Source organism: Parapedobacter sp. SGR-10 (assembly GCF_011030405.1).
Classification (GTDB): domain Bacteria; phylum Bacteroidota; class Bacteroidia; order Sphingobacteriales; family Sphingobacteriaceae; genus Sphingobacterium.
Map to the genome: position 1 here is coordinate 1 of NZ_JAAJTJ010000015.1, position 57,671 is coordinate 57,671.

Consider the following 57,671-nt stretch of genomic DNA (forward strand, 5'->3'; position numbering starts at 1 on the left):
ATCTCCTTTCATTAAAGACTTATAAAAAAGCCATTGTTTTTCTTCCAAAACTGCCTTATCCAGCTCAAACTCTCTTAGCAATTGTATCAACGAATTGATCTTGACCTCCAAATTAGAAAATTTATTGACAACAACCACCTTTGTGTTTTGCAAAACACAGGCTCCAGTCTTAAAATTTCCTTTTTCATAACGAACCTTATAACCTATGGTCTCAAACAGGTCCTCTATCTTATCAAGGTTATATTGTGTAATCGATATCATTTCCTATTTGCAATTACTTCGATGTATCCTTATTTAATAATTTCCTATCAACAAAATTCTGAATAAAGCCTAAGCCATAGGCAAAGATCTGCGTATAGGACGCGACAACAGACAAAAGAGCCACCTTTACACTTCGGGTAGAGATCCAAGAATGGCAAAACAGAGCCAATGTAAACAGCAACAAAAAGAAAGCTCCTGCCTCAGACAGAACAGCAAAAAAAGAGGATCGCCCTACAAAAAAAACTTGAAATACAGGACATAACAGCACTATGGCAAAACCTAAAGTAAAAAAAGCCGGTAAAGCATGGACAAGCTTCAATTCGCCCGGATAAAGCATAGAAATATCGATCCTACCCTTTCCAAAACCATAAACCTGCTTAAAGAATTGAGCAATATTTGCCCTGCGTTTATGATAGACAAAAGCTTCGGGTATCAAGCCTACTTTATAGCCTTGATTGATCATCCGGATACTGAACTCTATATCTTCAGACCTTCTGGACAGTTTATACCCCCCGGTTGCTTCCCATACCTTTCGTGAGATACCCATATTGAAACTCCGGGGGTGGAAATGTCCTACATGCTTTTTATTGCCACGTATCCCTCCGGTCGTCAGTGGGCTCGTCATCGAATAGCTGATCGCTTTCTGTATATCCGTAAAAGATTCGTGGGCAGCATCGGGACCTCCGAAAGCATCCCAATGATGCTCATCCAGACTTCTCCTGACCTTAAGCAGATAATCTTCCGGAACAAGCACATCCGAGTCAAGGACTATAAAAAAATCACCCTCGGCCCTTTCGAATCCGTAATTCCGTGCAAATCCCTGCCCTTCATTCGGTTTAAAAAAATAATTGACCTTTAGTCTATCTTTATACGACTCGACAGTACTTCTTGCCGGTTTGGATGAGCCATCTTCCACTATCACCACCTCAAAATCGGTATAGACCTGTCGGCACAATGATGCTAACAGTTCATCGATTTCATCTGGTCTATTGTATAAGGGTATGATAATGGAAAACATGCTTTAGATGACACGTTCGATCTGATAATTATTGCGTTCCGTGCTGTTGCGGGATACCAACTCCGCAACGAATCCTGTCAAAAACAGCTGGGTGCCTATTACGACTGCAACCAAGGCCAGATAGAAGATAGGTTGATCCGTAATATTGCGATAATAGGTACCATTCGCAATACTGATCAGCTTATCACTGATGATGTAAACTGTGATAAAAATACCAATCAAAAAACTCATAACCCCTATTGTACCAAAAAAATGCATGGGACGCTTACCAAACTTGCCCACAAAAAATATAGACAACAAATCCAAAAAACCCTTGATAAAGCGTCCGGCACCAAACTTGGTCGTACCGTACTTGCGCGGGTAGTGTTGCACGACCTGCTCCTGTATATTGCTGAATCCGGCCCATTTCGCGATGACAGGGATATACCGGTGCATCTCACCATACACCTCTATGCTTTTGACAACATCTTTTTTATAGGCTTTCAGTCCACAATTGAAGTCATGCAGATTATGGATACCGGACATCCGACGTGTCACCGAATTGAATAACTTTGTCGGGATAGTTTTGGTCGGCGGGTCATAGCGCTTTTGCTTCCAACCCGACACCAAGTCCGCTCCCTGATTTTTTACCCTGTTGTACAATTCGGGAATTTCATCCGGACTATCCTGCAAATCAGCATCCATCGTGATGACTACATCACCCTGGGCAGCAACAAAACCTACATTCAATGCTGCCGATTTTCCGTAATTACGTCTGAATTTTATACCAGAAATCTGCTCATGCCCTTTTTTCAAATCTTGAATGACCTCCCATGAATCATCCTTGCTCCCATCGTCTACCAAAATAATCTCATAGGTAAAGTGATGTTCGCGCATGACACGGCGAATCCAGTCCGTCAGCTCTGGAAGTGATTCTGCTTCATTATACAAGGGTACGACAACCGAAATATCCATTCTCTTTAAATTTGTTCTTTAAGAGGTTCTTGTTTGCTATCGCTTGCCCGAAACAACAAGGCTAAAACCAAAGCAAATATAAATCCTAACAGTAAACTGATAAATATAGGCGCTATAGCGTTACGAAAAGAAAAGCTGCTCAACGCAAACTCTTTATCCTGTTCTATGATTTCAATCTGTTGATCGATTTCATCCTCCGATGCGCCCTTCCCTTCCATATCGACGATCTTAAGGTTCATCAGATTGTGATAGCTTTCTTCCAGAACAATCTTGTCCATGGTCTTCTGATAGATCGTGATACCTAAAGAACTGACGATAATACTGGAGGCCAAGAGGATATAGATACTTTTTAACGCATGGCTAAATGTCCAAGCCCGGCCATTTTTTCTTTTCAACAGATAAACCAAAAAAACCGGAACAAGGATAGAACCTACTATTTTCAAAACAGTACTGACCATATACAGGCCAGAATAGCTCTCTGCCGAGCGCGTATAATAAATAGCGACAATGGACAGTACAATAGATACCACACCCGCAATGGCTCCATAGACCAGACCATCTTTCTTTTCGTTTCTACTTAGCTCCGTGGACATATGCTATTTGTTAAAGTGTACGATCAGTTTGTAAATCGATGTCTCGAAAGCTTTATTTGCCGCTTGGGATACATACTCTTCCAGTTGTCTGTCATCCGGATCTTGCTCGTAAAAGAAACTGACTACAGGGTAGAACAATTCGTACAGTTCTTCTCCCTCACCGATAGTCTTCGCTACCTTGGCGATTTCGGAATAGTCGCTTTCGACCAATATCTGATTGGCGATGACACGTTCATATATACTATATTCATCCTGAAACTCATCTTCCTCTACCAACAGGAATTCTTTCAGATAGTCATCCAGTGAAGGTGCTACATCTTCATCAGCACATTCCCTAAGGTACAAAAAGATATTCAACAATTCGGTTCCCCTATCCAGTGTCTGCTCCTCTATGCTCTCCCATTCCTCCGAATCCAAATAGTCTTCTTCGAGTTTTTGAACATCTTCGGCAAAGAAATTGATCATCAGCAGATCAAAGGACACTTCCCGTAGTTCATCAAACCGCATATGGTCATCAAAGACTTGATCCAGCTGTTCGACCTTGTCCATAAAAGGAGCTTCCGAATCAAATACCTGTTCCAGCTGAGACAGCAGATCTGTAGCATCCAACCCTTCATATCCTGCATAGGAATTCACCCCTGCATATATTGCTTTTTTTACTTTAGTATCCATACCTTTATTCGTTGATAGTAAGCTGGTTATTATTATACACCAAAATTGTTTTGCCCGTTAGTTCCTGACCATAAAAAGGGTTATTTTTACATTTGGATTTATTGGTTTTATCATCCAGATTCCATTTTTGGTGGCTATTGAATACCGTGAAATTGGCCCTCTCCCCAACAGCAAAAGACGGTACAGGCAACCCCACGATTTCCCTTGGTTTTACAGAAAGATGATCGACGATCTGCTCTTCTGTCAACCCGGCTTTCAACAGCATGGGCAACACGGTTTGTAAGCCTGTGATTCCGGGTTTGGCAATATGAAATTCCACATTCTTAAACTCGATTTCATGCGGAGTATGCTGCGACACAACCGCATCGATCACACCTTCTCTCAATCCCTTAAGCAAAGCTTTTACATCTTTTTTCGTACGCAATGGAGGACTTACCTTATAGTCTGAATCAAATCCTTCCAAATCATCGTCTGACAATACAAGATAGTGCGCCGCTACATCACAGGTTACCTTTAGGCCCTTTGCCTTCGCCTTTTTGATCAAATCCACGGATTCGCTCGTGGAGATCGTTGTAAAATGGATCGGAGCTTCATTGTATTCGGCCAAATACAGGTCTCTTGAGATCATCAGTGATTCGGCCAGATTGGGGATACCTTTCATTCCCAGATAGGTGCTCATCACACCCTCGTTCATTTGATTGCCGGAGGCAATGGACTCATCCTGCGCAAACGAAATGATTAATCCGTCAAATCCTTTGGCATACAACAATGCCCTCCCCATCAGTCCCGCCTGCTGCAAAGAATGGTTTCCATCCGAGAAAGCTATCGCCCCACTCAGTTTCATATCGTACAGCTCAGCCAATTCTTTGCCTTCGCGTTTTTTGCTGATCGAACCAACAGGGTGTACATCGACCAGATTGCCTTTGGCCGCATTGACCAACAAGGAGACTTCCGAACGGCTTTGTAAAGCAGGATTGGTGTTCGGATGAACAGCAATTCCTGTGAAACCTCCAGCCTTTGCTGCCGCCGTACCGGATTGTACATCTTCCTTGGTCTCAAAACCTGGTTCTCCAATATTGGTATTCAAGTCAAAAAAACCGGGACAGATGAAAGATCCTTTGACATCGATGACCTGAACGTTTTTCTCCGATACTTTTATTTTTTTGCTTACATCCACAATGACTCCATTTTTCACCAACACATCGACTGTCTGATTATGAAGTTTGTGCGAAGCCAACAACAGCTTAGCTGAAGTAATTAAGATCGTGCTCATCTCTTAGACTATTATTTTAAAGTTATGAAAGTGAAACAAGTTATGGAAGTGATACCTGGATCGAACTTCATTACTATCACACCTTTATAACCATTATCACTTTATTTTGAAGTTATAAAAGCAATACCTGATCGCCATCACTATCGTCACTTTTATAACCTTATCATCTTACAGTTATTATAAACAAAAAGGGCATACCCTAGTATTGCCCTACTTGTGTCTTACTCGAAATACAATGCGTTTTTTGATTGTTTCATCAAAAGACAAATTTAGATAAAATGCTTTGCATTCACGAATGCCGAATGGAAAAAATTTAGTCTCCTTCCCCCCACTGATAGGTCTTAATCTGCAGACCTGCCAAATGCAATATCCGATCCACTACGGTAGCTGCGACCTCCTCCAATGTCGAAGGTTGGCTATAAAAAGATGGACTGGCCGGACATACGATAGCGCCTGCCTCCGTGACCAACGACATATTGTGGATATGGATAAGACTGAGAGGTGTTTCGCGGGTTACAAGGATCAATCTTCTGCGCTCCTTTAAGATCACATCTGCCGCACGGGTCGTCAGATCCGAAGAAGTTCCATGTGCAATACGCGCCAGCGTACCCATGGAGCAAGGACAGACAATCATCGTATCAAAATTTGCCGAACCGGAAGCAAAGGGGGCCATGAAATCGTTTTTGGCGTAAAATCGAAAAGGGTAAGACTGATAAACATCATTCTGAAGCTCAAATTGCCAAACGTCTTTGGCATTGTCTGACATCACAATACCGACTTCTTCTATTTGATCTGCCAAAAGAGCCAGTTTATCCAACAGCACTTTGGCATATATAGACCCTGAAGCCCCTGTGATGGCAACAATTATTTTCTTCTTCATAAGAGCAAAAGTAATGATTTTTGGGTTGGTTTACTATTTTACTATCCTCTAATGTTCACCTTAGCAGTCACTAAAAATTTATCTACCTTTGTACCACATACAACATGACACCAGATTTTTCTTTCCATAGCCCCGAACAAAAAATACGCCACCCTTTGTACACACAAAAAGGTATCGAAGTGTGTTTCAAAAGAGATGATATGATTCATCCTTTTATCTCAGGAAACAAATGGCGAAAATTAAAATATAATCTAATAAAGGCCACAGAAGAAAACAAAAAACATATAGTCACATTCGGTGGAGCATGGTCCAACCATATACTTGCAACATCTTGTGCAGGAGCTACTTTTGGCTATTCAACTGAAGCATTCATTCGTGGCGAGGAAGTGGAAAACCCGATATTGACTATGTGTAAGCTCTTTGGGATGCAGCTACACTTTGTTTCCCGGGAAGCCTATCAGCACAAAAAGGAATTGTTCACTACATCGATTCATAGAGACCATGCCTATTTTATCGACGAAGGGGGATATGGAATAGAAGCAGTTCGGGGTTGCAAAGAGATCATCACCGAGCTTTCGACACCTTATCAGCACATCTTCTGTGCGGCAGGCACTGGTACGACGGCAGCCGGTCTAGCCCTCGCCCTAGCCGAAAATGAGCTAAACAGCCAGTTGCACGTGGTTCCGGTACTTAAGGGTGGAGATTTTATGGCAGAGGAAATGAAAAAGCTCCGTGCTCCTCTACAGCAGACCATATTGCACACCGATTACCATTTCGGAGGATATGCCAAAACGACCCCCGAACTCATCGCATTTGTTAAGGATTTTGTCGCACAGACAGGTGTGATGGTCGAACCAATCTATACAGGCAAGGCCCTCTTTGCCTTGCACCACCTCATTGAACAAAATACTTTCCAAGTGGGTGAACGAATTTTATTTATACATACAGGAGGACTAACAGGGCTCTTGGGGATGCTTGACAAATTTAATTAAGTCAGTATTAAGAAAATTTACTACCTTTTCAACCTGTTTTGCATGACAATGTCCACACCACAAGAATACACATTATCCGATACCAGCATCAGCACGCTGTCCGTATATGATTTACTAAAGCATACATCCGATAAGACATTCGTCCACAATCAGGATTTTCAATCCATCTATCCGCTTACCTTGGCAATAAACACAGGTGCTTTTACCAAAACAAATACTTCAATTAAATATCCCATTGTATATGTCATACAGTCAGGTACATCATTAATGACATCCTGCTCTTGTGGACAGGGGATACATCACCTCTGTGAACACCAGACAGAGGTGATAGCCTGTATCCTGGAAAAGAAAAACTACCGTATATTTTTTGACAAGGAGATGCGCCATCGTCTACTATTACCCAGTGCAAAGGAATACGGATTGGAAGGCGAATCCCATTTGGAGAGCTATTTCCAAGTAGCTTATCAAGACGGCAAAATCCATATACAGCCAAGTGTAAAAGAATTGCTCAAAGTGGGTGAACTAAACCTCCAACAACAGTTGCTACCGCAGCGGAAATCCAAATTGTCTCAAATCACCGGATTTGACACAACAAAAAGGCAAATTTTGGTGATCAGTAAACATAGGTACTACAACCACCTGCATTTCCTGCTCATGGAAGCCCCAACAACCCAGTCCGGAAAGATCAAAAATCCTATCGACAACGTCGATCCGATGCCACTGGTATGGCAAACACAACATCCATCGGAAATCAAGTTTTACACCGCCCTACTCACTTTTCTGAACAAATACAGCGAAGACCTCAATTCTGCGGAATGGGAAGCCTTGAAACTCATCGTCCAAAATCCTTTGGAACTCGACGCTTATTACCATGACCGAAATGTAGCTGACAATATTTCCACCAAATCCCTAGTGCCCGTAGAATTGAATACGATACGAGCCGAAATCCGGCTCACCGTATTGAAAAAAGAACCTTTTTATGAAATTACAGGAGAACTGGTCTTCAACGACCTTTCACTGCCATTCAAACAGGTAGTGATAAAAAACGAATGTTTTATCCTACATCAACAACAGCTGCTCCTTCCCGACAATCCAGATATACTGCACATACTCAAGTTTTTCAAAGCACACAACGAAATCCTTCTGATCCATAGCTCAAAATACGAAAATTTTGTACAGACGATATTGTCTCCGCTAGAACAATACATACATATACATTATAGCTATATCCACACCGCCACACCTGCACAATTGGCCGAAAAGACATTTGATATCCAACGGATCGTCTACCTGCAACAAGAAGGCAACTATATATCCATCACCCCAGTCCTAAAGTATGGAGACGTAGAAGCGGTGGTGTACTCCCAAAAGCAGCTGTTGGACACCGATCAGAATGGAAATGTTTTTAAAATCGAACGTAATAGGGAAGCAGAAATCCAATTGACCACGATTGTCATGCAACAACATGCAGATTTTAAAGAGCAGATCAATGAGCACGAATATTTTTACCTACATAGAGACAAGTTTTTGGATCACAATTGGTTTTTGGAAGCCTTTGACGCCTGGCGCAAGGAAAACATTACCATATTGGGATTTAATGAGCTAAAAAACAATACACTCAATCCCCATCGGGCAAAAATCAATATTCAAGTCATCAGCGGTGTGGATTGGTTCAACGCCAAACTTAAGGTACGCTTTGGCAAAAAAGAAGCCTCACTCAAACAATTGCACAGGACTATCCGCAACAAGAGCAAATTTGTGCAGCTCGATGACGGCACAAAAGGTATCTTACCGGATGAATGGATCGCGAAGATCACACAATACTTTCAAGTAGGTGATATAGACGATGAACTTCTAAAAATACCCAAAATCAACTTTACCGGAGTAGCCACCCTATTCGAGAAAGAAGTCTTGAGCGAAGAGGTACAAGTAGAAATCAACCTGTACACTCAAAAATTGGGAGGTAGCGGGGAGATCCCGGTAGTACCTGTTCCAAAGGATCTAAAGGTGGAGCTACGAAACTATCAATACGAAGGGCTAAACTGGCTCAACTTTCTCGATGGTTTCAATTTTGGCGGCTGTCTTGCCGATGATATGGGATTGGGTAAAACTGTACAAATCATTGCCTTTATACTGTCCCAACGGGAAAAGCACGGGCATTGTACCAACTTGATCGTCGTGCCTACCTCTCTCCTATTCAACTGGCAGGAAGAGATAGCCAGATTTGCACCCTCCCTTAGTGTCTACTTACATTACGGCAGTGACCGCCCCAAAGACATACAGCAAATAGAGAAATATGAAGTGATCCTGACAAGTTATGGTCTATTGCTCTCGGATATTCGCTTTCTAAAAACATTTCGCTTCAACTATATCTTTCTCGACGAATCCCAAGCCATCAAAAATCCAAATTCGGAAAGATATAAAGCCGCACGCCTGCTCCAATCCCGAAACAGAATCGTGTTGACCGGGACACCTATCGAAAACAACACATTTGACCTCTACGGACAGCTTTCCTTTGCCTGTCCGGGCCTGTTGGGCAGCAAACAGTATTTCAAGGACACCTATGCCCTTCCGATCGATAAATTTGAATTCAGCAAACGAGCTGCAGAACTCCAGCAAAAAATAAAACCATTCATCCTGCGCCGGACAAAGAAGCAGGTCGCCAAAGAGCTTCCCGAAAAGACAGAGATGGTCATCTATTGTGAGATGAACGCAGAGCAACGAATGGTCTACGAGATGTATGAAAGGGAACTTCGAGAATATATATCCGCCACCGACGAAGAGGAAATCCAAAAGGACAGCATGCACGTACTGACAGGATTGACCAAGCTACGTCAGATCTGCAACTCACCTATACTGTTGAAAGAAGGGCATTCCGGCGCACATGCCGTCAAGATCGAGATATTGCTCCAACAGATAGAAAACAAATCCAGCGAACATAAAATTCTGGTCTTTTCACAATTCGTCGGTATGTTGGATCTGATCAAAACCGAACTGGAGCACAAAGACATCCCTTTCGAATACTTGACGGGCCAAACCAAAGACAGAGGTTCGAAAGTACATAACTTCCAGACAAACGAACATATCCGTGTATTTCTGATCAGTTTGAAAGCCGGCGGTGTGGGGCTCAACCTCACCGAAGCCGACTATGTGTACCTCGTGGATCCTTGGTGGAATCCGGCAACCGAAAACCAAGCCATAGATCGTAGCTACCGTATCGGCCAAACCAAAAACGTCATTGCCGTCCGTCTGATCTGTTCGGACACCATCGAGGAAAAAATCATGAATCTCCAAAAAAAGAAATCCAAATTAGCACAGGATCTGGTCAGAACGGATGCTTCCCTTTTCAATACGCTGACAAAACAGGATTTATTGGGAATATTGGAGTGATCCGATCATGCCGGTACTTTCCTCGGTTTTTCACGTTCCCATACACGATGCTCTTTCATCACTTGAATAAAATCATCTGTCAAGTTATCACTGCTTTCAAAGATCACACCCTTATCCTTTGCGATAAAAGATCTCTTAGCCAGTTCTTCCGCTCCTTTGGCAAAAGCCAATGCTTTACAATGACGGTAGCCTTCGTTGATAAATTGCAGATAATCGGGATTATCTGCCAATTTCTTGACCGAATCACCATCGGGGGTATAGAACGCATCATACAAGACGGAAGCATCCGTCAGATAAGAATGTTGTACCTCTACTTCTCCCCCTTCTTGATACTTTATTTTACCTACGTGCGAAGCGATCAATACAGCCATTGCACCCTCTTTTTCCAATTGTCTTTTCATCCTGTCCACAGAGGACTGATTCACACCATCATCCACCAAAAAGGCAACTTTCCGACTTTTGATCGTACCTTCGCCGGGCTTGACTTTCATGCTCAGTGCCTCGGATTTTTCTACTTCTGGCTTTTTCGGTTGGATTGGATACTCTGGATGATTTTGTCGGGCAAATTTCAGCGTCAATTCATCTAGTTTCTTCGGCGGTACCAATCCTAAGTTATCTCCTACTTTTTTTGCAAGGTTTTGGTCGACCTGGTTTAGAATGGCTAATTCCCTCCTACGTACGTTCACATCATTTACCTTTGAAAGTTCAAAACTATACGCACTTATAATGTGTTCCTGCTCTTCGGGACTTTGGGAATTAAAGAACAATCTGGCCTGCGTGAAATGATCGGCAAAGGAGTCCGAACGAGCCCTCACCTTAGAGGCGTCTATGGGCTGTTTGTGCGATTGATAGCCCGTTTCACCTTTCAGCATGGCGTGATAAGGACAACCTTCGGCTTTGCTATTTGGAAAATAGCTAACCGCGCCTTTGGGAATATCCATTCTGGAGAATCCGTCTTTTTGATTGTTGTGTTTTCCGTTGATGGGTCTATTGATCGGCAATTCGTGGAAGTTTGGACCACCCAGCCGGTAATTCTGCGTATCCATATAAGAGAAAATCCGTCCCTGCAACAATGGATCGTCCGAAAAATCAACACCGGGAACTACTCTACCAGGGTCGAAAGCAGCCTGTTCGGTTTCTGCAAAAAAGTTTTCGGGATTACGGTTGAGCGTCATCGTTCCGATGATCTGTACAGGAACCAATTCTTCGGGAATGATCTTTGTTGGGTCAAGAATATCAAACGAAAATTTCATTTCATCTTCTTCGGGGACAAGTTGTACACCCAAATCCCATTGCGGAAAGTCACCATTCTCAATAGCTTCCCACAAATCCCTACGGTGAAAATCTGCATCAAAGCCCGATATTTTCTGTGCTTCGTTCCACGCCACAGAATGTACGCCCAATCTCGGTTTCCAATGAAACTTGACAAAAGTGCCTTTTCCTTTTGCATTGACGAATTTGAAGGTGTGTACCCCAAAACCTTCCATCATCCGCAGGCTTCGGGGGATAGCCCTGTCCGACATCGTCCACATGGTCATGTGCGCAGCCTCGGGCATAAGTGACATGAAATCCCAAAAAGTATCATGTGCCGAAGCGGCCTGTGGAATTTCGTTGTTGGGTTCGGGTTTGACAGCATGCACCAGATCGGGGAAGTTCATCGCATCCTGAATGAAAAATACGGGAATATTATTGCCCACAAGGTCATAGTTGCCTTCCTCGGTATAGAATTTTACCGAAAAGCCCCGCACATCCCTAGCCAGATCGGTAGACCCCTTGAATCCGGCAACCGTAGAAAACCGTGTAAAAACAGGCGTAACAGCTCCTTTTTTCAAAAAGGCAGCAGTAGTATATGCAGACATATCAGCTGTAGCCTCAAAGACGCCGTGTGCTCCCGATCCTCTTGCATGCACTACCCTCTCCGGGATACGCTCCCGGTCAAAGTGCATCAACTTGTCAAAGAAAACATGATCCTGTTGCAAAGAAGGCCCTCGGTCACCTGCTTTAAGCGTGTTATTGTTGTCATACACCGGTACACCGTCGTTGGTGGTCATTACTTTGTTGTCATTATCCACCACATGTTGGTCGATATGCATTCCTTTTGGATTTTTCTGCTCTTTCATGGCCAAATATTCTAAATAGGTTTATAACAAAATAAAAACAGTTTTAGAGAGGTTGTTAAAGACTAATACAAATCTATATCACTTCACATATAACATATATTGCCGTATTTTGTTTTGGGACATGAAAAAGTCAATTATTAAAGAAAGATAATGGATAATCATCAAGCTAACACATCTAGACATCTGAATATTTTTTTAACAATAAAAAACCGTATCCCTGATTTTATTGTTTAGCACGAATAAGTAAGATTAAACATAGTGTAAATACCTGAAAACAGGTATTGCGATAGCTTATCTTTTTTTATATCTTTATTAAGCCAATAATACCAATCAACATGATGTATCGGGTCTTTTGGGGACAAACTAGTTATAAAAAGCAGAAGAATAACACATTACCTAAAAAATGAGTGATAAAGTCGAAACTGTCTATAACATCTGGCATTCCCACGACAACTATCTGGGGAAAAAGTCTATGGCTCCTGCCATCACCGATGTCGCCCACTACTTTGCCAACTTATTCTGTCCCGGTGACTTTTACTACTATGTCATTGATTCACCAACGCTGATATTTGATGTAGTCAGCCCTTCTGTCAGCAAACTACTGGGTATCCCACAAGATGAAATAAGCCTACCGCGCCTTATCAAGCTCGTCCATCCCGACGATATAACCTTTATGATGCGTTGTGAAGATGTCGTAGCTTATTTTTTGAAACATTGCGTTTTGCCCGAAAAAATGGTCAAATATAAAATTACCTATTGTCTTCGTGAACGCACATTGCATAAGGGATATCGTCTGTTCTTGTTGCAAACCATTACGATGAAAACCACTGAAGAGGGAGCCCTACTCAAAGTATTCGGTTGCCATACGGATATTACGCACATCACAAAAGTGAATAACCATAAGCTCTCTTTGATCGGCCTGGATGGAGAGCCGAGTTATATGGATCTGGATGTGTTTGATGACAATGTCTTTGAAAACTACGAACCGTTTGACCTAAAAGGTATTGTCATCGAATCACCTTATTCCAAGCGCGAGATAGAAATCATCAAAAATATAGCATTAGGTATGACAACAGATGGTATTGCAGACAAACTTTTCGTCAGTCGGAATACTGTAGAGACCCACCGTAAGAATATCCTCAAAAAATCAAACTGTAAAAATACCGCCGAACTTATCGCACAGTGTATCCGTTATGGATACATTTAATATTAAACTTTTCCAAAGTTTTGAAACTTTGGAAAAGTTATCTAAAATTTACTTTATTTTCCCGGAGCAGGTTTAGGCGAAGCATAATCGTCCCCATCGTCAAAGCCTGGATTATCGGCAATGAGTAAATTCTGTGGAGTAAGCTGTATTTCCAGCGAATAATTATTCTCTCCGGTTTCCTTGTAGCTGATCACGCCTGTCTGCGGTTCCACGTTGGCAAGGAGCGTTGTCTCCGGTGCGATGATACGTACCTTATCTTTACCGATCCATTCTATGATGCCGACCTGACTGTAGGATTCAAAGGTGCTTTTAGCCACCACCTCATACTTGTCGCCTTTGATCGTCATGTTGTAGATCTCATTATGTGTATTTTGTTCGTAAGTAGATTTACTCCACCCTAAATAGTTCTTGACCGGTTGCTTTTCTTCTGTCTTGAATATCGTAGCATTGACATTGGGGTGATCGGGAATCTCTATTTCGACTTCTGGCCTTTTTCCGGATTTGTCTACACTAAAAGTGATCACAACACCATCTTTTGACAGTTCCAGATCATAGTCTTGCTTTTCCGGAACAGAGGTATTGCTTTGCATCTCATATCGTTGCCCATCGAAAAATACCACAGCACTTACTCCTACACCCGTAACGAGAATGTTAAAATAGCCCGTAGACCCAACCAACACGCCACTGTAATGTCCCCAATTGCTATTTACAAATTTAGGATTAAATGTATCCTCGTCTTTCTGGCGATCCGGATCTCCTTTTGAACAACCGATAGTCATCATCAGGACAATTATACTGATCAACCATTTTGCGAAATTCTTATTCATTTTGTTTTTCATAGTATATTTAATCTTGGTTCTCATTTCAATAAGAACAAAAATACTATATCTACATACACTCCGGCAATACTTGAAAACAGGTATTTTTACCCCGAATGCATTCAAAAAATCTGTACTAAAATTCTCTAAAGAAAAATTGTTTTGTAGCCAAATGTCAGGACAATTCGCTCATGGTTTTTTTAGCACCTTTTCTTACCATACCTTTGTCATATTCACTAGATAAAGATGAAAACAGAAACTAAATTTTTCACGTCATTATACGGATACACTGCTACGTAACATGGATACAGACGCACCATGATTTACAAGAAACAGATAGTAATTTGTGTCAAACTACATCTGATTTTGATGAATCATATAGAATTCATTAAGGTTTCATAATGATCATTCATATTCTTTTATACATTTTTAGCAAATTCAGCCGGTTTCTTTCCAAACTATACCTTCTGTGAAACGGATATTGCTCGGTACAACATAATGTGTGCATACTTTGCCGTGTATAGAGAGCAATTTAAATCAAGCTAATATTTCTCTTTAGTAAACACTATTAAATCAATATGGAATATATATTTCATTAAAAGAATGTTACGTAGCAAGAGAAAGAACTAGATGCTGTATATTCCGACGTACGGGTAGCCTTGGAACCATGATAGATCGTCTATAAACAATTACACATCATTTGAGTACAAGTACGAATAGTTTAGAAACAAGCAGAAGTTATTGGACAGAATCTCACCTATCCAACTCCTTTCAATCAACAGCATCTTTTTCCTCAAGAGGCTTATCCCTGTCTGGTTATTGCCTTCACTCACCATGGAGAGAGGCAAAAAATGGTCGTACCATGAAGTTATACCAATACATCCCGGATATTCACATCTCTATCAAACATTGATTTTGCATAAGGACATAGCGGCACAATCTTCAGATTATTGTCCCGCACATATTCAATAGTCTTATCGAGCAATACCCGACCTATGCCCTTTCCCTTTTCATCCGGATGCACTTCGGTATGATCGATGATAATCTTGTCTGCCCCCGCAACGGAATACGTCATTTCCCCTATCTTCTTATTGTCTTCCATCGCAATGAAAGCACCTTTGGTTTCTGTTATTTCATGTTTGACTATCATAATACTCCTTAAAAAATACACACCCATACTACTTTCAAACGAAACTTGCACAAGCTATATCTAAAACAACAGAAAGTTAAATATGTTCTAAGAAGCTATCTGGAATTTGTAGTCTACACGGATTTTATATCCGCCAGCACTCGCATTTTTCAAAAGGAATGTTTATTTTAGCCCATATTTTTTCCGTGGTTCCAATGCGTATTTCATTTTTCAACACTTTTTTTATTGTCCTTCCATACTGTTGGGTATGCTTATTTTCCTCCACTTCGCTCTACAGCCAATCGTCTACAGACAGTTTGCAGATTAACCTACAACCTGTGCAGGTCAAGGTTTATTTCCTACAGCAACCACTGATGAGCATCACCTCCCCGACACACATATTATCTGCCCACACATTGGCGCAACAAAATACAAATTCATTCATTTCCTCGGTCAACACGGTTCCCGGCATCCGCATGGAAGAACGCTCTCCGGGTTCTTACCGCCTGGCTATGCGGGGCAGTCTCATACGTTCGCCTTTCGGTATTCGCAATACCAAAATATACATCGACGAATTTCCTTTGACAGATGCCGGAGGAAACACCTACCTCAATCTATTGGATCCCAACAGCATAGCCTCCATAACGATCATCAAAGGCCCAGATGGCTCCCTGTTTGGGGCCAATTCGGGAGGTGTAGTCCGGATTGCTCCCAAAGGATTTGACGATATACAGAATGGTATAGATATGACAATCGCAGGAGGATCCTTCGGTCTATTCCAAGAACAATTGTCTATACAACAACGTCCCAGCGACAAATACCAATTCTCATTTGATCAATCTTTCTCACGTTCGGATGGCTATAGAGAACAAACGGCATTGAACAAAAAAACATTTCAGACCACACATCAATGGCAATATTCACCTAAAAATCAGCTCCGTATTTTCGCCTTGTACACTGACCTAGGCTATCAGACACCGGGCGGACTTACTCAGGCACAGTTTGATGAAAATCCCAAAATGTCCAGACGACCTGCCGGACCGACCCTCGGTGCCAAAGAACAGAAAGCTGCCATATATAACAAAACAGGTATCTTGGGTATTACACACAACACGCAAATCAAACCACAACTTTCCCATACCCTCAGTGTATTTGGATCGTACACAGATTTTGAAAATCCTTTTATCACAAACTATGAATTTCGGGATGAAAAAAATCTAGGTGCAAGAACATATTTTTCTTGGCATGGACATAAACAAGAAACGGTCTGGGAAATGCAATTGGGTGCCGAAAGCTATTGGGGATGGAACAAAAGAAAAAATTATACCAATGAAAAAGGTGTGCCGGGCACAATAATGGACGAAGACGAATTGGACAACCTCCAAGTGAATATATTCTATCGGGCAATGGCCCGATTCTGGGACAGATGGACCTGGGAAGCATCATTGGGCTACAACAAGAACAATGTACGCTATGAAGAAACTTTCCCTATCATTGACCAGCCCAAAGGAAAAATTGATTTTTCGGGTATATGGATGCCAAGGCTAGCCTCGTCTTATGCTTTTAGTGATCATTTTGTATGGCGTGCATCCATTGCCAAAGGCTACTCTACCCCTACTATTGAGGAAATACGCCCTTCTGATCGGATAATCAATACAGGCCTTCATGCAGAAACGGGAACGAATATAGAAACAGGCTTTCGTTATATGCTTTCGGCACAAAAGTTACTTATCGATCTAACGGCTTATAGGTACAATGTGCAAAACGGCATCGTAAGACAAGCCAACGAACAAGGTGAAGATTACTATGTCAATGCCGGCAAAATGAAGCAAAAAGGTATTGAGGCCAGCATTTGGATAAATGCCCTCACTCCCCGACCCAATGGAATATGTAGATCTCTGTCCTTACAGTCTGCAGTGGCTTATCAGCATTACCGCTTTGGTGAATATCGTGTCGAAGACAAGGATTACAGCGGTAAAAAAATGACCGCTGTACCGGATTGGACATGGTCAAACAGTTTACAGCTCAACATCTTGAAAAGCTATAATCTGTATATACGTCATTACTTCATGTCGGATCTGCCATTGGATGACGGAAATACGATGTTTGCAGACAAGTATCATTTATTGCAAGCCAAATTGAGCATGACACTGCCTTCAATAATTAAAAAGACTAACCTACAACTCTTTGTTGGTGGAGATAACTTGTTGAACGAAAAATATAGCCTTGGCAACGATATCAATGCTTTCGGTGGGAGATACTTCAATCCAGCTGCAAGTCGTAATTTTTATGGGGGTGTGAAGGTAGGGATAAAATAAGAAACGGCCACAATCAGTGGCCGTTTCTTATTTTAATCCTTTCTATAAAGGCAATGCAGCTCCCATGACTGTAGTGCCTGTCCGGGAACCATTGTTTTGATCTTGCAAGTAATAATTCTCGTCTAAGTCGAGGTTTGCTCCCAATACCTGAAGTTGTAACAATGTCATGCCAAACAAAGTTGCAGGAGTATTGTTCAATACCGGTAAAGATTTACCAAAACCTGTACCATATTGTGCAAATGGAGAAAACATGGTAGACGGATCGAAAGATTGCCCCGCTTCTATGGCCTTGTCATAATTATACACAGCCGACCCGACAATACTGGATTGCAGATTTATATTTGCTCCCCCGATTTCATTTGCATGTCCCGTGTTTCCTGATACGATCGAGTTGTATATATTTATCGTGTTGGCTGTAGGGCTGTTATTATTAAACACACCTGATCCCCCATTGCTAGCGGCATTGCCCACACCTCCCTCATTGTTACTGATCGTCGTATTGATGATATCTACCGTAGAGCCACCATACGCCGTGATGCCGGCACCGAAACCTGTTCCTATATTTTTATTGCCGTAAATAGAACAATTCACGATGGTGTACCTAGAGCGTTCACGGGAATATATGCCTGCCCCTACACGTGCAAAACCTACAGCACCAACTTGATTATCAGCAATCGTCACGTTATACAGGTAATTATACGTATCCACACCCGTGTTGAGGCTATATATGCCTCCTCCTACACCATTGGCAATATTTCCGATAACTTCCGAATCATACATGTACAGGGTAGAACCATCATTCCAGATACCTCCACCATTACTTATCCCTCTATTATTCGAAATACTGGTATTTCGCATGATGACTTCGGCTTGTGCCAACATATATACGCCGGGAATATGACCATCCGATACATTATCATGGATTCGACAATTGTCAAGATGCAATTTTGACTTGACCACGACCAATCCTCCTCCATAATTTCTCGCCACGTTTACGCCATTGACACTGACATTTCCAGACGAACCGGCATGGCCCTTGCTGATTATGATCCCACGCATAGATACGTAATGGTCTCCTTCGGGGATAGCAGACACAACAACAACGTGATAATTTTGGTCATTACCGCTCAAAACAACAGGATAAATTTCCGGGTCGGCCACACTTCCTTCTGTCGCATCGGCAGGATAACCGCCAATGATATGTATATTCTGCGCAATCTCAAAAGTATGATCATTCGCATTGGCGGTACTACCTCCTGTAACCGTAACAGTCGGTACATACGTACCTCCGGCTATATGGATAAAATCACCGTCTTTTGCCTCTTCCAAAGCCGCGGCTAAAGTGGTGGCATCTGTCCATGAAAGTCCGTCTTTATCGGGGTTGCCCGACATCTTCACATGAAAATGCCTTGTCTCATCAGGTGCAGGCTCACCACCTTCCTGAATAAGGGTCATTTTGACTTGCGTATCACCCGTTATATATCCGATGATCTCTGCCGTACGAGCCGTTGTGACCCTGTTTCGCGCAATAGCTACTTTGAAGGTACCCGTACCCTCCCCGTTAGGCTTGACAAAAGTCAGCCAATCTACATTGGTTTTAACGCGCCAAGGTAAATTAGCCACGATCGGCAACTCAATAGTATCCAGCTTACTAGGAACGGTAATCGTCAACTCTGGAAATGATATTTCTGGTGTATCAGCCTGAAAGCTTTCTAAATCAATCTTGTAACATGATGTCACAAAGATTTGTAATAAGATCATGAAAAATCCAATTTTCCCTAATCGATTGAGAACTGTATTCATGGTCATCTTTTTATTGTGTTTTAGATATAATTAATAAACCTGTCGCGACAGCACGCTCTTGCCCGCCATTATCAGAAGGCCAATTGCGAATCTCAAACCGGTCGGCGGCAAATGACGGCGTATTGCGTACAAAGAAGGTACTGGAACCTCCACCATCAAGATTGACCGCCTGATACGCACCCAAAGCCTTCATACATTTGCCCAGCGATTCATAATTCATCCCATTGGAATAATGAAAATTACGACCGTCGATGACCATAATATAGACGGTATTGCCATCTTCGGACACACCGATACACGTACGGGGTTCAACAGTGAAATCTGTCTGAGACACGACAATACCGTCTGTCACCAAAGTAGCCCGGGCCCCTACCGCCTCCATAATGTTCGGTGCAATAGTCTGATATAAAGCCCTGTCACCGACAGCGGCTTTTCCATTGTCTAAGATCCCAAAGAAAGTGGTATATATATCCGGAAAGGTTGTGCGAATAGCTACCCCTTCTTTATACAAAATACCTCGGGGCGTACCATTGGTACCATCAAAGAAATCTCCGTTCACTCCACCCCATACCTTGTGTCCTTCCGCATCTTCGAAAGTGGCTTGAACCGTCATACGCTGCCTGCCAAAAGCAGGGGCATTGTTGGGTGTAGACGCTTCTATCAAAATATTTGGATTGGTCAGGTCGACTTCAAAAATAGAGAGCTTCATAGCCAATCCTATGGAAGATAAATAACGGACTTCGGTAGCTTGCAAACCATCTACTACCACATAACTGGTATCCGAAAATACTTTACTGACCAAATCCGTACCTTCTACCAAACGTCTGGTCACATCCGTTTTGGGGATGGCGACATAGACATCATAAGGTTCTATTGTCTCCAGTTCCCTATCACATGCCCCCAAACAAAGGGTCATATGCACAAGAAACAAGAGGTATAAACGATTCATACGTATCTTTTTCATTATTGTCATGTTTAATAGCCAAGATTAGGTTCCAAGTTCGTATTGTACTGCAATTCACGTCCGGGGATGGGCAATAAAGTCTGATGAGATTTTATTCCTAATTTCTCAATCGCCTTATTCGTACGAACCAAATCATAATATCTGAAATTTTCTCCCATCAACTCCAAACGTCTCTCCTCCAATATCGCTTCGATAAACTGATCGTCAGAAGTCACACTGATGAACGATAGTCCACGAAAGTTACGCAACTCGTTCAGACGTGGCAAGCCGTTTACACGCCCCTGTGCCTCTGCACTGATCAGATACATCTCAGCTATCCTCGAAATAATCACCGGATCCTTTCCTGTCTGTCCACTAGGATATTTATTGACACAGTCTGTCCCTACGATATTGATGATAGAAATATCTTTACGTTTGTCCGTTGCTACATAGGCATTGACCAATTGTTGAGAGACACGATAGCTCCCTTGCCCTTTGTTAGGATGTGCATAGGAATAAAACAGGTCGGAAATATTGTTGGTTGATTCTTCGGACAAGTTTTCAAAGGCAAAAATGATCTCTGTATTTGCCTGCTTCCGAAAGATCTTCTCAAAAGTATCCAATTTATACTTACCTGATGTAATCAAGCTTTCGGCCAAACTAGCTGCTTGGGTCATTTTTCCCTGACTAAGCATAACTCTGGCCTTCAATGCTGTCGCCGCATCTGCCGATACATAATAATAATTGGCCGAAGTAGTCAACAGGGACAATGCCGCATCCAGATCGTCTTCGATAAATTCCCATACGTCCTCGACAGGGTCACGAAAAGGCTTATCTAAGGTATTTTTCCCAAAAATAGGAACCCTGCCCCACCTTGTTACGAGACTATAATAAATATACGCCCGAAAATAATATGCTTCGCCCAACGTTCTATTGCGTGCGGCAGAAAGTTCCATATCCTCACAAACGCCAATGACGTTGTTCACCTGAAACAATGCTCCATAATAACCGTTCCAACCTCCGCCCACCATGGAATTCAAAGGAGAAAGAATAGTATTGATGAGATCAAAAGGAGCCCCGGAAGCTGTATGGATATCACCACCTAACAGATCAAACAAAATAAAAGCATATACACCGGGATCATTCTGCATATCATTGTACATACCTAATCGCAATGCAGGAAGATCTGAAGGTGTAACAGCTTTTGGAGACATCGCCGAATACGGGTACAGGTCAAGCTTATTGCCACAAGATCCTGTCATCAGCAATATTCCAAATAGCGCACTTAGATATATTAATTTCTTTTTCATCTTGATTAAAGGTTAATGTTTACACCTAGATTATAAGTCCTCGGTTGTGGTGTATTAAACCAATCCGTACCAAAAAAACGAGGATCTAAATTTTTGCTCACTTCAGGATCCCATCCCGAATATTTCGTCCACAAAAACAGGTTATCCACTTGTCCGTATATTCTGATATTATTTACTGAAAAGTTTTTCACTTTAAAGGATGGTAAATGATAGCCCAATGTCACGGCCCGCAGACGAATAAAAGAACCATCCTCCAGAAAACGGGTCGAATTGCGGGTATTGAAGGTTTCACCTGCTATCGCTCTCGGGTAGACATTCGTGCTTCCCGGTCCGGTCCATTGGTTGACCACATATTCCTCCAATTGGGCAGTACGGTATCCTATACGGGCCAATGCAGAGGGTTTGGATTGATTATAGACATTATTGCCATACATGAACGTAGTCAATACATCTAGTTGTAGATTTTTATAATTAAATTTATTGTTCCAGCCTCCGGAGAATTTTGGATTGGAAGAGCCTATTACGACACGGTCATTATCATTGATAATCCCGTTTCCATCCAAATCGGTCCATCGCACATCTCCCGCTCTAACTCCCAGATCAAGCTGAGGTTGGGGTACCTCACCGTCATACTGGTATAAGCCTTCCATTTGGAACAAATAGAACGAGCCAATATCTCTTCCGACCTGTAAAGCACGGTTATCACCGATAGAAATCGGCAAATTATCATTGTCAATCAATGATAAAATCTTATTCTTATTGTGTGCTATATTGAAATTGGTGTTCCACTTGACGGATCCCAAATTAAAATCGGTGGAAGCCGAAAATTCTACCCCCCTGTTTTCCATGGATCCGATATTGCTCGTGATGGATGTCATACCCGTCGTAGCATGAATTGGCATGCTATACAATAAATCTGTGGTCTTTTTGTAATAGACATCAAAAGATAAATCCAGCTTACGGCCAAACAGACTGATATCAAAGCCAAAATCATACTGATCTGCTTTTTCCCAAGTCAAGTCTTCATTTCCAAAGGACGATACGGAAATACCACTTTCATTACCATAATTCTGACCTCCAGACATCAATGCTTGATAGGCATAGCTACCGATACCTTCTTGGTTTCCGGTCTTGCCATAACTTGCACGGATTTTTATATCCTGGTTGTTATCCCCCATAAATTCTTCTTTGGACACATTCCAGCCAAAGGAAATAGACGGGAAGTATCCCCAACGATTGTCCCGATGAAATTTGGACGATCCATCGGCACGTAGGGTAGCCGTCATCATATACTTATCGTCAAAAGCAACGGTACCCCGTCCAAAATAAGATTCCAGAGCCTACTCACTCATCGCACCACTCGCTCCAAATATCTCCGACGCTACTGAAATGGTCACTAGCGATGGTGTCGGAAATCCTCTTGCATCCACACCGGTATTTCTGATCTGTTGATTTTGGAATGAATGTCCAACCAATCCTGTTACTTCAAGTCTGTCAAACTTCTTTTGGTAGTTCACCGTATTTTCGTACAGATAACTCTGTATCAACCTATTGTAATCAAGAAACCGTCCTACACCTGTTCCATAAGGATGATGCTCGTTGAAGTATGTGTAGTCATACGTATAACCTATATCGGCATTGAATGAAGATTTGAACGATAGATTTTCTGTAAGCGTGATATTGCCGTAGAAAGTTCCTAAGTATCTAAAATTATCCACATAGGCAACTTGTTCATTGAGAATTTGTGCCGGATTGTGATAGACCAGTTCATCCGTACCACCGACATAGTAATCACCGTTAGGTTTGAATGGCCTGTCAAACGGCCGCTGACCTATCGTACGGCCAATGATGGTTGTACCGGCATTAGCACCGGGTATCTGGTTGTTACGAATAAAGTTTCCCACATTGTTAGCCCCCAGCTCTAGCCAATTATTGAATCTATGGGATAGCTTCGCGGTGACATTATACTTTTCGATAGAATTATTCTTAAAAATCCCCTCTTGATCGGTATAGCCAAATCCCAAGTAATAATTTGTATGGGGTGTTCCTCCTGAGAAAGTCGTATTTAAGTTTTTGAAGTAACCCTTTTGCAATACCAATCCCACCCAGTCCGTATCTGGCATATCGCCAAAAGGGTTGCTGATCGGTATTTTGTAATTGACATCACCGGGCGCAAGGCCGTATTGTACATTATAATTGTGCTGTCCCTGGTTAAATTGTTGCACGTGCAAATCAGAGCTAGCAATTTTCACCTTACTCCGATTGGGAAATTCCGAAAATCCCGTGCTCAGATCTACCCGGATATTGTTCACGCCATTTTTTCCGGATTTGGTCGTGATCAGGATCACGCCATTGGAAGCCCGCGAACCATAAATGGCAGCCGAAGCCGCATCTTTCAGCACTTCTATGGATTCGATATTAGCATGGTTCAAAGCTGCCAATGGGCTATACGTCTCCCCAAAATCATATAAGGACATATTCGCCGTATTGATAGGCACCCCATCGATTACATAAAGCGGATTGTTGCCTGCGCTGATTGACGAAAAACCCCGCACAGAAATCCGTTCTCCTGAAGCAAGGTTACCGGACCCGACAGATACATTTACACCTGCTATCCGACCTTCCAATAACCGTGTAGGACTGGCGACCTGACGGACATCTTCATCTTTTACTTTAAAGCTACCGATTGCACTGGTCACCAGCTCTTTCTTTTGGGTTCCATAGCCCACGATCACCACTTCGTCCAGACCGCTCAACGAAGCTGACAAATCGACCTGCAGGACCTGTCCTTGCTGAAAGACCAATGTACGGGAAGTAAAACCGAGAGCCGTCACGATCAGACTTCCCGATGATACAGGGACAGAAAGTCTAAAATATCCGTTTTCGTCGGTCGCGGTAGCTAGGTTGCTGTTGGCCAATGACACCGTCGCCCCGATGATAGGCTGATTATTGGCATCTTTGACATACCCTTGAACAACTTGCTGAACTCCTAATTCGTCCCTACCTAGTTCTTCTTTGGGCTTAATCAGCACGATATTATTATCCAAGGCATACACTAAACCATTAGGGGTCAAAACTTTATTCAACACTTCCGTAAAGTCTTTATTTTTCACAGACAAGTCCAATGCTTCTAAATTCTTTAAGTGTGCATTGTTATAAAGAAAGTCATAGTTCGTTTGCTTTTGGATAGCTTCCAACACCTCTTGGAAACTTGCTTGTTTTACATTAATGGAAATCTTTTGTCCGAATGTCGATGCACTGGCATACATCATGGTTCCGAACAACAATAAAGAAACCAATTTCATAATTAACAAGTATTTATATAACCCTCCCATGGAAAAGAGCGGATTAATCGTAAAAATATGATACATTTGAAAAGTATTTGGTAAATAATTTACTGTTAACAAGGTTATTTATTTAATCCATGTACATCTTGCGGAAGCGTGGCAGCGCTTCCGTTTTTTTATGTTTTTATTTCATCACGATGACCCTCCCTTCTATGATTTTGAATTTTATATTGGAAATCTTCTCGATGTTGTCCAATACCTCGGTCAGATTTCTCGTTCTTTTGATCGCTCCTGTAAACCGTTCATCCGAACGAACTTCATAATCTACACCCTTGATGGCGTACCACCGCTGAATATCTTCCAAAATCTCCTGAATAGAAGCATTGCTAAATCTAAAATATCCTTCTTTCCATGCCATGATTTGCTGTACATTGACCTTTCTTTTGGTTATGTCTTTTCCATCTATCGACACGGCCTGTTCGCCCGGACGGAGATCCACTCGTTTATTTTCATGGTTTACCCGTACAGCCCCTTCCAATAAGGTCGTCTGTACCTGCATTTGATCCATATAGGATTTGATATTGAAATGTGTACCGAGTACCGTAATATCTGTACTTTTCGTATGGACGACAAAGGGTTTTTCCTTATTGTGTGCCACCTCAAAATACCCTTCCCCAACTAATTTGACACGACGATCCGATGTATTAAAATCAGAAGGGATCTGCAGTTTAGAATCTGAATTAAGAAAAACCAGAGAACCATCGGGCAGATGCAACGAAAAAGAGGTACCCTTAGGTGTACTGAACAGGTGAAAATGATCCTCGCCTTTGGTTGCTGGATGATAGGCTTCTTCGTCAAATGACATCGCAATCGAACCATCAGACAGCTTTGTTAATAACACACCGTCGTGATTAAAGTGAAATGCTGGGCTATCATTAAAATCAATAGTTGTCCCATTTGCTAATTTCAATAGAGCGTCAGCATGTTCAGGCAAGGTTAAAAGACTATCTTGTATAATATGGGAGACCGTAGATACAGGCAAGACAGATGTATGCAGCTTAAAATAATATGTCCCGATAGTCAATATTAATACAGCTGCTGCTACACTCCACCATCTTCCGACAAACTTATGCCAACGAACTTTGCCCGCATTTGGCTTATTTTCTAATATTTGTCTATAGATCCGTTCCTGATCAAAATCGGATCGCCCCTCAATATTGGCATATCGATCAAGGGAGGTCAAAAAATCATCTTCATGATCATCTAGATCTTCAAGCAATTCTTGCAGCTCTGATTCAGAAATTTGATTCTTTATGTATTTTTCAATGAGATAATGGAACCTTTCTTTATGCACAGAATAATTATTTTAGTTTTATAATTACTCTTAGTACACACGAGAAACAAAAGGGGACTAGTGGAAAATAGAAAAAAATGAAAATAATGTCCAAAAGTACAGATAGTCGGACTTTTCCAATCCGTTACGCAGAAATTTAAGTGCTTGAACGATATGGTTTTTTACTGTATGCGCTGATAATCCGAGTTTATCGGCAATTTGTTGGTGGGTAAACCCCTCTTCCCTACTCATTTTCCATATCGTACGTTGCCTTTCGGGCATCTGTTCTACAGAATGACGTAGTAGTGTATTCAGTTCATTATAACTAACTTTATTTTCCTCCTCCATCAATACGGAATTGAGATAAAGTTCTTTTACAGCCTGTTGATCATATCTGAGGGTTCTTAGCTTATTAAAGCATATTCGTTTGCCGATAACGTACAGGTACGGCCATATGGATTTTTCGGTATCTACTTCCTCCCGATGTATCCATAGCTTGAGGAAAGTTTCCTGTACCACCTCTTCTGCCCACTCCTTATTCTTCAAGACTTTGTAGCCCAATGAAAAGATGCTCGGACTGTATGCAATATATAATTCTCTGAAAGCAGCTTCGTCACCACATTTCAACAGAATCAATATATTTTGTGCATCCTTCATAATATGTTTGGAAGAAATTGGCTTAACAAACTTAAGCTAACTATCCGATAAAAACAAATCTTGATGCAAAGCTAATATTCTTGTATTAAGCTAATATTAAAAAAGCATTTTGCGAAAAATAAAAACCAAAAGAGGGCAAAAAGTCAAATAAAATCGCTTAAATTGTCACTCTGAGGCTTGTCGACTACGAATCAGGCATCAGGGGAGTATTGCATGCTTCTTCATGACCTCCAATACAAAAGGTTCAATTTTATCAGCCATACGCATGAAGCCCAGATCGTTCGGATGTGTGCCATCGGTCGTGCCTTCATGATCATGTCCCAACAGAAAATCATCGTCTAAATAATACAGACCTTTTACACCTTTGGCAATCAGTTTCTGGTATTCAGCTTTCCATTGCCTATTTTGCTCCCGATTTCGGACATTCCAGTTTTGATTAAAAAAACTCAATTCACGTACAACAGAAGGTATCATGACAATGGGAATATTCGGGTGTTTTTTGCGGATATATTCTACTAAATAGGCCGTTCTGCCCGCAACTTGTTCGGGTGATGAATTGGGTACACAGTCCAGTACAAATACGTCTGGGTTTATATCACCCAACATATGCACGACCTCTTTTTCCATACGGGCATTTCCGCTGATACCAAAGTTGACAAAATTCAATCCCGTTCTACGGGACATAATCGCAGGATAAGCCATGCCCGAACGACTAGCTGATGCGCCATGTACGATACTAGATCCATAGACGACGATATTTTTTTTGAATGGATTGGACAATGGTTCTACAGTATACCCCTCTGTTACGCCTATTTGTAGATTTTTGGTTTCATCATACAAGGGAAGATAGACCAAAAACTCTTTTTCGTTTGTTCCCAGATATTCGGCCAACTTAAGTTCTTCACATTCCTTGATCGTGCCCTTGGAACTGGCATATTGCCATTGTCCTTGTGCATTCTTTATATAGACATCCAAACCTTTATTGGCAATAGCCGTCAAATTTAACCCGACTCTTCTCTTAGTCACACACCATTTGGCATAAATTTCGGGAGCATTGGTTTTAAAAGTCACAAAAAGGCCCGCACTATTTGTATATAACCTTTTCACCGCGGCAGGCATATCATTGTATTTCAATGTATCTACGCGGTGGTATTTTTGCGGGGTATCAAACAACTTACCGTAAACAGGCAATTCAGTAAATCGAACCGGAGTTTTTTGTGCAAGAGCAAATTGTATGATACAAACAGCTATAAATGACAGTAAAATTTGTTTTTTCATGGAATAGTTTATAACGTAAGAAACCTATAAGGCTTCAAAAACCTTATAGGTTTAATTATTTGATTCTTCTTAAAACAAAGACGGATAACGTTGCGGATTAACATCATGCATAACCTCATAGACGATCTCCACCACATCATCGGCCGAAGGTTTGGTAAAATAATCCCCGTCCGAACCATAAGGAGGACGATGGGCCTTGGCACTCAATGTCCTCGGCTGGCTATCCAATGCAAAATACCCTTGTTGTTCTTCGAGGATCTTCTGCAAGATATAAGCAGAGGCGCCTCCGGGCAGATCCTCATCTACCACCAAAAGCCTATTGGTCTTTTGTAAGGATTTTGCACAAAGATGCTCCCTATCAAACGGTAACAAACATTGTATATCGATTATTTCGATGGAAATACCAACTTTTTCCAATTCCAAAGCCGCTTCTTGCACGATCCGTAAGGTCGATCCATAGGACACGACCGTGATATCCTGCCCTTCACGGATTAAATCGGCAATACCAATAGGGACAGTAAATTCCCCCACATTGAGTGGTAATTTTTCTTTCAACCTATACCCATTCAGACATTCAATAACCAATGCCGGATCATTCATTTTCAACAAAGTATTGTACATACCTGCGGCCTGCGTCATATTGCGAGGGACACATACGTGTAGACCTCTCAGACTTCCGAGGATGACCGACATAGGCGATCCCGAATGCCAGATACCTTCCAGGCGATGCCCTCGGGTACGGATGATCAAAGGAGCCCGTTGCTGTCCTTTCGTTCGATAGCTCAACGAAGCCAGGTCATCGCTCAAAACGGGAAGGGCATAGATCAGATAATCCAGGTATTGAATCTCCGCAATAGGGCGCAAACCACGCATAGCCAAGCCCATACCCTTACCGATAATGGCCGACTCACGAATACCCGTATCAAAAATACGCTGTTCACCAAACTTTTCCTGCAAGCCTGCAAACCCCTGGTTTACATCACCTATCTTGCCTACATCTTCACCAAAGGCCAATAAACGGTCATTGTTTTGGAAATTAGCTTCAAAACAAGCATTCAGCACCTTTCTTCCATCGACCAATCGAGGACTTTCGCCATACTCAGGTGGAACGGATGAATCTAAAAGCTCACTATGAAACTCAGATGTCAAACAGTCGTTGTATCGACTGTGATTGACTGCCTGACGTTGCCTATACCATGCCAACAAAGCTTCTTTGGCCGACGAACTATCAAATCGGAGTTCTCTCAACACCAACCTCACCGTAGAATAGATTTCTTTCAACGAAGGTTCGGATATGGACTGCAAGGTTTTGAGAGACAATACGACGTCCTCCTGCCCAAATTGTCCCAACATCTGTACGGCTTCTTTCAAGTCTCCCTGTAGCGTTTTTCGATAATCCGACCAAGCCCTACGTTGCTCTGAGCGTACATAGTCTTTTGCTTCCTGTTCGATAGCGATCAATTGCTCTTCTGTAGCCAAACCGGCATCCAGCAACCAATTTCGCATCTGCTGATTGCAGTCATATTCCTCTTCCCAGCGCAATCTATCTTTCGTTTTGTACCGTTCATGCGAGCCAGAGGACGAATGCCCTTGGGGTTGGGAAAGTTCGGTCACGTGTACCAAACAAGGAATATGCTTTTCCCGGGCAATCTGCGCCGCTTTCTCGTAGACTTCGCACAAGCCTGCATAATCCCAACCTTTGACCTTGAAAATCTCAAAACCCTCACCATTTTGATCACGTTGGAAACCTTTCAACACTTCAGATATATCGGCTTTGGTTGTCTGTACCTCGTTGGGCACGGATATTCCGTAGCCATCATCCCAAATCGAAATGACAAGTGGTAGTTGCTTGACCCCTGCGGCATTCACGGTCTCCCAAAACACACCTTCCGAAGTGGAGGCGTTGCCCACGGTGCAAAATACCACCTCATTGCCTTCGTTTGAAAAGTATTTCAGATAAGACAAATCCGGATTTTCCCGGTACAGCTTCGAAGCCAATCCCAGTCCCAAGGAGCGGGACATCTGCCCACCGGTTGTCGAAATATCAGACACCGAATTGACCTGTTCGGTTTGATTCTTCCAGTTGCCTTCTTCGTCAACCTGCCTCGTGGAAAAATGAGACACCATCTGTCGTCCTCCCGAGGATATGTCAGCCGCTAAATCCGGATTAGCATACAATTGGGAGAAAAAATGATAGATAGAACTCATACCTGTGGCAAATGCCAAGGTCTGGTCCCTATAATAGCCGGATCGCCAATCTCCTTTTCGGAAGACCTTGGCCATCGCGATTTGTGCCACTTCCTTGCCATCACCAAAAATGCCGAACTTTGCCTTCCCCGTCAAAACCTCCTTTCGGCCCAGCAAACTGACTATCCTGCTCTGTACTGCTAATTTGTAATCCTCCAGAATAATATGACGAAAGTCTTCATAACTCAGTCGAGATGGGATCAGATCAGCAGTAACGTTCAAATTCGTATCTAACATTATGGGAAATCAATTTTAACAAAAGTACAAAAATTACTTTTTACAAGATAAACCAGTTGTACATTATGTGCGTTTTTTTGTCATTCCGACGACAGGAGGAATCTGATAAGCATACATGAGCAGATGCTTCCTATCGTCAGCATGACAACAGAGTGGTTTTTATTTGATAATGCACAATGGGTAAGATAAGTATAAATTCATTAATCTCTTGAAATTATACAATGGAATTATGTAGCTTTAACACCGAAATTGAGAGGAATGGACAAAACGACACAGGATACAGCAGGTTTAGGAGATTTAGAAAAAACGTTGATCATCAACGAACTGATGCAGATACCTTTTGCTCATCGAGACGAACATTGGGTAGATCGTTTTTTACAGGCTATTGCCGGAGCCAATCTAAAACTCGGCCAACAAGAAGTTGCTTTGGCGGCAGACGGTTATCCCTATCTACTGTTGGAAACCGTAGCCCCCGACGAAAACTTCAAAGCCTTTGTCATCGACAAACAATTGCCTATGATATTGCAAGAAGGCTTCGGAATCATCATCAATGCCCACCACGCCAAGCCGGATTGGGTATTCTCTTATGGTGACATCGTCAACCTGGAACTCCATGATGAATTCTACACCGATGACAGTATCTTTTCCCGACGCCAGGGAGACGAAACGCTTTCTTCTGACGAAGAGGTTTTGATCGGACAACCCTCGGATAGTATATTGCCCAAATACCTCAGGGTACAACTTCGGGATTTTCTAGTACAATCGGGGGTAAAGAACCCAAAAACTATGTTGATGGCCAGAAACCATAAGGATGAACAGCAGGTATCACAGGACTTGGTTTTCAACTTCACGCCTGAGCAATTTGGGAATAGAAATGCATTCAACGAGATCATGCAAACCATTGCCTGGTTTCTTCCAAGACACTATTCCTTCTTCTGTATCGATGAGATGGCCGTAGAGAATGGATTTGAACCTATATAAAAAAGTGATAAGGGTTATGAAAGTGATGAGAGTGATGGAGTCATAACAATCACAACTTACTTCACCTACATAACTTTCATAACATATATAACTCCTATAACTTTAAAGCACAATGTATTTATTTAATGTAAGAGTTTATGGAATTTTGGTCGATCAATACGACCGAGTACTCATCAGTGACGAAAGAACACAAAACGTCGCATTTACAAAATTCCCCGGAGGAGGATTGGAATACGGGGAAGGATTGATAGATGCGTTGAAGCGGGAATTTTGGGAGGAATGTAAATTGGAAATCGACATTGTCCAACACGTCTACACCACAGACTTTTTTGAAAAGTCCAGTTTCAATGATAGTCAGATCCTATCCATTTATTATCAAGTCAAGGCCCTCAATTCTTTTGAATTGCAACTCAAGGAAAAACCCTTTGATTTTGACCTTGACATCCACACGGAAAAACAGGAAGCCTTTCGTCTCATAGACAGCAACCTCTTGAAACAAAATGACCTGACATTCAAGACAGATCAAGTGGCATGGTCAGCTTTTCAAGAAATAAAGAATATAAAGTAGGGGCAAAAGATTTACCTTTGGTGAGCTCGCTTCGCTCGGTTTTTGCCCCTACACTACAATATTGATAATCTTCCCCTTGACAAAAACCACCTTCTTGACCGGCTTTCCGTCCAGATAGCGTTGCACGTCTACATTTGCCAATACGGTTTCTTCGACCGCTTTCTGATCCAGTTCCAATGCCAAAGGTAGGTTCATCTTCATCTTGCCATTGACAGATACGGGATAAGCAAACTCCGATTCTACAAGATAATCGGGATTAAAGGCAGGATAAGCCGCATAAGATATGGTTCCCGGCTCATTGCCCAACAGCGTCCACAACTCTTCGGTAATGTGAGGTGCATAAGGTTCTAATACAATGATCAGATCTTGCAATACCTTACGTTTATTGCATTTCAGATCCGTCAATTCATTGACACAGATCATAAAGGCCGACACAGAAGTATTGAATGAAAAACGCTCGATATCTTCTTCTACTTTCTTGATGATCTTGTGCAAAGCCTTGTACTCTGCCTTGCTCGGATCTTCGTCCGAGACATGGAAATTGCCCTCAGCGTCGTGGAACAAACGCCATAGCTTGCGGAGAAATTTATATACGCCATCGATACCGTTGGTATTCCAAGGCTTCGCCTGCTCCAATGGACCTAAGAACATTTCGTACAAACGCAAGGTATCCGCTCCGTATTTCTCCACGACATCGTCGGGATTGACAACATTGAACTTGGATTTGGACATTTTCTCCACTTCTGTTCCACAGATGTATTTACCGTTTTCAAGGATAAATTCTGCTTCTGCAAAATCAGGGCGGAAGTTTTTGAATTTTTCCAGATCCAGAATATCATTATGAACGATATTGACATCTACATGCAATGGAATCGTATTGTACTGGTCCTTGAGTCCTAGCGAAACAAACGTATTCGTACCCTTACCCTCTTCGTCCAACAAGCGGTATACAAAGTTGGAACGTCCCTGTATCATCCCTTGATTGATCAGCTTTTTGAATGGCTCTTCCTCATTGTGATAACCCAAGTCTTTCAGAAACTTATTCCAAAAGCGTGAGTAGAGCAAATGGCCTGTAGCATGCTCAGAACCACCGATATATAAATCCACAGATTTCCAATAATCCATGGCTTCCTTGGAGGCAAAAGCCTCGTTGTTGTGCGGATCCATATATCGCATCCAGTACCAGGACGACCCCGCCCAACCGGGCATGGTGCTCAATTCATATTCATATTCATTTTGGTACTTCCACCCTTCAGCCCGTCCCAAAGGCGGTTCACCCGTTTCGGTAGGCAGGTACTTATCTACCTCTGGCAACAGCAACGGCAATTCTTCTTCCTTGATCAAGTAAGGCAAGCCATTTTTGAAATACACGGGCACAGGCTCTCCCCAATAGCGCTGCCGGCCAAAGATCGCATCACGCATACGGAAGTTGACCTTTGCCTTGCCCAAACCCAACTCCTCAAGGCGTTCAATCAAGGCAGGTACAGCCTCATCGTAGGTCATACTATTGATGAAATCCGAATTGATATAACGTCCATCCTTATTCGGGTCTGCGGCTTCTTCCAGGTTTTGACTGTCCGAAATCGGGATAATAGGGAGATTGAAATGCTTGGCAAAGAGATAATCTCGTTGGTCACCAGATGGAACAGCCATCACAGCCCCCGTACCATAACCGGCTAATACATAGTCCGCAATCCAAATCGGCACATCCTCACCTGTCAACGGATGTTTAGCGTAAGAGCCCGTAAAGGCTCCCGACACGGTCTTCGTGTCTGCCATACGGTCCAATTCGGATTTTTTAGATGTTATTTCTATATATTTCTCTACTTCAGAATATTGACTATTTGTAGTTAAAGCCTTTACTAACTCATGTTCAGGAGCCAAAACCACAAAGGAAACCCCGAAAATCGTATCCACACGAGTCGTAAACACATCGATGGTTGTATCCAATTGGGGTACTGGAAATTTGACGGAAGCACCTACTGACTTTCCTATCCAGTTGCGCTGCATTTCGACCAATGGTTCCGGCCAATCCACCGCATCCAGACCCCTCAACAAGCGATCTGCATAGGCTGTGATCCGCATAGACCATTGCATCATTTTCTTTTGCTCTACAGGATAGCCTCCGCGTTCGGATACACCATTGATCACCTCGTCGTTGGCCAGCACCGTTCCCAAGGCTGCACACCAGTTTACGGTACTTTCGCGCAGGTATGCCAAACGATATTTCAACAACTCACGTTGCTGATCCTCTTCATCATATGTTTTCCATTCTTCGGCCGTAAATACGGCTACATCCTCGTCAGACACCGCATTTACACCTATAGTCCCTGTACTTTCAAACCTCTGTATCAAGGTATTGATAGGTTCTGCCTGATCTGTCTCTTTATTATACCAAGCATCAAACAGTTTCATAAATATCCACTGTGTCCACTTATAATAGCTAGGGTTGGATGTACGTACCTCACGTGACCAGTCAAAGGAGAAACCGATATTGTCGAGCTGCTCTCTATAACGCTTGATATTTGCTTCCGTCGTGATAGCTGGATGTTGTCCGGTTTGTATAGCATACTGCTCTGCAGGCAGACCAAACGAATCGTAACCCATAGGATGCAACACATTGAAACCTTTCAGCCTTTTGTAACGCGAAAAGATGTCCGAAGCGATATAACCCAACGGATGGCCGACATGCAATCCCGATCCCGAAGGATAGGGAAACATATCCAAAACATAATATTTGGGTTTTGCAGTAGATTCCGAAGTCTTAAACGTTTGGTTATCCGCCCAAAATTTTTGCCATTTTTGCTCGATTGATCTGTGATTGTAATCCATTTCCTGTGTAACGAAAGTTGTATAAGAGTTGCGAAATTAGTGATTTTCATCCAAATAAGGGATAAAAGTTTTATTTGTTTCGCGCAATCATACATTCACCTCCATTATTTTTCTTAAAACCCCTCGTTTCTATATTGTATAAAAATATAAAAGGCACAGTACAACGATGATCTTTCCTAATCTTATTTCAAGCGTCTTATCTTTATATTTCTGAAATAAGCTTTGTCTTTATGATCTTGCAGAAGGATGTGGCCAAATGTAGCTTCTCCGTAAGGTGTCTTGTAGGTTTTAAATTTTGTGTCGGCCACCAGTTTCCGAAATTCTTCCGAACCTCTCTCATAGCTCAAGACTTTCTTCCCATTGATCCAGTGCTCTACATGCTTGCCCTTTGAGATGATCTTAACTTGATTCCACTCTCCAGGTTTATTGAGTACCTTATCCTTGGGTGCATACAAAAGGTATAATGACCCTGTACTTGTTTCGGGGCTTTTGTTATCTTTTACAGATTCATGCTTATAGTCATCTATCAATTGAAATTCTGGACCATTCAGTTCTACCTTTCCTTTTTCGTTCTTCAGCTCCGACACGAAGTATTTGATCCCGGTATTGGCCGAATCCGCCAATTTATAATCAAGCAGCAGCTCGAAATCCGAAAACTGTTCTCTTGTAATGACGTCTCCTCCCTTACGTCCGGGCAATAACACCAACGCTTCGTTTTCTATTGCCCATCCTGCCGTAGGAAATGTATCGCCTTTGACACTTCTCCATCTTATATTGGGATCTTTACCATCAAAAAGCAACTCCCACCCTTCTGTCTTTTCCTTATCCGAAAGGGTATTGAAAGTAGACTTAGACTGCACAGCTTTAGGCTTAGGTTGTTTATTTTGCAACTGAAGCATTCCTTCTGCATAGCGCCTACCGTACTCGGCGGCCGACGGGCTGTCAAAATGCGTTCCATCGCCCTTGTGCCATAGTCCTTCTGAGGAGACTATTGTTGTATAGGGCACTTTAGTAAGCAGTTTTGGTAATTCTTTGTTAATATTTTGGTAATTGTCCCGGTACATAGCCAATTGCCCCACTACGAACGGCAAGTTGGGATTACCGACTTTCTTCCGTACCCTCTCTATCAATTCGGTCAACTTATCGACATAAATCTGTGAGGATTTTGATCCGCTGTCTCCCTCTCCCTGATGCCAGATTATTCCCTTTATTTCGCCTTTTTTCATCGCTACCTGGATTCTTCGTACAGCATCATCATAAGGATGAGTATTGGTCACACTGTCATATCCTCCCGGAACCCATTTCCGGATAGACGTTCCTCCTACGGCACAAGGTACCAAACCGATCGTAACGTCGGGGTAGGCTTCTGCCATAGCAATGCCAAAAGTCAGTCCTGGGCCTACTCCTGCGGCTTTAGGTTTATCAAAGTGCAATGGATGTTTTGCTTGTACCCATTCATTTTCTTTGTTGAGCATAATTACACGGTCATGTTGTTGGTTTTTATACTCATCCGTAACCTTACCTCTTCCGGCCATATTAGACTGCCCCATAAGGATATAGATATGTATATTCTTGTCGGCTTCTTGGGCCTTCACTAAAACTGGCATCAACAGTAAGGCCAGCAAAAGCTGTTTGATCAAAAATCTATCTTTCATTTAGTGTATTAATTTAAGTGTTTAACGTTTCTTTTGTGTGGATGGTAAAATCAGCTTCATACACAGATAATTTATTCCATAGGTTTTTTAATATCGTGCATCCGTAGAGTTTCTTTCTATTGTACAATAGGTTCTTTGACATCACCTGCTACGCTACTGTATGTATGAAAAGAGAATAATACGATAAGAAAATACAGTTTTTTCATCTATTTAATCCAAGTTGCTAGTTAAAATATTTTTAAAAAAAAAGTAAGCACCAAATGAATAAATCTGAATCACCAAGCTTCAAATAGATTCACGAGATGCTCACAGGAGATAAAGTTACTCAAACATTTAGTATTTGTATTAGATTAATCTTGCGGATCCAAACGGTTGGTTTTTTCCAATTGATTAATTTTTACAATTCTTACCGTATTTTCTCCCACTTGTTCAGTTTTTATAATAGCGTCTTTTTTCTGATACGGCACGTGGATATAGACCGGATTTTCCTGCTTTCTGGCTGTAATCTGTCGGGTTGAGACTTGCACAGATGCTATTTGTCCGGTAATCTCCAGTTCCGCAGAGGTGCCCGGCCGAGCGGGAAAATACAGGTAATAAGTACTTCCTTGTTCTGCCCTGAAATTTATAGGATTTTCCTCGTCCAGTAATCCCCTATACACTTCCTCTCCACTTGATTTTTTAATGATGCATGAAGCAAATAATGAGCCATGCTTTACCTTGCGGGTGTGCAGTTGAATATCCTCGTTCTTTTCGGCGTGCAATATGATCAGGTTCTTGTCCTGCAAAGGCAATTTTCCGCTATTATCGTTATCGTCATTGGACAAGGAGGGCGCAATGACAAAAGGGATATGTTTGAATCCCTCGACATCACGCTGCTTCCAACCCAACAAGGCTTCGGGGAAATAAGGAAAAGCATCGGTGCTTTTATTCAACACGTCACTGATCTGTGCCGTCTTCCGCTGCAATGGTGACGAAAATCCTTCGGGCAGGAACCCGGCGTTGCGCAAGCGCCACTGCAAGACCGCCAAGTTGTCCCCGATCATTTCCAACCGCGTCTTTTGGTCAGCATCCATTTCTTGTGACACTGCATTCAGATATAGCTTTTCGATCTCCGGATACTGCTTTCCATAGAGATCACGGAACATGGCATCGTTTGGTCTTGAGCTGATCACTTTGTCCTTGGAGTATTCCCGGTAAATATCTTCCAATTTGTTGTAGAATTTCTCCATTTCGGCTCCTGCCGCAGCACCGTAAGCATGATGAAGCCAGTCTCGCTGCACCTCATAGGCGTCAAGTTCAGGATTCCACATCATCTTCGCCAACATATAATTGGCGACCGCTGTATTGGTCCAGGATGGTGTACCGAAAAGATAGCCTCCCCGAATCTTGTTTTCGACCAGACCAGAGAAAATAAAGTTCAGCAGTTCTGCAGCAGGTGGGGTAACGATACCCGTCACACCAGCAAACCGATCATAGTCTTCCGTAATACGCCAGAGATTAAAAGTATTGGGAATATCATAATACGACCATATTTCTGGCGCCACTTTGGCCCATGAACGCATCACGTGTTGCCATTCTTGCTTGTTTTTTTCATGGTACAACCGAAAACCATAAGTGATGGAACTAGGTGCAATGACCGGAATAAAATTGTCCGGCAACTTCATATCTACTTTAGTAGGCGGATACAGATATGAATCATACAAGTAGCCCGCCAGTTTCCCTTCCGGATATTCCCGCTGAACGATTTCTGCTACATCATGATAAAATTTCAGCACCAAAGAGGACATGCTGGGGTGTCTGTCACCAGGTGCCGGGGGGTCATAGAGCAATTTACTGTCCGGGCTTTCGCTCCACCCCTTCGAATCACTGGGCGACAGTGAAAATGTCCGGGGTATTTTGTCTTTTTTAAGCTGCTCTATAGCCCGGTCTGCAAAATACTGAATCAATTCGGGATTGGTGGTCTCCAATTTATAGCGAAAGCCAGGTTTGGCCCTCTTACCATCTATCATGGCAAACCAGTCCGGATGTTTCTCCCACATAGATGCCGGTACAATCGGTTGCCAGTTGTGCGAATGCCACAGATTAATGGAATAGCCGAGTCGCTGACGCTGTTCCCATTCATTGACCGCCGGGGATGTATTTCTCATGGTCCACGATGCGTCAAGATAAGGCAATTTCCGAGAAACAAACAGAGGCACTTCGGTACGATTGATGTCCTTCAGTACAAGTGTCTCATGTTTAGCGACCACCTTGCCCAATTCTCCGGGCATCAACCATCTTGCGCCCAGATACTCTTCCAAAAAAGTGTAGATCCCATTGGCTGTTCCATTGCTGATCCCGCCATCTTTTGTGGTCTTTCCATCCGGGGTATCCTTACCGATGATAAAGAGGTTGCCTTTGGACAGCACAATGCGGAATCCTTCTTCTGCCAGATCCTCAACTTTAATCCCTGCATCACGCGCCTGTCTTGTATTGCCCAAGCTCACAAAAGGCGCATTGCCCTCGTATGTGTTTTCAACGATCAGCGGCATCTGTACACCGGTACTCCGCTGGAACATCTCCAAAAAATCCTTGGCAGCCATCTGTACAGAACGTGGAGCATTTGCCGGAACAAGTACCCGATAGTCGCTTTTACCATTGCTTGCCAAGGTTGTCTGTGCACTAAGTGTATCTACACCGTAACAATATATAAAAGCAAGTATTGCTCCAATAACTTTCCATCTCATTTCAAACATCCTTTTTTTGCTAAATTTAATTATACCTGACCCTTGCCATACGCAAGCCTGTCTTAAACTTCGTATAATGATTGTACACTCCGGACATCCAGAGGACAACAGTGTTTTTACCTGAATCACGCCCCACAACATAAGGTCTTACATTGCTCAAATCTGACCGTTCGGTCAACTTATTGACCTGCCACGAATTTTCCGTTTTACACCAATGTTCGATTTCAAAAATTTGACCTATCTCCCGCGATAGATACACATGGCTTGGGTTGTCATGATCCAAAGAGATACCTCCGGAATAATGGGGCTCTCTGATCTTCTCGCCTGTCTTGACAATGGGCATCCATCCTCCTGCCCTACACAACTCCTCGTCAGACCATTTTCCGTTATTCCAGTAGGCGTAATGGTAACGATGGTCTGTGGCTTCCGGATAACGTGCATATACCAACACAGGGCGATTGTCCTTGTCTAGGGCAATGTCTTGTATCCAACTACGCACCTGATTGGCCGTAGCGTCATAGACCTTCCTTACGTTTGTACGCAGAATGGGCAATTGCTCCACCGATGCTATATGATCTCCATTGGTCTGAAAAAAAATACCCTTTTCATAATACATATGGTACAAGGAATTGGTAGGTTCAACACCGGGATGACCATCAGTAAAGGCAATGTCAATTCGGCTTATACCGTCCGAAACCACTTTGATATATGGCCGATTGCGGGTGTCCTTACTATCAATTAGTATTATCTCAGGGCTCCATGTCTCACCTAGGTCATCACTATAAGAAAAGGTAGGTGACCAGTCGCTTCCTCTCCAGAACACATAAATTCGATTTTTCTCCGCTTCCAACATTACTGGATGCGAATAAGTAATACGAGTACCCTTAAACGGAATAATGCGTTCCGGTTCCCAGTCCGTTATGTCTTCCGGATTTACACTTTTCCGTATAAAAAAGCGACCATTGTGCTCTGTATAAAATACAAGTAGCCTTCCATCCGGCAAAAACAGAATAGACGGAACGTTGTGGTCATCTATTTGCAGTGCTGAATGCAAGACAAAATTTTCTATTTTCCCGGTGCCCAGATCCTTTGCACTAATGACAACATCCCCCTTACTGTTGATATATCCATAATAGATTTTTTCATGTACGCCCTGATAGGACACCGCTCTGGGATCGGAAAACCAACACCAGGCGGCATCATCTGCAACCAGTGTATGATCGGTTCCTTTGGTCTGTGCACTGGCCGTAACTGCCAGTGTAAAGCCTAGTATAACGATAGCAACTTTTAATCTCATTTTAAACATTTTACTTTTATGTTACGAAAATACGCCTGACCCTTGTGGCCTGGTTTACGGATTTACGGTCACCTTTACTTCCCTTACGACAGCCTGATGGCCATAAATACTCGAATTAGCTGCTACAAAAACAGCTTTGTAATCTCCTGGCTTATTATAAACATGAGTATATGACTCTAACCTGTTTCTGGAAATATTTTTTATAGTAATACCTCTATCTGGTTCTGTTTTAGCCATACCCGTACTAATTGGATTGCTAATTGCCCAAATCTCGATACCTGCACCTGCCGGGTATGTTGCATTTTGATTTCCTCTGATACTAATACGCCCTGTACTATTTAAACTTCCACCCCTGCCTGTCTCTATTTCATTATCATCCCTGTTTACAAACTGCCAACCTGCACTATTTTGGCTCATTAAAACCGATGTACCTTCCGGGTGTTCATTAATTAATGATAAAGCATCTACTCTCCATTCTCTGCCGTTTCTTGTGTGGCCTGTATTAGTTGCCATTCTATTGACAGTCTTATATCTAAAAGCTATATAAAAAGACTTCCCTATTTCTACTAATTCTGTTATATCTAATTTACCGTCTGGCGTACCAGCACCTACAGGAACTGCAGCCAATGTACCATCAGCAGAGGTTATAGGAAAAGTAAACTTATCGCTAATATTATCCCATTGAGAAGACTCTGAAATAACATCTGCATAATTAAGATTTCCGTTAAAATCAGAGGAAATAAAAACATCTAATTCTCTTGGAAATGGATCTATAGTGTAAGAATTTTGCACACTGGTTGTAAACGAAAGTTTCAGATTCCCTTCAAATGGCCTTTCGGTTCTATCCTTATATTCATACACATTTCCGAATTCTCCGGAATAAAACGTTATAACATCAGCAGTTCCCTTAAAATCAAATGCTAATGTATCTCCTACATTTGCAACGATATCTGTTTTCAGGACATCGAATGTTGGATTATCTACTTCTTCCATACTTTCACATGAAACAAGAGATAATGCAGCCAATACAAATAATAAACTTTTCTTTTTCATGATCAATAAGTTTTTGTTGTACGTATTACCATCCTTTATTTTGGGTCATCGCCTTATTTATTGAAAGTTCTGATGCTGGTATAGGAAAAAGCAAATGCCTCTCGCTAACACGGCCATAAGCATTATGGGCCTCTTTCATATTAGGGGAAGTTGGAGCATTATTTTCAAAATCTATTTGCTGCAACCTCATCTCTCCTAAGAATAATTCCTTGCCCCAACGAATAAGGTCAAATTTTCTTAGCCCCTCAAAGCATAATTCTCTACTTCTTTCATCAATAATGGTGTCTCTAAAATCATCTTTATCCGTAATTTTATTTGCCCCTACATATTCATACGCGTTAGCCCTCCTCCTGACCATATTTAATTTTTCGTGTGCATCGTCACTTGGGCCATTCAACTCATTTTCTGCTTCTGCATACATTAATAAGACATCGGCATATCTTAATAAAGGAAAGTTAGTAGGAGAAAAATCTACGTTTCTGGGAAGAACCGTTTCGTAATCCCGTCTCCATTTTGCAGCGTCTCTAACAAAAACATCATTTGGGCCATGGGGCACTGGTATTAATGTATTATTATTTTCATATTTGAAAGGTGCCACGTTCCAATCCCTTCTTACATCATTAGGATCGGTATATAATTGAAACAATTTTTTAGTTGCCCCAACATTTGCATACCCATACATCTCTGCGTGAGTCGTCCGTATTGAGAATTGGTTTCCTATCCTACCGGCCGCTCTATAAGCATTGCCTAAATTATTACCCCAGAACTCTACTTCCCACATACTTTCTTTAATGTCATATTGATCACTGGAATGATTTTTAAAAATCTGCGTATAGTCTGCATTTAATTCATGTTCATTCGACGTGATGACACTATCTGCCCAGGCCCTCGCCAATTCATATTTAGAAACATCCTTTAAAGGTTCACCCGCCATCTTTAAACAAACCCTTGCCAATATACCCTGCATAGTTGTTTTAGAAGCTCTTCCCGAAAAACCGATATCAGATATCTTATCTACCATTGATTGAGCTGCTGTCATCTCCCTTAAAATAAACGAATAGATTTCTCTCTGCGGAGTTTTAGGGATATTAACATTCTTACCATCTAATGTAGGTTCTAAGATTAAAGGAACATCTCCCCACATACTAACCAATATAAAATAATAGTAAGCCCTAAGAAACATTGCTTCGCCTTTAATAACATTTCTTTTTGTTTCATCCATCTTTGGAATGTGAGCATTGGCCAACAAGTAATTTGCTCTGTTTATACCTTCATACAATGTTTTCCAACATGCTGCAATTATAGGTGTAGCGGCATCATAATTATATTGTGCCGGATTAGTGTATGTTGTGAAATTCTTTTTATAAAAAGCTTCGTCTGTATTAAGTGCAAGCTCTACCGGTAAGTTTCTGGCATAAGTACCATCTTTTGCCAAAGCAGTATAAACACCTGATAAAGCTTGATTTAACTGATCCTCGGTATTATAAAAATCATCCGGCGAAGAAAAATCGGTAGGCTCTGTCTCTAAAAAATTTGTGCATGATAAGGATATCATACAAACTGAGATTATATACAATAAATTTTTCATGTCTATATTTTTATAATGTGATATTTAGTCCAAAAGTGATTGTCCTTGCCCGGGGATATGCAGACCAGTCAAAACCGGGTGTTAAAGCAGAAGCTCTGGCAGATACTTCCGGATCGAAACCAGAATAAGATGTCCAGGTATAAAGGTTTTGAGCTGAAGCATAAAGCCTGATAGCATCTATTTTTAATCTTTTAATAAGTTTTGGATTAAAACTATAGCCAAACTGAACGGTTTTTAGACGTAAGTAAGAACCGTCTTCAATAACTTTAGAAGAGTAAGCCGCAGGCCCCGAACCTCCTACACGAAAATGTTCATTCGTAGGGTTATCTACACTCCATCTATTTACGTAGCTCGCAAAATAATTTTGAATTACCCCTCCTCTTCCTTCAAAAATATATCTATTGGCGTTTAAGATATCATTACCGTAAGACCATTGAAAGAAAACATTTAAATCAAACCCTTTATAAATGAAATTATTAGACAAGCCCCCAAAATGTTTAGGGTTTGGATTTCCGATGATGGTATAATCGTCAAAATTGACAATTCCATCACCTGTTATATCTCTGTATTTGATATCTCCGGGTCTAATATCCTGTCTATTATCCCCGTTAGTTGGAATAGTAGACTTTAGCAAATTCCCATCAAAGTCTTCTGATTGGTAATTTCCTTCCCAAATCAACCCGTAAAACATTCCTATAGGCATTCCTATTTTTGCTATATAAGGGCTTAATTGATTAAATTGGGAGTGCCATGTAACGGGACTTAAAAGCACTTCTTCGTTCTCGGCCAGTTCTATAACTTTATTTCTATTTAAAGAAATATTAAAGTTTGTTGACCAGGAGAAATTTTTAGTTTTCAGGTTCATGCTATAAATGCTAAACTCAAGCCCTTTATTTCCAACTTTCCCAATATTTTTAAAACTTCTGGAATATCCTAAAGAGGGTGGTAAATTCGCATATAGCAACAGGTCATTTGTTGTTTTGCTATACGCGTCTACTGATAATGTAATTTTATCCTTTAAGAAAGATAAATCTAAACCTAAATCTGATTGAAATGTGCTTTCCCATAATAAATCAAGGTTTCTTAACTCTCCTAACACAGCCGCATTACTTGGCTGATTATTAAACGGATAAGCTGTAGTTACAGACATATCAATTGTTGACATATATGCAAAATCTGAAACCCTGTTATTACCCGTTACCCCGGCACTAGCCCTCAATTTGGCATCACTAATAAATCTTAACGGCTTCATAAAGTCTTCCTGGCTGAAACGCCATGAAGCCGCCGCGGATGGAAAGTATCCCCATTTGTTTCCTGTATAAAACTTAGAAGACCCGTCGGCCCTAAAAGATGCTGTTAACAGATACTTAGACTTATAATTGTAATCAAATCTTCCTAAAAATGATGCTAAATTAGAAGAAGTTGAAGTTGAAGTTATAACGTTAGGAACTCCCTCATCTAAACCAGATACTCCCAAATTATCATTTGGTACCTGAATAGCGCTTGCTCCGAAAGACGTACCTTTTCTCCCTTGTATGGTAAATCCTCCTAATGCCGTAAAAGAATGCTTTCCTACTTTCTTTCTCCATGTTAAAGTATTCTCATTTACATAATTTGATATTTCTGAATATAGTACTGATCCATTAACACCATTAGTAGCAGCTCCCGGAAAACGGGGGCTACCAGATCTTGTTTTACTATTGTTAAACGTATTATTTCTACGTACATCTTTACTAAAACCACCGGATATTCTTAATTTGAACCCCCTGAAGCTATATTCGCCATACCCATTGGCTAATAAAGTATTATTTATACGTTCTCTTAACTCATTTTGGGCACTTAAAACCGGATTAAACCTGGTGTTATTAATTTGATCTTCGATTTCCTCGTCAAATTCCAATTCTTCTAAATTCACATTAGGGTTACCGCTAATAGGCCTGTAAGCCATGGCTTGATAGAGTAGAGCCGCATTATAGTTACCTCCGGGACTATTTCCATAATTCACTAATCCACTATAATTAATATTGACGCCCAACTTTAAACTATTATTAACCTGTTGGTCTAATCTTAATCTAGCCTGATAACGGTTATATCCAGAATTAATTAGAACTCCATCCTGTTCAAAAATTGATCCCGAAAGGCTGTACTTAGTCTGTTTATTTCCCCCTCTTATGGATAAATTATGATTTTGCATTGGCGCAGTTTTGAAAATCCTGTCTTGCCAATCAAATCCAACGGCGTCTTTGTAATCGTCTATAGTCTTTCCTCCGGCAAAATACATACTGTTGGCTGTACTTGGGCTTCTTTCTGACAGTACTTTAATAAATTCGTAAGGATTCATTAATTCCATTCTTTGCGTTATTTCCTGAGTACCGTAATATCCATCGTATGATATGATAGCTTTTCCATCCACTCCTCCCTTAGTGGTGATTATCACAACACCGTTTGCCCCTCTTGCTCCATAAATGGCTGTTGCAGAAGCATCTTTCAGAATCTCCATTGATGCAATATCCGAGGGGTTGATCATATTATTATCTGGATCTTCTAAAGGGAATCCATCTATAACATATAAAGGTGAATTACTTTGCGAAACAGAATTGGCACCTCTTATGACAATATCTACTGTTGATCCTGGTTGGCCATCCTGCGACGAAACCTGAACACCAGCTACTCGACCTGCCAAAGCTTCCTCAAAGGATCTGACCGGTGCTTTCTGCAATTCTTCTATAGCCACAGATCCTACAGCGCCCGTAAGATCTTTTCGACTTACCTCGCCGTAACCGACCACGACAATTTCATTCAGTTTGGTAGGTGCTTCGAGAAGACTCACATTCAGCACCTTTTTATCATTTATAGCTATTTCCCTCGTCGTAAAGCCTATGTAGCTAAAGATTAATACTCCTTTGCCATCAGGTACCTTGATCTGATATCCCCCTTCACCATCGGTGAGCGTATAGGTATTGGTACCTTTCAACCGGATGCTTACCCCTTCCAGAGGTTCTCCTTTGAGATTGGTCACCTTACCTTGGATACCCATCTGGACAAGCGGTTTGTGATCCATCTTCATCTTTTCTTTTATCACCACGGTTTTATCCCGTATGGTAAAATCCAATGCTTGATCTTCAAAGCACCTGTTCAAAACTTCTGTCAACTCTACATTCATGACATTGATGCTCACAGGTTTCGACTCCTTAAGGATATCTGTAGAGTACAAAAAATTATAGCCCGTTTGCTGCTTTAGACTTTTTAAGACATCTTTAAGTGTAGCCTGATTGACATGCAAACTTATTTTTTGAGAATAAACCGACGCGCTTACGGAAAGAAAACTAGTTAATAAAATGAAGCATGCTATTTTCATGACCAACAGGAATTTGTACACTTTAGGTTGCAGCCTAAAGCCTGTAAATACATTTAATTTCATATATTTGAAATGTTTGGATTTAAAGTTTTAATTAGTTTCTCGAAAAGATTATTAACGCTATTTCAAACAACGCCGGAAGTGTTACGAGCGCTTTCGGCCTTATTTTTTTATAATTGTATATCAAGGCATAACTACTATCCTCCTTCCTTGCAGTTGAAAATGAACGACATTGGTCAATTCCAACATATCCAACACCTTGGATACATCTTCATATCTCGAAATAGAGCCTGCCATTCGTTTGTCTACAAAATTTTCAGCAAAAACAACCTCTACATTATACCATCTGGAAATCTTTCGCATGATGCTGGAGACCTTCTCATCACTAAACTGAAAGATGCCATTTTTCCAGTCTATAGCATCTTCGGCACTCACTTCGCTTATCACAGAAGACCTATTTACCAAATTGGTTTGCATCCGTTGATTAGGTTTCAAAAAGTAATCCTTTCCAAAGGATTGGACTTTGACCGCTCCCTCCAATAGCGTAATTACAGAGTTAGGTTCATCGTGATAAGCATTCACATTAAAATGTGTACCCAGGACTTCTACAAGCTGCTCCTGCGTTTTGACCCTAAATGGTCGTTTCGAATCCTTAGCCACCTCAAAATAGACCTCTCCTGTTATCTCTACAAAACGTTCTTGTTTTTCAAAAACCGAAGGAAACCGAATAGAAGAAGCTGCATTCAGCCATGCTCTTGTGCCGTCGGCCAGCTCTATCTGATATTGTCCACCTTTCGGCGTCTCCAACAGACTGAACAGTTCCTCTGTATCGTCTGACTCCATAACTTTGTAAACTATTTCGCCATCTCTGTTTTTATAGATCTTGATATGGTCTAGGGCAACAGTCTCCCCATCCGCAATATTATCCAAGTCTATTTCTCTACCATCGGAAAAAGATAGTTTAGCCATATTGCTTCCGGGCACTATGGCCTGAGCCAACCTAGAGGAGTCAACCTCATTTTTATCAAGCAACACGTAAAACGATATTGCCGAAAAAACCAAAATCAAAGCAGCTGCTGCCCATTGGATGTATCGGATTTTTATTTTTCTGTTTTCCTGTACATCCAGCTTGTTCCAGATGTGCCTCTCCAGAGATTTATAATCAATATCATCAGAAAGAGATTCTTGCTGAACCTGTTGGTTATACCACGATTCCAAAAGCTTTCTCTCCTCGTCAGTACATTCTCCTTTGAGGTATTTCTTTAATAATGCTTGGTGTTTGTCCATATCTATTTAGCCTCGGCTTTATAGATATGTAGGTTGACAAAAAGGCAGGGGGTACTTTTTTATAAAAAAAGTTTAACAATAATATAATACCATATAAATATACCGAACTTGGGCTTCAGTATTTTGAGGGCTTTTTGAATCTGTTTTTTCACCGTTTGATCCGACAATGAAAGCTTTTCAGCAATTTCTTTATGATTTAAATGCTCTTTTCTGCTCAACTCAAAAACTTTCCGCATTTTTTTAGGGAGAAAACCAACTTCTTTTTCTATTTGTTCAGAAAGCTCTTTCTCGATCAAAAGATGATCGATCGTGTAGACGCCTTTGTTGACAAAATCACCTAATTTTTCAAGATAATTGTTTCGCACCTTTCCCTTGTCCAACAAATCGAATACCTTATACCGTACAGAAGAATACAAGTACGAAGAAAGACTCCCTTTGATTTCCAAGACCTTTCGGTTTCTCCATATAGATTCAAAAACATCCTGAATAACATCTTGGGATTCTTCTTCTAATTTGACCATTCTTCGCGCGTGTCTGTACAAAATACCCCAATATCTTTTATAGACCTCAGCAAAAGCCTTATCATCTCCCTTTTTTACAAGGCAAATCAATTCATTGTCATGTAATTTGTTATAAAAAGTCATCCTCAGATTTCTTAGGCTTATGTGTACGTACCCGAATATAGGAACTTATTTTGCAAAAATCAAATTTATTCTAATCAACTAGGGAATATTAAATGCACGGTGACATCCGACACTATAGCCAATTACACCTTTAAAAAAATAAAAAAATGTTAAATCCCACAATATATCGCCCGATATTGCATTATTAATGCATATGTTTATGATTTGACTTTAATGGTCATATGAAATATTCATCTGTGTTTGTCTTTTTAGAAACATGAATATTTCATAAAATCATCTTTATTCTTTAATTTCGCATTCAAATATTCATCCGCTTTATGGCAGTATTAGAACAAGGCTCTCCTCGAAAAAAAACCAAATCGGTATATGTTTCTACCGTGATCAGTATTGCATTGGTCTTATTGATGACGGGACTTTTGGGATTGATCCTGGTACATGCCAAAAATCTGTCTAAATATGTCAAAGAGAACATTGTACTCAATGTGATTGTCAATGACAACGTAAACGAAGGAGATGTGCTCTCCTTGCAAAAAGACATCGAAAAAGACAGCTATGTACTTCGAACGGAATATGTCAGCAAGGAATTGGCCGCCAAAAATCTCAAAGAGGATCTAGGCGAGGACTTTGTGGAGTATCTGGGGCACAACCCCCTACTCCCTTCTATAGACATCTATCTGAAAGAGCAATATGCCAACAGCGACAGCATACAACCCTTTATCAACAAGTTGGAAAAGAACAGCCGCGTAAAAGAAGTTGTCTATCAGGAATCGCTGATCGATATGGTCAACAACAACATCCGTATCATATCCATGATTGTGCTGGCATTTGCCGTGATTTTGATGGTCATTGCCGTAGCACTGATCAACAATACCATTCGACTAGCCATATATTCTCAACGCTTTCTGATCAAAAGTATGCAATTGATCGGTGCGACAAAGAGTTTTATTCGTAAGCCTTATATTCTATACGGCATTATACATGGTCTCATTGGCGCATTGATTGCTATTTTGCTTTTGATATTCGCCTTACAGTTTGCGCAAAAGCAGGTGCCCGAACTCATTTTCCTCCGCAATTGGTATGAGTTTGGTGCTATATTTATTATCGTCGTCATATTGGGTATACTCATTTCAGGGTTGAGCACTTATTTTGCCGTCACCAAATATTTGAAAGCAAAATCCCACAGTTTATACAGGTAATCAGTGGAGAGAGAACAATTATATTCACTGTCAACTGTCAACTAAACAAAAAGAAAATGTCACAGAAAAAAACATCTACTAACGACAACAACAAAGCCGGATTTGTATTCCAAAAGATCAATTATATCTTATTCTTGATCAGCATCCTTATTGTTTTCATTGGTTTTCTTCTTATGATGGGCAAAGAGGACATATACAGCTTTACTAAAATCACGTTAGCCCCTTTAGTTATTGTCATTGGTTTTGCCGTCGGCTTCGTTGCTATTTTATACAAACCTAAGAACAACAAGGAAATCCAATAATAATGAGTTATTTTGAGGCCATTATTTTGGCTATTATAGAGGGATTGACCGAGTTTTTACCGGTCTCTTCCACAGGACACATGATTATCGGAACCGCATTGATGGGGATGGAGCCTTCCGATTTCGTCAAATTGTTTACCATCGTCATTCAACTGGGCACTATCCTATCCGTGCTCTTCTTGTACTGGAGACGCTTTTTCAAATCCCTTGATTTCTACTATAAGCTCATCGTAGCAGCTATTCCGGCATCTATACTTGGGTTACTATTGAACGATGTCATCGATTCACTATTAGAAAGCCCGATGATGGTAGCCATCATGCTGGTCATTGGGGGTGTGATCCTATTGTTTGTTGACAAATGGTTCAATCGTCCAACAACAGACGACTCCGACGACATATCGTTCAAGCAGGCTTTCATTATCGGCTGTTACCAATGTTTGGCGTTGATCCCCGGTACATCCCGATCAGCCAGTACTATTGTCGGTGGTATGACCCAAAAATTGACTCGCAAGGCGGCAGCAGAGTTTTCTTTTTTCCTGGCCTTGCCGATGATGTTCGGGGCGTCTTTGGTCAAACTCCTTAAGTTTTTCAAGGAAGGCCACACTTTGACCGGAGAAGAAATCAATCTATTGATCGTCGGGAATATCGTCGGCCTTGTCGTTGCGATCATTGCGATCAAATCCTTTATTAGTGTACTGACCAAATACGGTTTCAAGGCTTTTGGTTGGTACAGGATTGTCGTTGGTTTGGTCATCATCATCCTGTTGCTGAGCGGTCACAATCTACAAGTCATCTAATGCATATTCCGAAAGATAAAAACAGTACTCCTTTATTCTCTTTTGCCGAAGGCGAGATCCTTTTGGTGGACAAGCCGCTGTCATGGACAAGTTTTGATGTGATCGGAAAACTCCGAAACACGATCAAACCCTTGAAAGTTAAGGTCGGACACGCAGGCACATTAGATCCTTTGGCGACAGGACTCTTGATTATATGTACAGGCAAACTCACCAAGAAAATAGACTTATATCAAGCCGAGGACAAAGAATACACAGGCATCATTACACTGGGAGCGACAACTCCCTCCTATGATCTGGAGACGGACATAGACCAAACATTTGATATTGGTGCGATTACCGAAGAGCAAATCTACGAAACCACAAAATCTTTCCTTGGAGAAATAGAGCAATTTCCGCCAGCGCATTCGGCTATACAGATCAATGGCGAACGTGCTTACGAAATAGCAAGACGAGGAGAAGAAGTGACACTAAAGTCCCGAAAGGTATTCATCCACGCGTTTGAAATCGAAAAGATTGAATTACCTTTGGTGTATTTTAGGATCAGATGCTCGAAAGGCACCTATATCCGATCGATAGCCCATGATTTTGGCAAAAGACTGCAAAATGGCGCCCATTTGTCTTCATTGCGCCGAACAATGAGTGGTGGGTTTCACGTTGACAATGCCTGGAATCTGGAAGAACTGATTGAGACAATCAGGGCACAAAAGACCAATTGGGTCATCTAAACAAGACATTTAGAAATGAAAATATATAGAAATCTTACTGAATTCGAACCATTGGAAAATGCGGTGGTCACGATAGGTACTTTTGACGGGGTACATATCGGTCATCAAAAAATATTGAAGAAACTAGTCGATTGCGCTAACGAGAAAAACGGTGAATCGGTACTGTTGACATTCTTTCCCCACCCTCGCCTCATCATCAATCCCGATGACGAAGACCTACGGTTGATCAACGATATCGAGGAAAAGACACATCGTCTGGCCTTATCCGGATTGGATCACTTGATCATTACCCCTTTTACGAGAGACTTCTCAAATCAAAGTCCGGAAGAATATATCCGCAATGTACTCGTGGACAAACTGGGGACCAAACGGATTATCATCGGCTATGACCACCATTTTGGCAAAGATCGCAAAGGAAGTATAAAAAATCTCACCGAGTTGGCTCATATCTTTGACTACGAGGTTTTAGAGATCCCCAAACAGGATATAGACGATGTAGCTGTCTCTTCGACACGGATACGTGAGGCCCTGATAAAAGGTGACATCGATACGGCCAACAAATATTTGGATTACCCTTTCGAATTGACCGGAACTATTGTTCGGGGGGATCAGATTGGACGTACCATAGGTTTCCCGACTGCCAATCTGCATGTACACGAAACCCATAAACTGATACCCGCATATGGTATCTATGCCGTCGAAGTCGAGATATATCCACATGTCCCCTCCATCGCCTCGGGTGAATATTTCGAACCTCAACCGACCAGTGTTGCTAAAGGTATGTGCTATATAGGTAACAGACCAACCATAGACGGCATGGCCCGAAAGATAGAAGTAAACTTGCTCGACTTCAAGGATGATCTTTATTCCAAGACTTTACGTCTTCGCTTCAAGCATTTTATACGACACGACGAACGTTTTGATTCTTTAGAAGAGCTACAAGCCCAGATAAAGAAAGATGAAGATGCTATTAGGGCGTATTTCAAGTAGGGGCAAATAATAATTTGCCCTTACTCTTCTATATATACATTTTTATTTTCCCCGAAAAATACATTAACTTAGCTGACTTTTGAACGTGAAACCGTATTCAGTATGGAAACAACATTTGATTTTGAAAAACCTATTGCAGATTTGCAAACACAGATAGAGAAAGTAAACCAGGTTGCCGAAAAAACCCATGTGGACATGAGTGCCACTGTAAAGGAACTGGAAAAAAAACTGGAACAAGCCAAAGTAGATGTCTATCAAAACCTAACCGGATGGCAAAAAGTACAAATGTCCAGACATCCGGACCGACCACAAACTTTTGACTACATCGAAATGATATGCGACGAGTTTGTCGAACTGCATGGAGACCGTACCGTCAGAGATGACAAAGCCATTGTAGGCGGCTTTGCATCGATAGGTGGACAATCTGTGATGGTCATCGGTCATCAAAAAGGAAAAAACACCAAAGAAAGGCAATTCCGGAATTTTGGTATGGCCAATCCCGAAGGCTATCGCAAAGCACTACGCCTCATGAAAATGGCCGAAAAATTTAACAAACCTATCATTACCCTAATCGATACAATGGGAGCCTACCCCGGTCTTGAGGCCGAAGAACGAGGACAAGGCGAAGCCATCGCGCGAAATCTTTTAGAAATGTCTGTCTTGACTGTACCGGTGATCTGTATAGTCATCGGTGAAGGAGCTTCGGGCGGAGCATTAGGTATCGGTGTAGGTGATCGTGTATACATGATGGAAAACACTTGGTATTCGGTCATCTCTCCTGAATCCTGCTCATCTATACTTTGGAGGAGTTGGGATCACAAAGAACGGGCAGCAGAAGCCTTAAAATTGACCGCAAACGACATGTTGGCAAATGGTCTTATTGACGGTATTATTCCAGAGCCTTTGGGCGGAGCACACCAGAACCCCGAAGTCGCAGCTCAAAATGTCAAAAGTCAAATCTTGCAAGACCTCTCCTTCCTCAAATCCAAGGATACACAGACCTTGGTTGCCGAACGTATAGACAAATTCAGTAAAATGGGTGTTGTGAACGAATAAAGACAAATGAAAAGAATTCTCTCTATAGATGGTGGCGGCATCCGAGGTATCATCCCCGGTATGGTCGTAGCCGCTCTGGAAGATAAGCTGAAAGAACACAGCAATAACCCAAACGCACATATATCAGACTATTTCGATTTTTTTTCGGGGACGAGTACAGGTGGTATTCTGACCTCTCTCCTGCTTTTCCCCTCCGAAGAAGACCCTGGACGGCCCAAATTCAGTGCGCGCGAGGCTTTAAGCATTTATCTGGAACATGGAGAAAGTATCTTTTCTACCCGCAATTGGCGAAGGTTCTTGAGCAAGTTTGGCTTGTTGAGTGAGATATACGATGAAGAAGTACTGGAAAAAATACTATTGGATTATTTTGGTGACGCCAAGCTCAGTCAACTCATCAAGCCCTGTATCATCACGGCATACAATATCGAACTCCGTAAAAACCATCTGTTCAGGCAACAAAAAGCGATCTCCCACGGCGATTCCCGCGATTTCTATCTACGGGATGTATGTCGGGCTACGTCTGCCGCTCCGACTTTCTTTTCGGTCGCCGAGATTTTTTCCCTGGCAAATACCAGATACGTATTGGTCGACGGAGGTCTATTTGCTCACAATCCGAGTATAGCTGCATTATTGGAAGTATTGAAGACATTCAATACGTTCAACATCAGTGATGTCCACATCTTATCCTTAGGTACAGGCATCACAAAGAATGCCTACAATTACGAAGATTTCAAGAAAAAATGGGCTATTTCTATAGGCCCCGCCTTGGTAGATATCATGACGGCAAGCTCTTCCGAAAGCAACGACTATTTTTTAAGACAGCTATTCCGGTCGGTCAACCGACTTGGCAACTATATCCGTATAGAGCCCCATAACCTTTCTTCCATCAACCCGGCCATGGACGCTGCCAACAAATCAAACATTCAAAAGATAGTCGCACTGGCGGATAAACTGATCAGTGATAATGAACAAATCATCGATCAACTGGCTCACGATCTCATCCGTGATCGGCATGAAGTCGAGAAACGAAAAAAGTCTGTCTGGAATCTTTTGGGAAAATAAAAAAGAAAGGGAGTTTAAAAAAAACTCCCTTTCTTTTTGCTTTACTCATGCTTCATATCCAACTCATCGACATAGCTTTCATTCGGCACGTAGTCGGCGACCATCTCCGCCTCGTAATCTATTTTTCTACTCTTACCAAATCGGCGTTGTAGACTATCGAATATAGAATACACGACCGGTACGACGACCAATGTCAAAAACATGGACGACAATAGACCACCGATGATAACAATAGCCAACCCTCTATTCGTATCCGCAATACCTCCTGTTGCCATCGCAATCGGAATCATACCAAATACCATTGCAATCGTCGTCATGAGAATAGGACGCAGACGGGCATGGTTAGCAGCGACCAGTGCATCGTGTGTATTGGCCCCCGAATCTTTCTTATGATTGGCAAAGTCTACCAACAATATCGCATTCTTCGCCACCAAACCAATCAACATAATGATTCCCAAAATGGTAAAGATATTCAATGTCTGATTGGTCAATGCCAGCCCCAATAATGCTCCAATAAAAGACAATGGAATGGAGAACAAGACCACGAAAGGTGTGATAAAGTTGTCATACAGTGCTACCATAACCAAGTAAACCAACACAATAGAAGCTAACAGAGCTATACCCAAGGTACCAAAACCTTCTTCCTGATTTTCCATATTTCCACCCCACAAGGTGGCTACCCCTGTTTTCTTGGGCAATTTGTCAAACTCCACTTGCCACTCTTGCGCGACCGTACCGGCAGGACGACCTATTACGGTTGCCTTGACCGACACCGAAGGTGTCTTGTCACGACGCTCCAACAAAGTAGGTCCTGATCCATAGGTCACTTCAGCAAACTGTTGCAGTGTGATAGCGGTTCCTTTATCATTGATAAATTTCAAGTTGCGCACATCATCGATACTCGCTCTTCCTTTATCGTCAAATTGTATGTTGATATCGTACTCATTTTCACCCGCCCGGAACTTGTTGTCCGTGTTGCCCGAGAAAGCGACCTGCATCGTTCCACCTACAGTAGCCACATTGAGCCCCAGCGAAGTCATTTTCTCACGATCTACTTTCACGTTGATTTCGGGGTTTCCATCTTCCGAGGACAATTTGACCTGCGAAGCACCTGGAATATCTTGCAAGATTTCCGCAGCTTGGTTAGCAAATTCCAATGCATCTTCCATCGTCGTACCGATCACGGTCAGGTGAATCGGAGCCTGCTCTGCTCCCATCAATCCCATATTGACCGTACGCACCTTAGCGCCTACCAATTCATTTTCAAGTTCACGTTTTAGCTCCGCAGAATATACTTTGGAGTTCAGTACACCTTGATATTCATCTTTTAAGACAACGTGGATCTCCGATTTATACCGATTTCCCGATATCGCACCGAATCCTCCATCGCTGGACTGTCCTACCGTCGTAATCATACGTCCGACTTCGGGCTTAGCTGAAATATAGTTTTCTGCACGTTGTGTCAATTGGTTTGTCACTTCCAAGGAAGCATCTTTTTCCAACTCAAACTGCATCATGAACTCCCCCCTATCGTTGGCCGGGAAAAAGTCTCCCCCGATAAAGCCCAAAATAGGTAATGACAAGGAAGCAAAAAACATAATTATCGCAACCAATAAAGTCAGCACCTTGTTCGTTCTACTACGCAAAGACCATTGTAGAATCCCCGAAATCCAATGGGTAAACTTAGAAAGTCCTCTTTCAAAACCTAAAACTATCCTTCCCACAAATGAAGACGAACTGATATGTTCGATCTTACCAAAACGGGAATACAACCAAGGCACAACCGTAAAGGAGACCAACAACGACAAACCTGTAGAGATGATGACTGTCACACAAAACTGTGCGAGGATATTGGCCACCAAACCGGTAGACATCGCTATAGGCAAGAATACAACGACGATAACCAATGTAATCGCCGTGACGGTAAACCCGATCTCCTTTGCTCCATCGTATGCCGCACGGATACGGCTCTTGCCCATCTCCATGTGCCGGTGGATATTCTCGATCACAACGATCGCATCATCCACCAGGATACCGACCACAAGCGATAATCCCAATAGAGACATCAGATTCAGCGTGTATCCCATGAATAGGAAACCGATAAAGGTAGCGATCAGCGACAATGGAATCGCCACCATCGTGATGGCCGCATTGCGCAGACTATGCAAGAAGAAAAGCATGATGAAACCCACCAATACCACGGCCAATGCCAAATCTTTCATAACGTGGTTGGCGGAGCTAAGCGTATATTCACTACTGTCATTGGCAATAATGACCTGTACACCTTCTTTTTCGTAGTCTTTTTCGATCCCTTTTACTACTTTTCCTTCTCGATCTTTCTCTGCAATAGCTTTTTGAACCAATTTGGATACCGCTACTGCATTCGCATCAGACTGTTTGTAGACCTGCATCAAGATGGTGTTTTTACGATCCAATCGCGCGATTTTCTCAATATCGACCACGCCATCCTGTATATCAGCTATATCCCGCAAGAATATGGTTATACCCTTTGGCGTTGTAATAGGCAGATTACGCAATTCGCCGATCGAATTGACCTTACCCGCCAGACGGATTGTATTTCTCTTTTCGCCGGATTGGACGCTTCCTGTAGGAAAATCCAGGTTGGATGCCGCTATGACCTGTTGCACCTGCATGATGGACAGACCATACCCTTCCAATTTTTCCGGATCTACTTTGACCTGGATCTCACGCTCCTCACCGCCGATCATATCTACCTTTGCCACACCATTGATACGGGCAAAGACAGGTTGTATTTTTTTGTCCAATAGGTCATACAAATCCTTTTCAGACAGATTGGAGGTAATAGCCAAACT

At 41.9% G+C, this 57,671-nt stretch carries 40 protein-coding genes and 1 pseudogene (1 of these 41 running past the window's edge); 13 read left to right on the forward strand and 28 right to left on the reverse strand.

Going from position 1 to position 57,671, the window contains the following annotated elements; translation table 11 throughout:
- From G5B00_RS11440 to G5B00_RS11470, 7 genes are all read right to left on the reverse strand, one after another.
- A partial coding sequence (locus G5B00_RS11440; RefSeq protein WP_163875207.1) for a hypothetical protein occupies window positions 1-261 on the reverse strand: 261 nt, incomplete at its 3' end.
- A gap of 13 nt (window positions 262-274) precedes the next feature.
- Window positions 275-1,279 carry a glycosyltransferase gene (locus G5B00_RS11445; RefSeq protein ID WP_163875210.1) on the reverse strand — a complete coding sequence of 335 codons (1,005 nt, stop codon included), beginning with the start codon at window positions 1,277-1,279 and terminating at the stop codon, window positions 275-277.
- A gap of 3 nt (window positions 1,280-1,282) precedes the next feature.
- Window positions 1,283-2,233: a glycosyltransferase family 2 protein gene (locus tag G5B00_RS11450; protein ID WP_163875213.1), complete on the reverse strand. Its 951-nt coding sequence runs from the start codon at window positions 2,231-2,233 to the stop codon at window positions 1,283-1,285.
- Window positions 2,234-2,238: 5 nt separating this feature from the next.
- Window positions 2,239-2,826 carry a DUF4199 domain-containing protein gene (locus G5B00_RS11455; protein ID WP_163875216.1) on the reverse strand — a complete coding sequence of 196 codons (588 nt, stop codon included), beginning with the start codon at window positions 2,824-2,826 and terminating at the stop codon, window positions 2,239-2,241.
- A gap of 3 nt (window positions 2,827-2,829) precedes the next feature.
- The gene (locus tag G5B00_RS11460; protein WP_163875219.1) at window positions 2,830-3,498 is read right to left on the reverse strand and encodes a hypothetical protein; all 669 of its coding nucleotides are present in this window, start codon (window positions 3,496-3,498) and stop codon (window positions 2,830-2,832) included.
- 4 nt (window positions 3,499-3,502) lie between these two features.
- Window positions 3,503-4,771: a dihydroorotase gene (locus G5B00_RS11465; RefSeq protein WP_163875222.1), complete on the reverse strand. Its 1,269-nt coding sequence runs from the start codon at window positions 4,769-4,771 to the stop codon at window positions 3,503-3,505.
- 313 nt (window positions 4,772-5,084) lie between these two features.
- Complete coding sequence (locus G5B00_RS11470; RefSeq protein ID WP_163875225.1) at window positions 5,085-5,651, reverse strand: UbiX family flavin prenyltransferase; 567 nt, start codon at window positions 5,649-5,651, stop codon at window positions 5,085-5,087.
- Between the two features lie 104 nt (window positions 5,652-5,755).
- Here G5B00_RS11470 and G5B00_RS11475 point away from each other — a divergent pair, with 104 nt between their 5' ends.
- Window positions 5,756-6,643 (forward strand): 1-aminocyclopropane-1-carboxylate deaminase/D-cysteine desulfhydrase, encoded by an 888-nt coding sequence (locus tag G5B00_RS11475; RefSeq protein WP_163875228.1) that lies wholly within the window; start codon window positions 5,756-5,758, stop codon window positions 6,641-6,643.
- 42 nt (window positions 6,644-6,685) lie between these two features.
- Window positions 6,686-10,033: a DEAD/DEAH box helicase gene (locus G5B00_RS11480; RefSeq protein ID WP_205966400.1), complete on the forward strand. Its 3,348-nt coding sequence runs from the start codon at window positions 6,686-6,688 to the stop codon at window positions 10,031-10,033.
- 5 nt (window positions 10,034-10,038) lie between these two features.
- Here G5B00_RS11480 and G5B00_RS11485 read toward each other — a convergent pair whose 3' ends face one another.
- Entirely contained in the window at window positions 10,039-12,153 is a 2,115-nt protein-coding gene (locus G5B00_RS11485) for a catalase (protein ID WP_163875231.1), read from the reverse strand.
- A 403-nt stretch (window positions 12,154-12,556) separates the two neighbouring features.
- Between G5B00_RS11485 and G5B00_RS11490 the strand changes: the two genes are divergently transcribed.
- The gene (locus G5B00_RS11490) at window positions 12,557-13,360 is read left to right on the forward strand and encodes a helix-turn-helix domain-containing protein (protein WP_163875234.1); all 804 of its coding nucleotides are present in this window, start codon (window positions 12,557-12,559) and stop codon (window positions 13,358-13,360) included.
- 53 nt (window positions 13,361-13,413) lie between these two features.
- On the opposite strand, the gene G5B00_RS11495 is transcribed toward G5B00_RS11490, so the two are convergent.
- Window positions 13,414-14,187, reverse strand: a complete 774-nt coding sequence (locus tag G5B00_RS11495; protein WP_163875237.1) for a hypothetical protein — start codon at window positions 14,185-14,187, stop codon at window positions 13,414-13,416.
- An 859-nt stretch (window positions 14,188-15,046) separates the two neighbouring features.
- Window positions 15,047-15,328 carry a GNAT family N-acetyltransferase gene (locus G5B00_RS11500; protein WP_163875240.1) on the reverse strand — a complete coding sequence of 94 codons (282 nt, stop codon included), beginning with the start codon at window positions 15,326-15,328 and terminating at the stop codon, window positions 15,047-15,049.
- Between the two features lie 296 nt (window positions 15,329-15,624).
- Between G5B00_RS11500 and G5B00_RS11505 the strand changes: the two genes are divergently transcribed.
- Window positions 15,625-17,625 (forward strand): TonB-dependent receptor, encoded by a 2,001-nt coding sequence (locus G5B00_RS11505; RefSeq protein ID WP_240894467.1) that lies wholly within the window; start codon window positions 15,625-15,627, stop codon window positions 17,623-17,625.
- A gap of 42 nt (window positions 17,626-17,667) precedes the next feature.
- Here the strand turns inward: G5B00_RS11505 and G5B00_RS11510 are convergent, their stop codons facing one another.
- From G5B00_RS11510 to G5B00_RS11545, 8 genes and pseudogenes are all read right to left on the reverse strand, one after another.
- A complete protein-coding gene (locus G5B00_RS11510; RefSeq protein WP_240894468.1) occupies window positions 17,668-19,386 on the reverse strand; it encodes a right-handed parallel beta-helix repeat-containing protein in 1,719 nt (572 codons plus the stop codon).
- A 52-nt stretch (window positions 19,387-19,438) separates the two neighbouring features.
- Window positions 19,439-20,392: a phosphodiester glycosidase family protein gene (locus tag G5B00_RS11515; protein WP_163875249.1), complete on the reverse strand. Its 954-nt coding sequence runs from the start codon at window positions 20,390-20,392 to the stop codon at window positions 19,439-19,441.
- 11 nt (window positions 20,393-20,403) lie between these two features.
- On the reverse strand, window positions 20,404-21,681 hold the full coding sequence (locus tag G5B00_RS11520; protein ID WP_163875252.1) for a RagB/SusD family nutrient uptake outer membrane protein: 1,278 nt from the start codon (window positions 21,679-21,681) through the stop codon (window positions 20,404-20,406).
- Between the two features lie 5 nt (window positions 21,682-21,686).
- Window positions 21,687-25,052: pseudogene (locus G5B00_RS18175) on the reverse strand (TonB-dependent receptor).
- 100 nt (window positions 25,053-25,152) lie between these two features.
- Window positions 25,153-26,322, reverse strand: a complete 1,170-nt coding sequence (locus tag G5B00_RS18350; protein WP_163875255.1) for a FecR family protein — start codon at window positions 26,320-26,322, stop codon at window positions 25,153-25,155.
- Between the two features lie 57 nt (window positions 26,323-26,379).
- Window positions 26,380-26,958: an RNA polymerase sigma factor gene (locus G5B00_RS11535; protein ID WP_163875258.1), complete on the reverse strand. Its 579-nt coding sequence runs from the start codon at window positions 26,956-26,958 to the stop codon at window positions 26,380-26,382.
- A 198-nt stretch (window positions 26,959-27,156) separates the two neighbouring features.
- Window positions 27,157-28,236: an SGNH/GDSL hydrolase family protein gene (locus tag G5B00_RS11540; RefSeq protein ID WP_163875261.1), complete on the reverse strand. Its 1,080-nt coding sequence runs from the start codon at window positions 28,234-28,236 to the stop codon at window positions 27,157-27,159.
- Between the two features lie 69 nt (window positions 28,237-28,305).
- On the reverse strand, window positions 28,306-30,720 hold the full coding sequence (locus G5B00_RS11545) for a thiamine pyrophosphate-dependent enzyme (protein WP_163875263.1): 2,415 nt from the start codon (window positions 30,718-30,720) through the stop codon (window positions 28,306-28,308).
- A 258-nt stretch (window positions 30,721-30,978) separates the two neighbouring features.
- On the opposite strand from G5B00_RS11545, the gene G5B00_RS11550 reads away from it, so the two are divergent.
- Entirely contained in the window at window positions 30,979-31,701 is a 723-nt protein-coding gene (locus G5B00_RS11550; protein WP_163875266.1) for a hypothetical protein, read from the forward strand.
- 112 nt (window positions 31,702-31,813) lie between these two features.
- A complete protein-coding gene (locus G5B00_RS11555) occupies window positions 31,814-32,269 on the forward strand; it encodes an NUDIX domain-containing protein (protein ID WP_163875270.1) in 456 nt (151 codons plus the stop codon).
- Window positions 32,270-32,317: 48 nt separating this feature from the next.
- On the opposite strand, the gene leuS is transcribed toward G5B00_RS11555, so the two are convergent.
- The 9 genes from leuS to G5B00_RS11605 all read right to left on the reverse strand — a co-directional run bounded on the left by leuS (window position 32,318) and on the right by G5B00_RS11605 (window position 48,709).
- Complete coding sequence (leuS, locus tag G5B00_RS11560) at window positions 32,318-35,101, reverse strand: leucine--tRNA ligase (RefSeq protein ID WP_163875273.1); 2,784 nt, start codon at window positions 35,099-35,101, stop codon at window positions 32,318-32,320.
- Window positions 35,102-35,283: 182 nt separating this feature from the next.
- Entirely contained in the window at window positions 35,284-36,756 is a 1,473-nt protein-coding gene (locus G5B00_RS18030; RefSeq protein WP_205966403.1) for a sialate O-acetylesterase, read from the reverse strand.
- A gap of 350 nt (window positions 36,757-37,106) precedes the next feature.
- Window positions 37,107-39,482, reverse strand: coding sequence for a DUF4838 domain-containing protein (locus tag G5B00_RS11575; protein WP_163875276.1), 2,376 nt, complete (start codon window positions 39,480-39,482; stop codon window positions 37,107-37,109).
- A gap of 25 nt (window positions 39,483-39,507) precedes the next feature.
- Window positions 39,508-40,779, reverse strand: a complete 1,272-nt coding sequence (locus G5B00_RS11580) for a BNR-4 repeat-containing protein (protein WP_163875279.1) — start codon at window positions 40,777-40,779, stop codon at window positions 39,508-39,510.
- A 54-nt stretch (window positions 40,780-40,833) separates the two neighbouring features.
- A complete protein-coding gene (locus tag G5B00_RS11585) occupies window positions 40,834-41,832 on the reverse strand; it encodes a DUF5017 domain-containing protein (protein WP_163875282.1) in 999 nt (332 codons plus the stop codon).
- 25 nt (window positions 41,833-41,857) lie between these two features.
- On the reverse strand, window positions 41,858-43,420 hold the full coding sequence (locus tag G5B00_RS11590; RefSeq protein WP_163875284.1) for a RagB/SusD family nutrient uptake outer membrane protein: 1,563 nt from the start codon (window positions 43,418-43,420) through the stop codon (window positions 41,858-41,860).
- 10 nt (window positions 43,421-43,430) lie between these two features.
- Window positions 43,431-46,841, reverse strand: coding sequence for a TonB-dependent receptor (locus G5B00_RS11595; protein ID WP_240894469.1), 3,411 nt, complete (start codon window positions 46,839-46,841; stop codon window positions 43,431-43,433).
- A 120-nt stretch (window positions 46,842-46,961) separates the two neighbouring features.
- Entirely contained in the window at window positions 46,962-48,065 is a 1,104-nt protein-coding gene (locus G5B00_RS11600; RefSeq protein WP_163875287.1) for a FecR family protein, read from the reverse strand.
- Between the two features lie 59 nt (window positions 48,066-48,124).
- Complete coding sequence (locus tag G5B00_RS11605) at window positions 48,125-48,709, reverse strand: RNA polymerase sigma factor (RefSeq protein ID WP_163875289.1); 585 nt, start codon at window positions 48,707-48,709, stop codon at window positions 48,125-48,127.
- A 317-nt stretch (window positions 48,710-49,026) separates the two neighbouring features.
- Here G5B00_RS11605 and G5B00_RS11610 point away from each other — a divergent pair, with 317 nt between their 5' ends.
- From G5B00_RS11610 to G5B00_RS11640, 7 genes are all read left to right on the forward strand, one after another.
- Window positions 49,027-49,905: a cell division protein FtsX gene (locus G5B00_RS11610; protein ID WP_163875292.1), complete on the forward strand. Its 879-nt coding sequence runs from the start codon at window positions 49,027-49,029 to the stop codon at window positions 49,903-49,905.
- Between the two features lie 56 nt (window positions 49,906-49,961).
- Window positions 49,962-50,207 (forward strand): DUF3098 domain-containing protein, encoded by a 246-nt coding sequence (locus tag G5B00_RS11615; protein ID WP_163875295.1) that lies wholly within the window; start codon window positions 49,962-49,964, stop codon window positions 50,205-50,207.
- Window positions 50,208-50,209: 2 nt separating this feature from the next.
- Window positions 50,210-51,004 carry an undecaprenyl-diphosphate phosphatase gene (locus tag G5B00_RS11620; RefSeq protein ID WP_163875298.1) on the forward strand — a complete coding sequence of 265 codons (795 nt, stop codon included), beginning with the start codon at window positions 50,210-50,212 and terminating at the stop codon, window positions 51,002-51,004.
- The gene (gene truB, locus G5B00_RS11625) at window positions 51,004-51,729 is read left to right on the forward strand and encodes a tRNA pseudouridine(55) synthase TruB (RefSeq protein WP_163875301.1); all 726 of its coding nucleotides are present in this window, start codon (window positions 51,004-51,006) and stop codon (window positions 51,727-51,729) included. The genes G5B00_RS11620 and truB overlap by 1 nt, the downstream gene beginning before the upstream one ends.
- A gap of 15 nt (window positions 51,730-51,744) precedes the next feature.
- On the forward strand, window positions 51,745-52,719 hold the full coding sequence (locus tag G5B00_RS11630) for a bifunctional riboflavin kinase/FAD synthetase (protein WP_163875303.1): 975 nt from the start codon (window positions 51,745-51,747) through the stop codon (window positions 52,717-52,719).
- A gap of 102 nt (window positions 52,720-52,821) precedes the next feature.
- The gene (locus G5B00_RS11635) at window positions 52,822-53,775 is read left to right on the forward strand and encodes an acetyl-CoA carboxylase carboxyltransferase subunit alpha (protein ID WP_163875306.1); all 954 of its coding nucleotides are present in this window, start codon (window positions 52,822-52,824) and stop codon (window positions 53,773-53,775) included.
- Window positions 53,776-53,781: 6 nt separating this feature from the next.
- Window positions 53,782-54,837, forward strand: a complete 1,056-nt coding sequence (locus G5B00_RS11640) for a patatin-like phospholipase family protein (protein WP_163875309.1) — start codon at window positions 53,782-53,784, stop codon at window positions 54,835-54,837.
- A gap of 41 nt (window positions 54,838-54,878) precedes the next feature.
- Here the strand turns inward: G5B00_RS11640 and G5B00_RS11645 are convergent, their stop codons facing one another.
- On the reverse strand, window positions 54,879-57,671 hold the 3' portion of the coding sequence (locus G5B00_RS11645) for an efflux RND transporter permease subunit (protein WP_163875312.1). The gene runs 417 nt beyond the window's last position; 2,793 of the gene's 3,210 nt are visible here — the last part of the coding sequence; its start codon lies off the right edge, out of view — the gene reads right to left on this strand; its stop codon occupies window positions 54,879-54,881.

Coding starts and splice junctions, on each gene's coding strand:
- G5B00_RS11585 (WP_163875282.1), bottom strand. CDS start 41,832: ATGAAAAAGAAAAGTTTATTATTTGTATTGGCTGCATTATCTCTTGTT.
- G5B00_RS18030 (WP_205966403.1), bottom strand. CDS start 36,756: ATGAAAGATAGATTTTTGATCAAACAGCTTTTGCTGGCCTTACTGTTG.
- G5B00_RS11450 (WP_163875213.1), bottom strand. CDS start 2,233: ATGGATATTTCGGTTGTCGTACCCTTGTATAATGAAGCAGAATCACTT.
- G5B00_RS11490 (WP_163875234.1), top strand. CDS start 12,557: ATGAGTGATAAAGTCGAAACTGTCTATAACATCTGGCATTCCCACGAC.
- G5B00_RS11600 (WP_163875287.1), bottom strand. CDS start 48,065: ATGGACAAACACCAAGCATTATTAAAGAAATACCTCAAAGGAGAATGT.
- G5B00_RS11630 (WP_163875303.1), top strand. CDS start 51,745: ATGAAAATATATAGAAATCTTACTGAATTCGAACCATTGGAAAATGCG.
- G5B00_RS11550 (WP_163875266.1), top strand. CDS start 30,979: ATGGACAAAACGACACAGGATACAGCAGGTTTAGGAGATTTAGAAAAA.
- G5B00_RS11475 (WP_163875228.1), top strand. CDS start 5,756: ATGACACCAGATTTTTCTTTCCATAGCCCCGAACAAAAAATACGCCAC.
- G5B00_RS11500 (WP_163875240.1), bottom strand. CDS start 15,328: ATGATAGTCAAACATGAAATAACAGAAACCAAAGGTGCTTTCATTGCG.
- G5B00_RS11555 (WP_163875270.1), top strand. CDS start 31,814: ATGTATTTATTTAATGTAAGAGTTTATGGAATTTTGGTCGATCAATAC.
- G5B00_RS11545 (WP_163875263.1), bottom strand. CDS start 30,720: ATGTTAGATACGAATTTGAACGTTACTGCTGATCTGATCCCATCTCGA.
- G5B00_RS11640 (WP_163875309.1), top strand. CDS start 53,782: ATGAAAAGAATTCTCTCTATAGATGGTGGCGGCATCCGAGGTATCATC.
- truB (WP_163875301.1), top strand. CDS start 51,004: ATGCATATTCCGAAAGATAAAAACAGTACTCCTTTATTCTCTTTTGCC.
- G5B00_RS11620 (WP_163875298.1), top strand. CDS start 50,210: ATGAGTTATTTTGAGGCCATTATTTTGGCTATTATAGAGGGATTGACC.
- G5B00_RS11445 (WP_163875210.1), bottom strand. CDS start 1,279: ATGTTTTCCATTATCATACCCTTATACAATAGACCAGATGAAATCGAT.
- G5B00_RS11635 (WP_163875306.1), top strand. CDS start 52,822: ATGGAAACAACATTTGATTTTGAAAAACCTATTGCAGATTTGCAAACA.
- G5B00_RS11610 (WP_163875292.1), top strand. CDS start 49,027: ATGGCAGTATTAGAACAAGGCTCTCCTCGAAAAAAAACCAAATCGGTA.
- G5B00_RS11605 (WP_163875289.1), bottom strand. CDS start 48,709: ATGACTTTTTATAACAAATTACATGACAATGAATTGATTTGCCTTGTA.
- G5B00_RS11455 (WP_163875216.1), bottom strand. CDS start 2,826: ATGTCCACGGAGCTAAGTAGAAACGAAAAGAAAGATGGTCTGGTCTAT.
- leuS (WP_163875273.1), bottom strand. CDS start 35,101: ATGGATTACAATCACAGATCAATCGAGCAAAAATGGCAAAAATTTTGG.
- G5B00_RS11595 (WP_240894469.1), bottom strand. CDS start 46,841: ATGAAATTAAATGTATTTACAGGCTTTAGGCTGCAACCTAAAGTGTAC.
- G5B00_RS11495 (WP_163875237.1), bottom strand. CDS start 14,187: ATGAATAAGAATTTCGCAAAATGGTTGATCAGTATAATTGTCCTGATG.
- G5B00_RS11520 (WP_163875252.1), bottom strand. CDS start 21,681: ATGAAAAAGAAATTAATATATCTAAGTGCGCTATTTGGAATATTGCTG.
- G5B00_RS11485 (WP_163875231.1), bottom strand. CDS start 12,153: ATGAAAGAGCAGAAAAATCCAAAAGGAATGCATATCGACCAACATGTG.
- G5B00_RS11465 (WP_163875222.1), bottom strand. CDS start 4,771: ATGAGCACGATCTTAATTACTTCAGCTAAGCTGTTGTTGGCTTCGCAC.
- G5B00_RS11580 (WP_163875279.1), bottom strand. CDS start 40,779: ATGAGATTAAAAGTTGCTATCGTTATACTAGGCTTTACACTGGCAGTT.
- G5B00_RS11515 (WP_163875249.1), bottom strand. CDS start 20,392: ATGAAAAAGATACGTATGAATCGTTTATACCTCTTGTTTCTTGTGCAT.
- G5B00_RS11480 (WP_205966400.1), top strand. CDS start 6,686: ATGACAATGTCCACACCACAAGAATACACATTATCCGATACCAGCATC.
- G5B00_RS11460 (WP_163875219.1), bottom strand. CDS start 3,498: ATGGATACTAAAGTAAAAAAAGCAATATATGCAGGGGTGAATTCCTAT.
- G5B00_RS11575 (WP_163875276.1), bottom strand. CDS start 39,482: ATGAGATGGAAAGTTATTGGAGCAATACTTGCTTTTATATATTGTTAC.
- G5B00_RS11470 (WP_163875225.1), bottom strand. CDS start 5,651: ATGAAGAAGAAAATAATTGTTGCCATCACAGGGGCTTCAGGGTCTATA.
- G5B00_RS11615 (WP_163875295.1), top strand. CDS start 49,962: ATGTCACAGAAAAAAACATCTACTAACGACAACAACAAAGCCGGATTT.
- G5B00_RS11535 (WP_163875258.1), bottom strand. CDS start 26,958: ATGAAGGATGCACAAAATATATTGATTCTGTTGAAATGTGGTGACGAA.
- G5B00_RS11510 (WP_240894468.1), bottom strand. CDS start 19,386: ATGATCTTATTACAAATCTTTGTGACATCATGTTACAAGATTGATTTA.
- G5B00_RS11590 (WP_163875284.1), bottom strand. CDS start 43,420: ATGAAAAATTTATTGTATATAATCTCAGTTTGTATGATATCCTTATCA.
- G5B00_RS11540 (WP_163875261.1), bottom strand. CDS start 28,236: ATGAAAAAACAAATTTTACTGTCATTTATAGCTGTTTGTATCATACAA.